General features: G+C 56.3%; 36 protein-coding genes and 5 tRNA genes (1 of these 41 running past the window's edge). 31 read left to right on the plus strand and 10 right to left on the minus strand.

Annotated features, from left to right (window positions below; all coding sequences use genetic code 11):
• Positions 1-482: 482 nt before the first annotated feature.
• Positions 483-3,554 (plus strand): SusC/RagA family TonB-linked outer membrane protein, encoded by a 3,072-nt coding sequence (locus tag H6B30_RS08245; protein ID WP_205109478.1) that lies wholly within the window; start codon positions 483-485, stop codon positions 3,552-3,554.
• A gap of 15 nt (positions 3,555-3,569) precedes the next feature.
• Positions 3,570-5,690 carry a RagB/SusD family nutrient uptake outer membrane protein gene (locus H6B30_RS08250; RefSeq protein WP_205109480.1) on the plus strand — a complete coding sequence of 707 codons (2,121 nt, stop codon included), beginning with the start codon at positions 3,570-3,572 and terminating at the stop codon, positions 5,688-5,690.
• A gap of 362 nt (positions 5,691-6,052) precedes the next feature.
• Here H6B30_RS08250 and H6B30_RS08255 read toward each other — a convergent pair whose 3' ends face one another.
• Positions 6,053-7,084: a hypothetical protein gene (locus H6B30_RS08255; protein WP_205109482.1), complete on the minus strand. Its 1,032-nt coding sequence runs from the start codon at positions 7,082-7,084 to the stop codon at positions 6,053-6,055.
• 2,274 nt (positions 7,085-9,358) lie between these two features.
• On the opposite strand from H6B30_RS08255, the gene H6B30_RS08260 reads away from it, so the two are divergent.
• The 4 genes from H6B30_RS08260 to H6B30_RS08275 are packed head-to-tail and all read left to right on the plus strand — an operon-like array spanning position 9,359 to position 19,263.
• Entirely contained in the window at positions 9,359-12,514 is a 3,156-nt protein-coding gene (locus H6B30_RS08260) for a SusC/RagA family TonB-linked outer membrane protein (RefSeq protein WP_205109484.1), read from the plus strand.
• Positions 12,515-12,550: 36 nt separating this feature from the next.
• Complete coding sequence (locus H6B30_RS08265) at positions 12,551-14,569, plus strand: RagB/SusD family nutrient uptake outer membrane protein (protein WP_205109486.1); 2,019 nt, start codon at positions 12,551-12,553, stop codon at positions 14,567-14,569.
• 59 nt (positions 14,570-14,628) lie between these two features.
• Complete coding sequence (locus tag H6B30_RS08270) at positions 14,629-17,496, plus strand: SusC/RagA family TonB-linked outer membrane protein (protein WP_205109488.1); 2,868 nt, start codon at positions 14,629-14,631, stop codon at positions 17,494-17,496.
• Between the two features lie 21 nt (positions 17,497-17,517).
• A complete protein-coding gene (locus H6B30_RS08275; RefSeq protein ID WP_205109490.1) occupies positions 17,518-19,263 on the plus strand; it encodes a RagB/SusD family nutrient uptake outer membrane protein in 1,746 nt (581 codons plus the stop codon).
• Between the two features lie 259 nt (positions 19,264-19,522).
• Here H6B30_RS08275 and H6B30_RS08280 read toward each other — a convergent pair whose 3' ends face one another.
• Entirely contained in the window at positions 19,523-20,038 is a 516-nt protein-coding gene (locus H6B30_RS08280; RefSeq protein ID WP_205109492.1) for a GNAT family N-acetyltransferase, read from the minus strand.
• A 462-nt stretch (positions 20,039-20,500) separates the two neighbouring features.
• On the opposite strand from H6B30_RS08280, the gene H6B30_RS08285 reads away from it, so the two are divergent.
• The gene (locus H6B30_RS08285; protein WP_205109494.1) at positions 20,501-22,717 is read left to right on the plus strand and encodes a TonB-dependent receptor; all 2,217 of its coding nucleotides are present in this window, start codon (positions 20,501-20,503) and stop codon (positions 22,715-22,717) included.
• Positions 22,718-22,742: 25 nt separating this feature from the next.
• Positions 22,743-23,084, plus strand: a complete 342-nt coding sequence (locus H6B30_RS08290; RefSeq protein ID WP_239483766.1) for a heavy-metal-associated domain-containing protein — start codon at positions 22,743-22,745, stop codon at positions 23,082-23,084.
• A gap of 527 nt (positions 23,085-23,611) precedes the next feature.
• Here H6B30_RS08290 and H6B30_RS08295 read toward each other — a convergent pair.
• Positions 23,612-24,061, minus strand: a complete 450-nt coding sequence (locus tag H6B30_RS08295) for a cupin domain-containing protein (RefSeq protein WP_205109496.1) — start codon at positions 24,059-24,061, stop codon at positions 23,612-23,614.
• 764 nt (positions 24,062-24,825) lie between these two features.
• On the opposite strand from H6B30_RS08295, the gene rpsU reads away from it, so the two are divergent.
• From rpsU to H6B30_RS08390, 19 genes are all read left to right on the plus strand, one after another.
• Entirely contained in the window at positions 24,826-25,017 is a 192-nt protein-coding gene (rpsU, locus tag H6B30_RS08300) for a 30S ribosomal protein S21 (RefSeq protein ID WP_205109498.1), read from the plus strand.
• A 77-nt stretch (positions 25,018-25,094) separates the two neighbouring features.
• On the plus strand, positions 25,095-25,979 hold the full coding sequence (locus H6B30_RS08305) for a tyrosine-type recombinase/integrase (RefSeq protein ID WP_205109500.1): 885 nt from the start codon (positions 25,095-25,097) through the stop codon (positions 25,977-25,979).
• A 31-nt stretch (positions 25,980-26,010) separates the two neighbouring features.
• A complete protein-coding gene (hpf, locus tag H6B30_RS08310) occupies positions 26,011-26,310 on the plus strand; it encodes a ribosome hibernation-promoting factor, HPF/YfiA family (protein ID WP_205109502.1) in 300 nt (99 codons plus the stop codon).
• A 100-nt stretch (positions 26,311-26,410) separates the two neighbouring features.
• Positions 26,411-26,484: transfer RNA gene (locus tag H6B30_RS08315), tRNA-Thr, on the plus strand.
• A gap of 87 nt (positions 26,485-26,571) precedes the next feature.
• Positions 26,572-26,654, plus strand: a tRNA-Tyr gene (locus H6B30_RS08320).
• A gap of 18 nt (positions 26,655-26,672) precedes the next feature.
• Positions 26,673-26,745 (plus strand) — tRNA-Gly (locus H6B30_RS08325).
• Between the two features lie 6 nt (positions 26,746-26,751).
• Positions 26,752-26,823 (plus strand) — tRNA-Thr (locus H6B30_RS08330).
• A gap of 50 nt (positions 26,824-26,873) precedes the next feature.
• Positions 26,874-28,070: an elongation factor Tu gene (tuf, locus tag H6B30_RS08335; protein WP_205109504.1), complete on the plus strand. Its 1,197-nt coding sequence runs from the start codon at positions 26,874-26,876 to the stop codon at positions 28,068-28,070.
• A 56-nt stretch (positions 28,071-28,126) separates the two neighbouring features.
• Positions 28,127-28,199: transfer RNA gene (locus H6B30_RS08340), tRNA-Trp, on the plus strand.
• 18 nt (positions 28,200-28,217) lie between these two features.
• Positions 28,218-28,409 (plus strand): preprotein translocase subunit SecE, encoded by a 192-nt coding sequence (secE, locus tag H6B30_RS08345; RefSeq protein ID WP_205109506.1) that lies wholly within the window; start codon positions 28,218-28,220, stop codon positions 28,407-28,409.
• A 23-nt stretch (positions 28,410-28,432) separates the two neighbouring features.
• The gene (nusG, locus tag H6B30_RS08350; protein WP_205109508.1) at positions 28,433-28,978 is read left to right on the plus strand and encodes a transcription termination/antitermination protein NusG; all 546 of its coding nucleotides are present in this window, start codon (positions 28,433-28,435) and stop codon (positions 28,976-28,978) included.
• 94 nt (positions 28,979-29,072) lie between these two features.
• Complete coding sequence (gene rplK, locus H6B30_RS08355) at positions 29,073-29,513, plus strand: 50S ribosomal protein L11 (protein WP_205109510.1); 441 nt, start codon at positions 29,073-29,075, stop codon at positions 29,511-29,513.
• 21 nt (positions 29,514-29,534) lie between these two features.
• Positions 29,535-30,227 (plus strand): 50S ribosomal protein L1, encoded by a 693-nt coding sequence (gene rplA, locus H6B30_RS08360; protein ID WP_205109512.1) that lies wholly within the window; start codon positions 29,535-29,537, stop codon positions 30,225-30,227.
• A 20-nt stretch (positions 30,228-30,247) separates the two neighbouring features.
• A complete protein-coding gene (gene rplJ, locus H6B30_RS08365) occupies positions 30,248-30,766 on the plus strand; it encodes a 50S ribosomal protein L10 (RefSeq protein WP_205109514.1) in 519 nt (172 codons plus the stop codon).
• 50 nt (positions 30,767-30,816) lie between these two features.
• Entirely contained in the window at positions 30,817-31,197 is a 381-nt protein-coding gene (gene rplL, locus H6B30_RS08370; RefSeq protein WP_205109516.1) for a 50S ribosomal protein L7/L12, read from the plus strand.
• Positions 31,198-31,321: 124 nt separating this feature from the next.
• The gene (rpoB, locus tag H6B30_RS08375) at positions 31,322-35,134 is read left to right on the plus strand and encodes a DNA-directed RNA polymerase subunit beta (protein ID WP_205109518.1); all 3,813 of its coding nucleotides are present in this window, start codon (positions 31,322-31,324) and stop codon (positions 35,132-35,134) included.
• Between the two features lie 40 nt (positions 35,135-35,174).
• Entirely contained in the window at positions 35,175-39,548 is a 4,374-nt protein-coding gene (gene rpoC, locus H6B30_RS08380) for a DNA-directed RNA polymerase subunit beta' (RefSeq protein ID WP_205109520.1), read from the plus strand.
• A gap of 826 nt (positions 39,549-40,374) precedes the next feature.
• Positions 40,375-41,901 carry a leucine-rich repeat domain-containing protein gene (locus tag H6B30_RS08385; RefSeq protein WP_205109522.1) on the plus strand — a complete coding sequence of 509 codons (1,527 nt, stop codon included), beginning with the start codon at positions 40,375-40,377 and terminating at the stop codon, positions 41,899-41,901.
• A 719-nt stretch (positions 41,902-42,620) separates the two neighbouring features.
• Positions 42,621-44,663: a leucine-rich repeat domain-containing protein gene (locus H6B30_RS08390; RefSeq protein ID WP_205109524.1), complete on the plus strand. Its 2,043-nt coding sequence runs from the start codon at positions 42,621-42,623 to the stop codon at positions 44,661-44,663.
• A gap of 188 nt (positions 44,664-44,851) precedes the next feature.
• Here H6B30_RS08390 and H6B30_RS08395 read toward each other — a convergent pair whose 3' ends face one another.
• Together H6B30_RS08395 and H6B30_RS08400 are read right to left on the minus strand one after the other, a co-directional pair.
• Entirely contained in the window at positions 44,852-45,295 is a 444-nt protein-coding gene (locus tag H6B30_RS08395; protein ID WP_205109526.1) for a tellurite resistance TerB family protein, read from the minus strand.
• A 545-nt stretch (positions 45,296-45,840) separates the two neighbouring features.
• The gene (locus H6B30_RS08400; RefSeq protein ID WP_205109528.1) at positions 45,841-46,383 is read right to left on the minus strand and encodes a hypothetical protein; all 543 of its coding nucleotides are present in this window, start codon (positions 46,381-46,383) and stop codon (positions 45,841-45,843) included.
• A gap of 899 nt (positions 46,384-47,282) precedes the next feature.
• Between H6B30_RS08400 and H6B30_RS16800 the strand changes: the two genes are divergently transcribed.
• From H6B30_RS16800 to H6B30_RS08410, 3 genes are all read left to right on the plus strand, one after another.
• Positions 47,283-47,822 (plus strand): hypothetical protein, encoded by a 540-nt coding sequence (locus H6B30_RS16800; protein ID WP_439116963.1) that lies wholly within the window; start codon positions 47,283-47,285, stop codon positions 47,820-47,822.
• On the plus strand, positions 47,717-50,119 hold the full coding sequence (locus H6B30_RS08405) for a hypothetical protein (RefSeq protein ID WP_439116965.1): 2,403 nt from the start codon (positions 47,717-47,719) through the stop codon (positions 50,117-50,119). The genes H6B30_RS16800 and H6B30_RS08405 overlap by 106 nt, the downstream gene beginning before the upstream one ends.
• 273 nt (positions 50,120-50,392) lie before the next feature.
• Positions 50,393-50,722, plus strand: coding sequence for a DUF3467 domain-containing protein (locus H6B30_RS08410; protein WP_205109532.1), 330 nt, complete (start codon positions 50,393-50,395; stop codon positions 50,720-50,722).
• Between the two features lie 237 nt (positions 50,723-50,959).
• On the opposite strand, the gene H6B30_RS08415 is transcribed toward H6B30_RS08410, so the two are convergent.
• The 4 genes from H6B30_RS08415 to H6B30_RS08430 all read right to left on the minus strand — a co-directional run bounded on the left by H6B30_RS08415 (position 50,960) and on the right by H6B30_RS08430 (position 56,598).
• A complete protein-coding gene (locus H6B30_RS08415) occupies positions 50,960-52,105 on the minus strand; it encodes a DUF362 domain-containing protein (RefSeq protein ID WP_205109534.1) in 1,146 nt (381 codons plus the stop codon).
• Between the two features lie 216 nt (positions 52,106-52,321).
• Positions 52,322-53,974, minus strand: a complete 1,653-nt coding sequence (locus tag H6B30_RS08420) for an efflux MFS transporter permease (protein WP_239483768.1) — start codon at positions 53,972-53,974, stop codon at positions 52,322-52,324.
• A 1-nt stretch (position 53,975) separates the two neighbouring features.
• A complete protein-coding gene (locus tag H6B30_RS08425; RefSeq protein WP_205109536.1) occupies positions 53,976-55,007 on the minus strand; it encodes an HlyD family secretion protein in 1,032 nt (343 codons plus the stop codon).
• A 277-nt stretch (positions 55,008-55,284) separates the two neighbouring features.
• Positions 55,285-56,598 carry a TolC family protein gene (locus tag H6B30_RS08430; RefSeq protein WP_205109538.1) on the minus strand — a complete coding sequence of 438 codons (1,314 nt, stop codon included), beginning with the start codon at positions 56,596-56,598 and terminating at the stop codon, positions 55,285-55,287.
• A gap of 186 nt (positions 56,599-56,784) precedes the next feature.
• On the opposite strand from H6B30_RS08430, the gene H6B30_RS08435 reads away from it, so the two are divergent.
• Positions 56,785-56,970, plus strand: a complete 186-nt coding sequence (locus H6B30_RS08435; protein WP_205109540.1) for a hypothetical protein — start codon at positions 56,785-56,787, stop codon at positions 56,968-56,970.
• Between the two features lie 414 nt (positions 56,971-57,384).
• Here the strand turns inward: H6B30_RS08435 and H6B30_RS08440 are convergent, their stop codons facing one another.
• Positions 57,385-57,671, minus strand: partial view of a tetratricopeptide repeat protein gene (locus H6B30_RS08440; RefSeq protein ID WP_205109542.1) — the 3' end only. Its footprint extends 1,393 nt past the window's final position; 287 of the gene's 1,680 nt are visible here — the last part of the coding sequence; the start codon falls outside the window, past its right edge; it ends in the stop codon at positions 57,385-57,387.

Consider the following 57,671-nt stretch of genomic DNA (forward strand, 5'->3'; position numbering starts at 1 on the left):
AGATGTGTATAAGAGACAGCCGTTTGCCCCCTGGCGTCAGCCCGCCCCCACAACAGCCGATTCCCTTAGCCGACATCTGCCTTTGCGGCATGGCCAGTGGTGGCCCGTGGGCTCTGCGCAAGCAGGCAGGCCCATGTGCACGGCAGTCGGCAAGGCGTTGGCTTAAGTTCATATATACGGTTTGGGTTAAATAATGTGGCAGTTTTTAAATACTGTTTCAGTAGTTCTTATTCCGAAATAATATCTACCAAAACTCTTGTTTTGTGTATTATCGGACAAATAATGCAGACAAACGTCAAATAATTTAGTGCATACCACATTTAAAAGGCATAACTTTGCAAGAGCTATTCAAGCAAAAACCAATTAACGCCAATAGTAAATTAACTTAAAACGAACTAAAAATGGGTAAAGATTTGTTTTCAAAACACACTGCCCTGCCTGCCGTTTTGTTATGTTCAGCCTTAGCTTTCCCACCCTTGGGGATGGGTCAGGTTGGCGCTGCCACAGCAATAGCGGAGCAAGTAAGGACTGTGAAAGGTTTTGTGGTCGACAATTCCGGCGAGCCGGTGATAGGCGCCACGGTAAAGGTTGTGGGCACGGCAAACGGCGCGGTCACCGACCTCAACGGCGGATTCACCCTGCCGCGTGTGGCCAAGGACGCCGTCATCGAAGTGTCCTACGTCGGTTACATCCCTCAGAGGGTGAGCACAGCGGGCAAGACAGACATCAGGGTGACGCTTCAGGAAGACAACAAGGCCCTCGACGAGGTTGTCGTTGTGGGCTACGGAGTGCAGCGCAAGAGCGACGTCACGGGCGCCCTGGTGCATCTGGACTCCAAGTCGCTGACGGCCATGCCGGTGAAAGACGCCCTTGAGGGCATGCAGGGCAAGACGGCCGGCGTGGACATCACCAACTCGCAACGCCCCGGCACGGTGGGCCGCATCACCATCCGCGGCCAGCGTTCCATCGGAGCAAGCAGCGCCCCGCTGTATGTGGTCGACGGCATGATCATACAAAACGGCGGCATTGAAAACATCAACCCCCAGGACATCGAGAGCATCGAGGTGCTCAAAGACGCCTCGGCCACGGCCATATATGGTGCCCGCGGAGCCAATGGCGTGGTGCTTGTCACCACCAAGAAGGGCAAGGCCGGTGAGGTGACACTCAACTATTCGGGTGCCGTGACCATATCTACGCTGCACGACGTGACCAGGATGATGGACGCCCGCCAGTGGTTGGACTATGCCCGCCGTGCGGCCTACAACTATGGCGGCTACGGCGACCCCAACTCGGAGTTTGCCCCCGACTATGCCAGCGACCAGAAATTGTTTGGCGGAGAGCCGGCAAGCTGGGCCAACATCGATAAGGCATGGGTAGACGGCAAGTACCATCCCGAGCTGGTGGGCTCGTACGATTGGACTTCGCACGGCAAGCAGACGGGCGTCACCAACGAGCACACGCTGAGCGCATCGGGCGGCACCGACAAGTTCAAGGGGTATGGCTCTTTCGGCTACCTGGGCCAGAAGGGGGTGCAGCCGGGGCAGAAATACCAGCGCTACACGCTCAACACGTCGTTCGAGGCCAACCCTGTCGACCCGTTGCGCCTGGGCTTCACCATGAACGCTTCGTACGGCGTGCAGGACTACGGCTACAACTACAGCAAGTCGGTGACAGGCGCCGGCGATTACTATTCGGCGTTGAACGGCATGATTCCATGGACGGTGCCATACGATTCCGACGGGAAATACATACGCAACCCGTGGTCGTACAACGTAAACATCATCAACCCCATCGACGAGTTGAGGTACAACACCAACAAGCGCAACGACTTCCGCATCAATGGCAGCGCCTATGCGCAGGTAGACTTCGGCAAGGTGTGGGCGCCACTCGACGGACTGTCATACCGCCTGCAGTTCGGCCCCGAGTTCCAATACTACCGTCTGGGCATTGCCAACGCGGCCGAGGGCATCAACGGCGACGGCAACAACGTGGCCCAGTATAATCCGTCGAACAAGGTGGCCTGGACGCTCGACAACCTCATTTATTACAACAAGACCGTTGCCGACAACCACCGCATAGGCATAACCCTGTTGCAGAGCGCTTCCAAGTACCACTATGAGAACGGCAACATCAAGGCCAACGTGGCCAGCGCCGACGAGCTTTGGTGGAACACGAGCTCGCTGAGCAAGCCCCTGCAGTATACCACCGGACTTACCGAGACGCAGCTGGCTTCATACATGGCGCGCATCAACTACACCTATGCCGACAAGTATATGCTGACCGCCAGTGTGCGCTCCGACGGCGCATCGCAGCTGGCCCCCGGCCACAAGTGGGCGTCGTTCCCGTCGGTGGCACTCGGATGGCGCGTCACCGAAGAGCGTTTCATGCAGAAGGCCGAGTGGGTGAGCAACCTGAAGCTGCGCCTGGGCTATGGCGTTTCGGGCAACTATGCCGTGTCGGCATACGCCACGCAGGGCGCCGTGCAGTCAAACGTGTACACCTGGGGCGAGTCGACGTCGGTGGGATACCTGCCTTCCGACGCATCGGCAAAGAACCCAAACAAGATGGCCAACCTCGACCTCGGCTGGGAAAAGACACGGCAGTGGAACGTAGGACTCGACTTCGGGTTCATAGGAAACCGCATCAGCGGTACCGTAGACTACTACCACAACAAGACCACCGACCTGATACTGGCCACGACCATACCGTCGCTGTCGGGTTATGTCAGCACTTTCGCCAACGTGGGCGAGACATCCGGCTGGGGCGTCGACCTGCAGCTGAACGCCATACCGGTGAAGACGAAAGACTTTACGTGGAATACCAGCCTCACATGGACCATCGACCGCAACCGGGTAGACAAGCTTAACAACGGCGTCGAGGAGAATGTGAACGACCGTCTCTTTGTCGGCGAGGAGATAGGCGTGTACTATGACTACGTCTACGACGGCATCTGGAAGTCGTCGGAGGCCGAAGAGGCGGCCAAGTACGGACGCAAGCCCGGCCAGATAAAGGTGAAAGACACCGACAACAACGGCAAGATTGACGCCAACGACAGGGAGATTGTTGGCAAGGTAAGGCCACGGTGGTCGGGCGGATGGCACAACACGTTGAGCTACAAGAGCTTTGAACTGTCGTTCTTCATATACGCCCGGTGGAAGTTTACAGTGCCCAAGGGAGCCGAAACCCTGGGCGGCATGTATGCCATGCGCGACCTTGACTACTGGGTAAAGGGCGCCAATGAGGATGCAGAGTACTATTCGCCCGGCTCAAACGGGCAGTCGGCCGATGCCTACTCGAGCTCGATGAACTACCAAGACGGCTCGTACATCAAGATGCGCAACATCTCGCTGGGCTACACCTTCCCCAAGGCCATCGCGGGAAAGCTCGGCATGAGCAACCTCAAGGTGTACGTTCAGGCCATGAACCCCTTCACCATCTACAAGAAATGCAAGTGGCTCGACACCGACCTCATGAGCTATGACAACAACACAACGACCTATGGGTCGGGCACAACGATAAGGAGTTGGGTCATCGGATTAAACATCGGATTCTAAAAAAGAAGATTCATAATGAAAACAAACAAGATATTCTTCGCGTCCATCCTTGTGGGGGCGACATTGGGAACAGCCGTGACGTCGTGCAGCGAATCGTTCCTCGACGAGGAGTTGATAACGGAAAAGGGCACCGCATACTTCAATACCGAGGCGGGGCTCAACGACTTGGCCACGGGCACATACCAGAAGCTGAAGTTCAAGTTCAACTATGTCTGGGGCTACAACATGTACAACATGGGCATCGACGAGTTCACGGGCGGCAACAACGACATGGCCGCATGGAACCACTATGGCTCAGACCTGAACTCGGGAGAGACGTCGTCGAACCAGCCTTTGTGGGACAACATGTACGGAACCATAGAGCCTGCAAACATATTGATACAGAACGTGGAGCGCTACTACAGCAAGGGCAGCGACAAGTATGGCTGGCGCCTGGGCGAGGGCTACTTCTTCCGGGCCTACGCCTACTTTGAGTTGGTAAAGCAGTTTGGCGGCGTTCCACTCAAGCTCGAGCCGAGCAACGGCAAGATAAACTACACCTACACGCGCAACACCGAGGAGGAATGCTTCGCACAGATAATATCCGACTTTGAGCGGGCGTACAGCTTGCTGCCCGAAAAGCCCGAGGACAACCAGCTGGGCCGGCTCACCAAGTCGGCTGCGGCCCACTTCCTGGCCAAGGCCCACCTGTTCCGCGCTTCCGAGCTGCACGACTCTTGGAACGCCCCCTATAAAGATGCCGACCTGGCAGCGGTCATAAGGTATGGCGACGAGGTGATAAAGGCCCACCCGTTGTGCGCCAACTTCCAGGAGCTTTGGGATTACACCGAGCCCGACGGGGCCAACGAGAAGGTGGCCGAAGTGGTCTTGGCGGCCCAGTTCTCGGACAACAGCGACTCCTGGGGGCGCTTCGGCAACCAGATGCACCTGTGCTTCCCGTCGGTTTACCAGAACCTGGCCGGCATGAAGCGCGACATCTCCGGCGACCGCGAGTTCAGCTATGTCAGTGCCACCGAGTATGCCATGCAGGTGTTCGACCGCGTCAACGACTCTCGTTTCTGGAAGTCGTTTGTCACCAAGTACGGCTGCAACTACACCAACGGCGCCCCGAAGTGGGATGCCGATGCCATGGCCAGGAACCCCGGCGAGTATCCTGCCGAAGCCAAGGCCGGCGAGCATCGGTTTGTCGGAGGGCAGATAGGGCTCAAGTATATAGTAAACAATCCGGGCGACCCGCGCTTCACTCCGGGTCACGACAAGGACGGACGTGAGACCAAGTCGGAGGATTACGTGCTCAAAGACGGCAAGGTTTGCCCCGAGCACACGTTTGTGCGCTACTATGCGGGCCAGCCTTTCCAGTGGAACACGGCCCGTGACAACACCACCCACTCGGGCAACTACTACACCATCTATCCCCACAACCGCGGCGTGGCACTGTCTAAGTTCCGCGACGGCGCGCGCAACTCCGTTGCCTCGCAGTTTGGAACCCGCGACGCCATCATTGCCCGTTCGGCCGACGACGTGCTGATGGTGGCCGAGGCATACATACGCAAGGGCGATTACGACAAGGCCATAGTATATCTCAACATGGTGCGCGACCGCGCCGGATATGCCGAGGGTGAAGACCGCTCGGTGAGTCGCGACGGAGGCCAGGCATACAAGAAAAACCCCGTTTGTGCCAACAAAGGCGGCGGATTCTCGGCCGAGGGTGCCATCTATACCGACGAGAACACCTACTTCGAGTCAAACAACATACCCGTGACCACAGCCTCGACAAAGGGCCGGATGCACCTGGGCAGCGTGGCCGACATATTGAACTCCGAGGCCGACAAGCCCATATACGAGGCCCTGAAGTGCAACACCGACGCAGAGAAGATGATGTGCTTCCTGCTCAACGAGCGCACCCGCGAGCTCATCGGCGAGAGCCAGCGTTGGGAAGACCTGGCCCGCACCAAGACGCTCGAGGCCCGCTGGAATGCGTTCAACGACGGCTCGCAGCGGGGCATAGGCAAGTTCGACCCTGCCAAGCACTATTACCGTCCCATACCGCAGTCGTTCCTCGACGGCATAACCAATGCGGGCGGGGCTTCGCTGAGCAAGGAAGAGAAGGAGAAAATGCAGAACCCGGGATATTGAGCCATTGGCTTTCGGAGGCTGTTGCTATACATTCCGCTGCCTGCCGGGGCCGGAATTCGAGGCCGGATTGGCTGCCTGGCCGGGTGCACGGCCGGTTTGCCGCAAGGCGGGCGTGCGGCCATGGCTGCAGGGCCACCCGGGGCGGCGCCGACAACAACTACTTAAAAATGTAAACAGACAGCTTCTCAGCCCGGCCTGACAGGCAAGACGGCCCGCCACACACGCTGTGGCGGGCCGTCTCTGTTGCATCCGGGCCGTTGCATCCCAAGCCCGTCGGATGGCGTTGACGTGAATGTAGGCTGTAGCCCGGGCCTGGGCCGCAAACCCCATTGCGGCCTTTGGTGCGGCGGCTGATGGCAAACTCAATTGGCCAATGGCTCAGATTTGCATGTCACAATCCAGTCGTCGTTCATGGCCCTGGCCGCTATTTTCACCCACTTGCTGCCCCGTGGGTCGGCCATCCGTGTGCCGTTGCCCTTTGAGTACATGCGCATGGCGGCCGAGAAGTCGTGGCCGCATAGCAGCATCGACATATAGTCGCGCTGCTGGTTGAACTTCAGCACGAGGGTGTTGCGCCCGTAGCTGCCGGCAAACAAGGGCTCCCACCACAGGGCGTACATCTCGCCAAACCAGTCGTTTTCCACTTTCGCTGCCTGTTCGTCGTCTATCTCTACTGTCACTGTGTTGCCGTCGAGCCAGTACTTGAACGTCATCCACGGTTCGGCCTGGAGAGCGCCGTGCCCCATCAGCCCCACCGTGAGCGTGCCGTCTTGGTTGAAGCACAGTTCCAGGGCCTCGTAGTCGCGTGCCAGTTGGCGCGCTATGTAAGTCATGGCACTGTCTACGGCCATGCTTGCGCTGTACTTCTGACCCTCATATTCCACCTCGTCCATCCCGCTGACGTAGGTATTGGCCCATCCGTCGGTGAACGGGAACGTGAGCTTGCGGCCCAGTGCCGGGAAGCTGCCGCGCCTCTCTATCCTGCAGGCTGCCCTCACCGTGGCATACGTCTCGCCGTTGGCCGGAGGCGTCCATGTGCCTTCCACGCTGAGGCGGTAGTTGTCTGTGCTGTCGGTTCCCGCGAACCTCACGCAGCCCTCGGCCGGAACGGTAGTCACGGTGGCGTTCCACTCCGTCTTGTCGGGGCTTATGCCAACTATCTTCATGTCCATCTTCGTGGTGTCGTCTGCATTCTTCGCAAACTCCACCATGCAACTGTAGGTGTCGGTGCCGTTCACGGTCACTTGCTGTGAATAGCCTACAAGTTTGGGGTTGCACATCTCCTGCGGGTCGGTGAGCGCGGGGGCATTGCCGTCATTGCTGCATGCCGTGGCCGCCAGGGCAATCGTCATTGCCGCTGCCAGCCTTGCCGCTGTGTTTCGTTTTCCTTTCATGTTGCTGTTGTTTTTAGTCGTTATTATGTTATGGTTGGCGTGCCTCACGCAATTGTTGGCGTGTGGATGGCCGGTAGCCCGCCTGTGCCGTAGAGGCCGTCCTTGTGTTGCCGGTGGCTCCGTCCTGCTGTGGCGTGGCCGTCTGTGGCTGTTGCGGTGACAGCGCGAGGCTTGTAAAAGTCGATGGCTCTCATGATTCTTTGTGGTTAATAGGGTGATTTTGTTTCGTCAGTTCGTTTGCCGTGCTTTTGCCACAAGCCGGCCGGTGGTGGCGCACTTGCGTGGCTATGGTGGAATATTGATATTGTTATTCCACAAAAATAGCATTTTTATCGGTAAATTTTAATGGTTATGGGTTGAAAAAACTAACGTTCGAGGTGTAAACATTATTTCTCGGCATGTCCGTTTCGGTGTGGCGCCGCAACGTCGTGGCCCACAGGCTTTTGCGGCGTTGCCCGTTGCCCGTTGCGATACGGGTCGTTTTTCACGGCCGAACGGCCCGTATTGTGGTGCGTTTCGGGCCGTTTTGCGCTGCGGTATCGGTAGGGCTGGGGTTAGGGTAAACATTTTTCTGCCAATGCCTCTGCCTGTTGTCCTGGCATGCTGGGGCGCCATGTTGCTATGCCGGCATGCCTGTGCGGCCTAAACGGCCCTCGGGGCGTCAGGGCTTTCAGGCCGTGCTGCGACAAGCGCCACCTATTATAATACCATATGAATGTCAGTAAGTTGGCAAGTAGTTATAGGCAGTTGGCGGGAGTTTGGCGTCATTGCGGCGGCGGGGAGTTTGCCGGCAACTGCTTTGATGGATGATGTATGCAAACAATATGGGCGAGCGCGGCGAGAGACAACAGCTTCCGGCAGCCAAATAACTGCTTCAACCAACAGCCAACCCCCGCATTTTGCAGGATGCGCATGTTCATTAATAAAAGTAGCTGTTGCAAGTCAACCGATGCCAAACCATATTAAGCAGCTGTTCAAGATTAACCGATACAATTGCCCTTGCATGTGTCCTCTATATCTTTGCCACCATCTTGTGTGCTCTTTCGGGCCGCATGCCAAAGTCTCATCGGGAGCGTAGCCCGCTACGCTCCCTCTTCATACTTTGGCATGCATCTCCGAAATAGCGCACAAAATGATGGCAATTAATTTTGAACACCTACTTATTGTGGTATATTATCTTTTCCATCATCTTTCACGCCCTTCCGTGTTGACTCCCTGTGACCCTGCGCTCGTGTAGCCAGATCCCCTCTCTCTTCGGGCTCCAAGAAACATTCTCCGAACTGCCCACAACCTGATGACAATCAATTATTCAACAGCTACAGATAATGTCATGGATGGGCTGTGCCACAGTATGGCTTCGACCGGACTGCCGGTTTTATGGCTGTTGCTTTTATTTTATTCTGTTTTCGGGGTGTCACCGGGCCGTTTCCCCAGCCTGTGGTTCAGTTGGGCCGGGGTAGGGGCGTTGCCGCCTGTAGCTTAAATTGTCCGCGTCACTGTTGCCAAGAGTCATTGGGTGGGCTGTTGTTGTAAACAATTGATGTTAAATGGCGTGAATTGCTGTCTCCGTTTCATTATTTTTTGTTGTTTTGCTTTCTCTTTGTCGGTGTGCTGCAGCGCCCGTATCCTGCAGCAGCAATGCAATCACTGTTGCGCAGATGTTTCGTTGGTATGTTAAAACCATGACTTGTTAGGCTTTTTTAACGGTAGCGGAAAAAATAACTTTTATTATTTTTCTACCTTTGTTTGCGAAAAGAGCAGGTGTGTGTACCGGCCACTTTGCAGTGAAACATTGCGCGTCGGGGCAGCCTGCAGGCCATGTTCCGTATTGTGTCGGAAATGCCGTTGTTGCAGTTCTCAATGTCGGCAACCCGCGGGTTGGGAGTTTGATGCTGCTTCGGTTTGACTGTAATGACTAAAAACTGTAATGAAGGTAGCTTTTTCGATGATTTATCTACTAAGATATGTGAACGGAATGTTTAACTTTGCAGACAGCTGTTTGACTACGCACTGTCAGAAAACCGGCACCCGGAGTGCCAACGCCTGAAATGTAACAAACGCCTAAGATGATAAATGCAATGCTTATCGGTTATACGAAAATGAACATGCGGACTGCGGCCAGAGCCGCCGAGCCGCCGTAAGAGTTATGCTTGAATGCGTTATGCCCGTTTCGCGGGCTGTGAGTGCCGGCCGTCGATGCCTGGGGGGCTATATGGCGCATCTCACAAAAAGAATGAAATAAAATCTTTGTTTTACTAAATTTATACTACTAAGATGGCTGACAATAAGTTACTGAAAAGATGGTGGCTGCTGCCTGTCGCCCTATTGTGCGGATTCCATCCGTCGGGCCTTGCTCCCGCCTCGGCCGAAGTGCAGGCCGTGCAACGGCAGGGTATGATTAGCGGCACGGTAGTCGACCAGAATGGCGAGACCGTTATCGGCGCCAGTGTCATCATTGAGGGCGGCAAGACCACCCAGGGAACAGTTACAGACTTCGACGGAAAGTTTTCACTGAAAGTGGCTCCCGGCACGAAGTTGAGAATCACTTTCGTGGGATACAAGCCCGCGGTGGTGAGCGCGAAGAACGGCATGAAGGTGGTGCTCGAGGAGAACTCAAACGTCTTGCAGGGCGTTGAGGTCGTTGCCTACGGTACCCAGAAGAAAGTGACCGTGACGGGAGCGCTCTCCAGCATCAAGGGCGAAGAAATCGTGCGCACGCCGGTCAGCTCGGTAAACAACGTGCTTGCCGGACAGCTCTCGGGTGTGACCACGGTGCAGTACTCAGGTGAGCCGGGCTCGGACGCCGCCACGGTGTTCGTGCGCGGACAGGCTACATGGGAAGACTCCGCCCCGCTCATACAGGTTGACGGTGTGGAGCGCTCGATGAGCGACATCGACCCCAACGAAATCGAGAGCATCACCGTGCTCAAGGACGCATCGGCAACGGCTGTGTTCGGTGTGCGAGGCGCCAACGGCGTGGTTCTCATCACTACCAAGCGAGGCAAGGAGGGAAAGGCGCGCATCAGCGGTTCGACCTCGTTCAGCCTCCTGATGCCTACAAAGATGGTTGAGCAGGCATCGAGCTACGAATACGCCCTCTTCCACAACATGATGAGAGAGAACGACGGAGGTACGCCGCAGTTCTCCGACGAGCTGCTCGAGAAGTTCCGCACCGGCTCCGACCCCATCAGGTTCCCGAGCACGGAGTGGGCCGACTACATCATGAAAGACGCCACGCTGCAGACACAGCACAACGTGAACATCAGCGGAGGAAGCGAGAAGGTGCGCTACTTCATCTCGGCAGGTGTGTTCACCCAGGGCGGTCTGTTCCAGCAGTTCAACCAGGAATACGACAACAGCTACGCCTATAACCGTTTTAACTACCGTGCCAACCTTGACATGGACGTGACAAACACAACCACACTGTCGTTCAACATTGCCGGAAACATGAGCAACGCCCACAAGCCTTACACGGGCCAGGGAGCATCGGGAATGATCATGCTGGCCTACCAGGCCACGCCGTTCTCGAGCCCCGGTGTCGTGGATGACCGCCTTGTGGCCACCACGACCGACTATTCCGACGTGCAGCTGCCGTTCACCGGCAGTTCGGGCATGGGCTACTATGGCACCGGATTCATGAACACGCAGGTCAACAAGCTCCAGATGGACCTCCAGCTCGAACAGAAGCTCGACATGATAACCAAAGGTCTGTCGTTCAAGATAAAGGGCTCGTACAACAGCCAGTACAACGTGCTCAAGAACGGTTCGGCTGCCGTGGCCACCTACAACCCCGTGCTGCAGGACGACGGCACCATTGCCTACAGGAAGATTGGCAGCGACGAGCCGGTGAGCTACTCGACCGACACCGGCAAGGCGCGCGACTGGTATGCCGAGGCTTCGCTCAACTACAACCGTTCGTTCGGCATGCACACCATCGGCGCCCTGTTGCTGTACAACCAGAGCAAGCAATACTATTATTCTTCGACCGAGTATCCCGACCTCGCCCGCGGATATGTGGGCCTTGTGGGCCGTGTCACCTACGACTGGAACAACCGCTACCTGGCCGAGTTCAACATCGGTTACAACGGTTCGGAGAACTTTGCGCCCGAGAACCGCTTCGGTACGTTCCCCGCAGGATCTATCGGATGGGTTATGAGCGAGGAGAAGTTCTTCAAGCCACTGTCTAAGGTTGTCAGTTTCTTCAAGCTGCGTGCATCGTGGGGTCTTGTGGGTAACGACAAGATTGGCGGCTCGCGCTTCATGTACCTCGACGACCCATACACAGTAAACAACGGCGCCATCTGGGCCCGTGGCGGACGCGGCTACTCGTTCGGTATAGAGAACAGCACCATCTATCCCGGCGCATTCGAGTCGTCGCGCAACAACCCTGAGGTGACTTGGGAGAAGGCCTTCAAGCAGGACTATGGCTTCGACCTCAACCTGTTCGACAACCGCCTGCGCACCGTGTTCGACTACTATAAGGAGCATCGTACCAACATTCTGCTCCGCGACGGCACGGCACCGAGCATCATCGGCTTCGACGTGCCTTACACCAACCAAGGCGAGGTGGACAGCTGGGGCTGGGAACTCTCGCTCAAGTGGCAGGACGAGATAGGCAAGGACTTCCGTTACTGGGTTGGCGTAAACCTCTCGTACAACCAGAACGAAATCAAGGAGATGAAGGAAGCCCCGCTAAACAACGAGTATCAGTATCAGAAGGGCCACCGCATTGGCTCGCGCAGCCAGTATCTCTTCTGGAAATACTATTACGACGGAGCCGAGGCCGACTATGAGCGCGAGTTCGGGCAGCCGTTCCCGCAGCAGATCATTGCCAACGAGAACCTGAAGCCCGGTGATGCCATTTACGTAGACCTTGACGGCAACGGCGTGATAAACGAGAACGACATGAGCCGCGACTACGGCTATACCGACGACCCGGAGTACATCGCCGGATTGAACCTCGGCTTCAAGTGGAAAGACCTCAGCGTAAACATGCAGTTCACCGGCGCGTGGAACGTGTCGCGTTACCTCTCCGACGTGTTCATGCGCCCGTTCCAGGGCCGTACGACGACAGACCAGGGCGGTCTGCTCAAATATCACCTCGACCACACATGGACAGTGGACAATCCTTCGCAGGACGCCGAGTATCCCCGTGTGACACAGACCAACGGTTCGCAGAACTACGCAGCGTCGACACTTTACGAGAAGGATGCCAAGTACCTGCGCCTCAAGACCCTCGAGGTGGCTTACGACTTCCACTTCCCGTTCATGAGGAGCATAGGCCTCAACCAGCTCCAGCTGGCTCTGAGCGGCTACAACCTCTTCACCATTTCTCCCTACATCTGGGGCGACCCGGAGACCAGGGCAAGCGCTTCTCCGTCATACCCGTTGCAGCGCACATACACAGTGTCGCTTAAGTTAGGATTCTAATTCACAGCAGAACATCATTAAAATCGGAATTTAATTATGAAAATACATAAGTTGTTATTTGGCGGATTGGTAGCCGTGGCTGCTGCAGCGGGCGTCAGCTCGTGTACCGACGAGATTGCCGTGGGCAGCGAGTTCCTCGACAAGGCTCCGAGCGGCGGCACCACCAAAGACTCTGTGTTCCACAACGCTGAGTACACCCGCCAGTTTGTGGCCGGCATATACTCACTGCAGTATTACGGCATACCTTACCGCAGCTCCAACGACTCTCCGCTGTCGGCCAGCTACTGGAAAGGCAAGCTCGATGCCCTTACCGACATCTACCAGCTCCACTATACCGGCGCCATGCTTTTCGACAGCTATTATGGCGGAACGCTGACTGCCAGCACCGACGGCCCCATCTACGGCTTCACCACCGAGAACTTCTGGGAGCTGATACGCTCGGCATACATGCTGCTCGAGAATATCGACGGTGTGCCCGGCATGGAGCAGAGCGAGAAAGACCGCCTTTCGGCCGAGTGCAAGTGCCTCATAGCCTCTACATACTTTAATATGTTCAAGTGCTACGGCGGACTGCCTATCGTAACAGGCACGTTCTCGGGCCTTGACGGGTCGTACAACCTTCCGCGCGCGTCGGTTGACCGTACCGTGCGCTTCATGACCGGCTTGCTCGACGAGGCGTCGAGCGTGTTGCCCTGGGCATACACCGGCACGGCTGCTCAGACAGAGACCGGCCGATGGACAAGGGCTGCCGCCATGGCCTTGAAGTGCAAGATATTCCAGTTTGCGGCCTCTCCGCTCTTCAACAGCGACCAGCCTTACTATGGCGGCTCTACCGAAGCTGAGCGCGACAGCCTCGTTTGGTATGGCAGCTATCGCCAGGACCTGTGGGATTCGTGCCGCACGGCCTGCCGCCAGTTCTTCAACGAGGTGGCTGCCAACGGCTATTACCGCATGGTTATGCCTACGGCCAACACCCAGGAGGCTTACCGCTATGCCTTCCGCTACGGCTATGTCAACCAGGCCAGCCCAGAGGTTGTATACTCGGTGCGTGTCACCAACAGCACCCACGACTCCAAGTATCAGGGCTATACGCTCATGTACGGGCGCAACGACCGCTATGCCTACACCCCGACGGCCGAGTATGTCGAGATGTTCCCGTGGCGCGACGGTACACCGTTTGACTGGAATACGGACAGTGTGGCCGGACGCCTCGACACGATGTTCGTCAAGGGCGACCGCGTAGAGGGTCTGCAAGACCTGCAGAACCGCGTGCTCACACGCGACCCGCGCCTCTATGAGACTGTTTATGTCAACGGCGTGCCGCAGCAGACCAACTGGACCGACGGCAACGCCACGGGCGACATTTGCGAAAACTGGGTGGGCGGAACCGACGCCAACCAGCAGCCCGCAACCGAGAACGGATTCTTTGCAACGGGCTTCGGCAACAAGAAGTATGTGGTGGGTTCGTGCTACGACCGCCAGTTCCCGCAGTGGGATGTCATCCGCATGTCTGACATGTACCTCACATACGCCGAGGCATTGCTGCAGGCCGACAACGACTTCGACGGCGCCCTGCGCTACATAGACCTCGTGCGTTCGCGCGTTGGAATGAGGGGACTGGTGGAGTGCAACCCCGACAAGAACCTGACCGGCGACAAGAACGCCCTGCTCGAGGAGCTGCTCCGTGAGCGTGCCTGCGAGCTCGGATTCGAGAACGAGCGCTACTTTGACCTCATCCGCTACAAGAGGGCAGACATCTTCGAGAAGCATCTGCACGGACTGCGAATATGGCGTATGCAGACCGACCCGACAACAGGCGTGCGCGATACGGTGACCACGATGTGGACAAACGGCGACAAGCGCACTTCGGCCAACGACCCGTCGGCCCCCGGCTTCTATGAGCCCACCGACTTTGAATACGAGCGCTTCCCGTTCAACGAAAACTGGACAAGGACGGCCTGGACGTCCGGCTTCGATGCCAAGTGGTATCTGTTCCCGTTCCCGCAGACTGAAATCAACAAGGGCTATGGGCTTATCCAGAACCCCGGATGGTAATCGGGGAACTCAAGGACTTATGTGACAACTAACGAAGTTCAATAGATAAATTGAGTAATATGAAACGAAACAAGATATTGGTGCTGTCGTTGCTGGCCTGTGCAAGCATGCCGGCGGCAGCTCAGAACGACTCTATAAAAGAGCTGTCGGCGGCTGAAAAGTTTGCCGGGCAGAAGATTGACGTGGGAGCCGACAGGACTTTCACGCGCGAGGAGGCTACAGCCGCAGTGTCGGTGATAACCTCTGAGACCACCGACCGCCGTAGCGCACGCAACATTGGCAACTCCATCATCGGCCAGGGCCTTGGACTTGTGTCGCTGCAGAACTCCGGCACTTACTCGGCTGCCGACCCGACGTTCTACGTCCGCGGCCTGCAGAGCCTGTCAACAAGCACCCCGCTGATTCTCGTCGACGGCATTGAGCGCGACATCGACAACGTGTCGCCGGGCGAGGTGGAGTCGGTGCAGATTCTGAAAGATGCCGCAGCCGTGGCTCTCTATGGCTACAAAGGAGCCAACGGTGTGATTCTCGTCACCACAAAGCGCGGCAAGTACAACTCCAAGGAGGTGAAGTTCAGCTACGACCATATATATAATTATATGGTGAAGAGGCCTCAGTTCGTCGACGCTGCCACGTATGCCAGTGCCGTGAACGAGGCCCGTGCCAACGACGGGCTGGGCGCACGCTACACCGCCGACGAGATTGGCGCATTCCGCGACGGCACATACCCTTACCTCTATCCTAACGTGAACTGGGTCGACGAGACCTATCGCCACCACGGGGTGACCAACAAATACAACGTGGAGTTTACCGGAGGAGGCAAGAACTTCCGCTACTACACCATGGTAAACCTCATCACCGACAAGGGATTCATAGCCAACCCGAACGAGAACGACGGCTATTCCACACAGGACAAGTATACAAAGGGAAGCATGAGGGTTAACCTCGACGCCGACCTCACGCCCAAGACCAAGATGCGCGTCAACTTGCTCGGTGTGCTGAGCGAGTCGAGCTCGCCAGGCGCAAACGCCGAGGCCGCCAGCGATGCGGGCAATGCCGCTGCCGGGCCGGCCAACATCTGGGACATGGTTTACTCGCTCCCGTCGGCTGCTTTCCCCGTAAGGGCAGAGAGCGGGCTGTGGGGCGGCAACCCGACATGGAGCGGAACGGTCAACCCCGTGGCCCAGTCGGTGGGCGCCGCCTACTCCAAGAACCACACAAGGAGCATATTCTCCGACATAACCCTTACGCAAGACCTGTCAGCGATACTCGAAGGACTGGGCGGAACGGTACGTGTGGGCTACGACAACACGTCGAACATATTCGAGAACCACAGCAAGGGATACGACTACGGAAGCCAGATACCGGGCGCATGGGAGAACGGAGCGCCCACCATTGCCGACGATTACCGCGTTATTGCCGAGTCGACCATGGGCACAGCCGCCGAGACCAACACCTATGCTGCACGCTTCCACTTCGACGTGGGCCTGAACTATGGCAACACCTTCGGCGACCACTCCATCTACACTCAGCTCAAATATGACTATGAGTATCAGGAGACCACCGGGCTCAACAACACCATCTACCGCCAGGATGTGTCGTGGTGGAGCCACTATGGCTACAAGAACCGCTACTGGCTCGACCTCGCCCTCGTGGGCTCCGGCTCAAGCCGCCTTGCACCGGGCACCAAGTGGTCGTTCTCGCCCACCGTTTCTGCAGCATGGGTAATGTCGCGCGAGAACTTCCTCAAGGATGTCGAGTGGGTCAACCTGCTCAAGCTGCGCGCTTCGTTCGGCATAATCAATGCCGACTACCTGCCGGGTGACAACGTGTGGACATACTACACGCAGCAGTATGTCACCAGCGGAGGCACCTATCCGTTCCAGGGTTCGTGGACGTCGCAGTTCGGACGCACTTACCTCGACCGCCTCGCCACCGAGAACCCGAGCCACGAGAAGGCTTACAAGTATAACGTTGGTCTTGACGCCTCGCTCTTCGGCAGCCTTAACCTGACGTTCGACGCATACTACCAGAGGCGCACCGACATCTGGGTGGAGGCATCGGGAGCATATACCGAGGTAATCGGACTTGACGCACCTTATGAGAACGGCGGTATCGTTGAGACATGGGGATTTGAGGCCGGCGCCGACTATGCAAAGCGTTTCGGCGACTGGACGGTGAACGTTGGCGCAAACTTCGCGCTCAACCACAACCGCATAGTGGAGCAGATGGAAGAGCCGCGCCTCTACGGCAACCTCGTACAGACGGGCCGTCCGCTCAACCAAATCTACGGACTCAAGGCCATCGGCTTCTTCAGGGATGAGCAAGACATCGCCAACAGCCCCACCCAGACTTTCAGCACTGTGCGCCCCGGCGACATCAAGTATGAGGATGTGAACGGTGACGACGTCATCGACGCCAACGACCAGGTGGCCATTGGCTTCAGCGATGCAGCGCCCGAGATTTACTACTCGTTCCATCTGGGAGCAGCATGGCGCGGCCTCGGCTTCGACGCAATGTTCCAGGGGACGGCCCGCTACTCTGCAGTGCTCAACACAAAGAGCATGTACTGGCCGCTCATCAACAACACCACAATCTCTCAGTATGCTTACGACAACCGCTGGACGGCCGACAACCCCAATGCCAAGTATCCGCGCCTGAGCTCGCAGAGCAACGCCAACAACTACCAGACCAACACCGTATGGGTGGAGGACCGCTCGTTCTTGAAGTTGCGCTACATCGAGCTTTACTACAACTTCCCGCAGAAGTTGATGGACGCTACAGGCATACTGGGTGGCGCAAAGCTCTATGTCCGCGGCACCGACCTGTTCAGCATCGACAACCTCGAGGTGTCAGATCCTGAGTCTTATGGCGTCAGCGCCCCGCTCACAAGGAGCATAGTGGCCGGCCTGGCATTAACATTCTAACCAACATTAAACTACAGAATCATGAAAAAGAGTAAGATATTTGTTGGCTGCATAGCCGGGGTGATGGCTCTTACGGCTTGCTCCGACCGCATGGACTACAATGAGTACGTTCTCCGGGACAGAGAGGAAATCATCCAGACATTCGAAAGGGTGGGCGGCTTCATGACCGACATATACAACCATTTCGACTATGACTATGGTCAGTATTACTCTGGCGCGTTGCTCGGCTCGGCCAGTGATGAGTCGCAGTATGCCACCATGGGTAACGAAATAGAAGACTTCTACAACGGCTCGTGGAGCCCTACCAACGCGAAGAGCACAATCTGGAACGACATGTATGAGGGCATAGCCGTCTGCAACGTGGTGCTCGACGACTTCCAGAACCTCACTTTCGACGACCTTGAGCTCAACAGCGACTACCTGCAGCAGCTCTACCGTTACAACAACTACAAGTGGGAGGCCCGCTACGCTCGCGCCTACTTCTATTTCGTGCTGGCCCGCCAGTATGGCGGTGTGCCACTCGTGACCCACAACCAGAGCTATGACATCACCAACTCGCTGCCCAGGGAGTCGAGCGACAGCATTTTCCGGTTCATCATCGACGAGTGCAACTTCATCGAAGACTCTATCATCGTTGACTATTCAGACATGGGAGCAATGGACATGGGTGCCAACGAGACCGGGCGTGCCGACCGCCTGGCTGTCATAGCCCTCAAGGCGCGCGCCGCCCTCTACTGGGCAAGCCCGCTGTTCAACCCCGATGGCGACCAGGAGCGCTACCACATGGCAGCCCTCTACTCAAAGCAGCTCATCGACGAGGCTACGGCCCGCGGCAAGCACCTCGCTGCCGACTATGAGTCGCTGTGGGCAACCGACAACTTCAACAATCCCGACATCATGTGCGAGATTATCTTCGGTCGCCGCATTTACGGCTCCGAGACTGGCGGAACGTCGAACACATTCGAGTCTTACAACTATCCCGTGGGAATTGAAGGTGGCGTTGGCGGCAACTGCCCGACGCAGAACCTTGTCGACGCTTACGAGTTTGCATCTGGCGCCAACGCCGGCATGCGCCCCGACCAGCTCGACAACTTCGACCCCGACAGCCTGTATTACGACAACCGCGACCCGCGCTTCTATGTGACGATTGCCAAGAACGGCGACGTGCAGTGGCCGAGCTACAACACCAACCCGCTGCAGACATACTACGGCGGACTGCACGCTGAGCCTCTGACGGGCGGCACGCCTACGGGCTACTATGTGAAGAAGCTGTGCCACACGGCCATCGACCTGTCTTCGAACAGCAGGTATACGGCCGACCGCCACACCTGGCTCACATTCCGCCTGGGTGAGTTCTACCTCAACTACGCCGAGGCTATGTTCCGCTACACCGGAAGTGCCTACGCCACAACGAGCGACCTGCCGATGAGCGCCGCCGAGGCTTTGAACTACACCCGCAACCGTGTGGGCATGCCCAACGTGCCCGGCGACCTCAGTGCAGACGCTTTCTGGGCCAAGTACAAGAACGAGCGCATGGTTGAGCTGGCCTTTGAGGGCCACCGCTTCTGGGACGTGCGCCGCTGGAGGGAGGCTTCAGAATACTTCACCTCTATAGACGAGATGAAGCTGACGCTCAACGCCGACGGCACCGTGACCGGCAACCGCACAAGCGTGTCGCGCCAGTGGAACGACCGCATGTACCTCTTCCCCATACCGCAGACAGAGAGGATGAAGAACCCCAACCTCTCGCAGAATCCCGGTTGGTAACCAAGGGGTGACCCCATGATATGGCGAGGAGGCAACGGATGTCCGTTGCCTCCTCGTTGGTTTTAGCCAAAATCGTCATTAGAGTAGGCCATGGTGTTGGTGGCTGCGCTGAGGCAAGGCGGCCGCCACGATGCCGGCATCATGGCGAACCCTCAGTGAAGGCCGTGGGCGGCAAGCAAACCGCGCCCCCGGCGGTATGGTGCCTGATATGGGTTTGATAGTGGTGGTGGGGCGGCATAGGCCCGGCGTGTGGCTGCTGTCAGTGGGCCACGGCCTTCTCGAAGGCTATGCGCTCGCCCCGCGGGCCGTAGCTGACGGTGCCGCACAGCTCATAGCCCATGGCCGGGAGCAGGGCCAGCATGGCGGCGTTGTCGTGGTTGGTGTCTACGCGCACGCCTGTAGCCCCAACCGACCGCGCCTCGAGTTCGGCCCGAGCCATCAGCGCCCTGGCCAGTCCACGGCCCCGCCATCCGTCGGCCACGGCCAGCCTGTGAACAGTGACATAGGGCCCGGGCGTGAGCCACCGTCCGCAGATGTCGGCATAGGCAGCCTCGGGCTCGGTTGTTATCACGGCGTAGGCCACCGCCACTTGCCTCCGGTCGCACGCCACAAAGGCGTGGCCCGAGCAGATGTCGGCTTCAATGGCGTCTGTCGAGGGGTAGCTCTCTGTCCACTGCGTGCTGCCCCGTTCGGCCATCAGCCGCTTGGCGTCGGTTATTATCTGCCATATCCTCTCGCTGTCGGCGTGGCCGGCTTTCCTTATTATATGCTCCATTGTCTTGTCTTCTTGGTTGTTGGCACCGCTGTGTTGTGCCAATGTCGCTTTTGCCGCTGCAAAGTTACTGAAAAAAATCCGTCTGAAACCATTTCTTCCATACCTATGACATGGCAGCAGACCATGCCCGCGCATTGCCGCTTCAGGCAGGCCAATCATGGCCGGGAGGCGGAATCGGGGTGGTCGTGAGCTTGTTTTAGGTGTATAGGTGAGAATGATGGCGACATACCGACCACCATTTTTCGTGGCGAAACGGATACCGTTTGCTGATTTTTCCGTATCTTTGCGCCCCACACCCCATTGTTTGGTGCCGCACAAAAGCCGGCCGTCTCGATGGGATCAGGCCCGCCGGGCATGGCGCCGCAGGCCTGACGGATGATATGGCGTGGCGCTGCAGGCATTGGGCGATTTGGGTTTTGTAATGCAGAAAATTCAGGATAACAACATTTAGGAGGTTTTTTTATGACAAAGATTTTAGCATTGATAATCTTTCTCAATATGGTCGGGGCCGGTGTATGGGCAGCCGACAGGACTGTCAAGGGCTATGTGCTCGACAAGGAGGGCACTCCGTTGCCCGGGGCTGTGGTCTACGACGATGGCAACCACAAGGCCGTTGCCGATGGCGACGGCTATTTTGAGCTTACAGTGCCTGACGATGTCCGCCAGCTCAAGGCCGGCTATGTGGGCTTTGCCACGCTTACCCACCCCATGGAGCGCCCCGACGACGTACAGGTGCTGGTGCTCTCGCCAGCCACCGAGCTCAAGGAGGTGGTAGTCTCGACAGGCGGGCTGGGCAACATCAGGAGCCGCAGCAGCGTGATGCAGATGGAGAGCATCACCTCGCAGGCCCTCACGCGGGCAGCATGCTGCAACCTTTCAGAGAGTTTCGTCAGCAACCCGTCGGTCGACGTGGCTTACAGCGACGCCGTGACCGGGGCCAAGCAGATACAGTTGCTGGGGCTTGCGGGCACCTATGTGCAGATGCTCACCGAGAACTTCCCCAACCTGCGCGGCGCGGCTTCGGTCTACGGGCTCGACTATGTGCCCGGGCCGTGGATGCAGAGCATACAGGTGTCTAAGGGCGCCGCCTCGGTGAAGAACGGCTATGAGTCGGTGACGGGGCAGATAAACATAGAATACAAGAAGCCCAAGGTGGCCGACCCGCTGTTTGTCAACCTGTTTGCGAGCAGCGCAGGGCGCTATGAGGGCAATGTGGTGGGGGCTGTAGAGCTGAACAAGAGATTGTCGACAGCCCTGTTCCTGAATTATTACAACGAGGAGCAGGCCCACGACCGCGACGGCGACACATTCCTTGACATGCCCAAGATGCAGGCGCTGAGCCTGATGAACCGCTGGCACTACCAGACGCCGCGCCTGGTGTCGCAGTGGGGCTTCAAGCTGCTGGCCGACAGGCGAGAGAGCGGGCAGACGGCACATACGCTGCACGGCGACATGGCCATGGCCCCCTATGCCATATCCAACGACGCCAACAGGGTGGAGGCTTTCGCGAAAAACGGGCTCATCATAAACCAAGAGCGCAACGAGAGCGTGGCCATCATAGTGTCGGGGTCGTACCACGGCCAGCAGTCGGGCTACGCCGGCAAGTCGTACAACGTCTACGAGTCGAACGTCTACGCATCGTTGCTTTACGAGCGCGACTTCGGCCGGCACCACAAACTGGCGGCCGGGCTAAACTACAATTGGGACAAATACTCGCAGCGCGGCAACGTAGTAAGCACCTACAGGCCGCAGTGGGCCGACGTGAGCGAGAGCGTGGGCGGGGCTTATGCCGAGTATACATGGCGTCCTTCGGACAAGTTGACGTGGATGGCCGGCTTGCGCGGCGACCGCAGCTCGCGTTACGGATGGTTCGTGACGCCGCGCACGCACATTAAATATACGCCTGCAAAGTGGGTCGACTTTCGTGCGTCGGCGGGCAAGGGCTACCGCAGCGCGTTTGTCTTTCCCGAAAACAGCTACCTGCTGGCAAGCAGCCGCACATGGCACATAGACAGCGACCTGAGCCAGGAGGCGGCATGGAACTACGGCGTGGGCGCCTCGGTGCGCATACCCGTGGGCGGCAGGAACCTCAATGTCAACGCCGAATGGTTCTACACCGACTTCGAGCGGCAGGTAGTGGTCGACCTCGACAAGGATGCCCACGGCATATATTTCCACGACTTGGACGGGCGGTCGACATCGAGCGTTGTGCAGGTAGACGCTAGCTACGAGCTGTTGCGCGGACTGACGCTGCTCGGCGCTTACCGCTGGATGGACGTGAAGTCGACATACAACGGCACGCTGATGCGCAAGCCGCTGACGAGCCGGTACAAGGCCCTGGCCACGGCCTCATACGAGACACCGCTGAAGAAGTGGCAGTTTGACCTGACGGTGCAGTTCAACGGGGGCGGGCGCATGCCGTCGCCCGACGCCGCCAAGCCGCTGTGGGCCACCACCTTCCCGTCGTATGTCATACTCAACGCGCAGCTGACGCGCCGCTTCCGCCGGTGGAGCATATATGCCGGCGGCGAGAACCTGACCGACTACAGGCAAAAGAACCCCGTGGTGGCGGCCGCCAACCCTTACGGCCCCGACTTCGACGCTACCATGGTCTGGGGGCCTACCATGGGCTACAAGCTATATTGTGGCATACGGTATAACATACCGAATCCACTATGATGTTCAACTTAATAAACTCAATAGAATGACAACAAAGACATTAATCATTTCGGCCATCATGTTGCTGGCCACTTCGTCGGCCGCTTCTGCCAAGGAGCCCAACGGCGGCCAGAAAGACAAGGCAAAGGTTACCTTCCTCGTGTCGATGACATGCGAGAGTTGCCAGAAGCGCATCGAAGACAACGTTTCGTTTGAGAAAGGCGTGACGGGGCTCGATGTCGACCTGCCCAAGAAGACGGTGACAATTGAATACCGCAAGGACAAGACATCGCCCGAACAGCTGAAAAGCGCCATCCAGAAGATGGGGTATACGGTTACTCCGCTCAAGGCCGGCAAGAAGCATAAGGCCGGTGACAAGGCGAAGTGACCCGCCCGGGCGCATGCCGACAGGCATCTGTGACTGTAAATCCCGCAAAGGGCAAGGCGCTGCCGCGCCAATGGCCCCTTGCGGGATTCTTGTTTCCCTGGCCGTGGGGGCTTGTTGCGCCGCCCCTCTTGCCGGGCCGCCGTCGCCCCCTTGCCGATACGGGCTTTTCCCGCCGTCGATTCAAGAGGGTTGAGGCAAGGCGGCGACAGCGCGGCGCATTTGCGATTTCGGTGTAAAAAGAAGGAAAATAGAATGCCGCCTGCATGTGTTTTCGCGCCATAAGGCCGTTCGCCGAAAACCGGCTGCGGCGTATTGCCCGGGCAGGCCTGCGGGCCTTGGGCTCAGGCCTGTGGCGGCCTTGCTTTCAGAACGGCCCGTTTGGCATTGCGAAACAGGCCGTATTGCCATGCGAAAAGTGCCGTTTTGCAATCCAAAACGGCACTTCTCGCATGGCATGTAGTCACCGGCCGGTGGGGCAGGGCGGCTTTGATGGTGTTTGTTGCCGCAAAAGCCCCTTGCCGGCGCGCTTACCATTCAACCTTGTCGGGCAATATGCTGGCATCGTTGGCGTCGTCGGCAGTGAACGTGCCCTGGCGGTATTGCACACAGAGCATCACCAGCGGCTCGCTGCCGTTGTTGCGTACCGAGCGGCGTCCGGCCGGAGCCACGCGCACCACGCTGCCCTCGCCAACGGGGAACACACGCCCGTCTACTTGGAACTCGCCCTTGCCCCCGAGGAAAAAGTATAGCTCCTCGTGCTCCCTGTGGGTGTGCAGGAAACCCGTCTCGGTGCCCGGGGCGAACGACTGCATGGAGAATTGTGCCCCGGTGGCCCCCAGGGTCGCACCGCCAAACACCTTGCCCGGTATCTTCACCTCCGGGCCGAGTTCCAACACGTAGTCGCCAAGTTCGCTCATCCTGCCCAGGTTGATGGCACAGAAATTGTCTGCTTTTGCAATAGTTTCAATCTTTTTCATGTTTGTTTATTTTTTAGTGGGTTTGTTGCTTTGTTTGCGTTCTCTTTCAGGTTGCCCTTTGCTGTTGCCGTGGGCGTTGCCTTAGTGTTGCGCCAGCCGTCTCTTTCCTGATGGCCCATTGGTTTCGGCACCGCCCGGCCAGTCATGTGCACTGCCCCTTTCCGCCTGCAAAGTTATGCTGTTTCATGCTTGCGTGCAAGAGGTTACCCCGGCGTAACCTTGTTACCGCCACGCCATCATTGTTGGTACACAGCGGGTTGCGCCGCTGTTGTTGCCAAAACTTTATCTATTTTTCGCTTTAGCCCGACTTCTGTCCGTGGCTGTGGCTTGCCCGAGGGCGGCGTCGGTCGCCGTGGCCGGCGGCGCGCAGCGCCGCCTGGCTGCAGGGCGGGGGCGGCGGCGCCGTTGCCACGGTTGTGCCCTGCCATGGGTGGCGCCGCCCCTGCTGGCTGTGCTGTGTTTCATTTGTCGCTGCGGGGTGGCTGGCAGAGGGAGTTACGGTTGGGGGTTGAAGCTGCGGTCTTGTTGGTTGCCTAATCCCCATGGCCGCGCCTCCGTTGGTCGAACGGGCGACGGTCCGGGCCAGAAAAGGCTCCCGGCGAGATGCAACGGGCAGTTCGGCGAAAATAAATTGAAAAAAAATGGCTAAAAAGTTGGTTTATTGGTAAATAAGCAGTAATTTTGCACCCGCTAATCGTGGGCAAGGTGCTTGCGGTGAGCAATTTATTAATTATGTGTAAATTAAAAATTTAAAACCAAAGCAAATGATCATTGTACCAGTAAAAGAAGGCGAGAACATCGAGAAAGCCCTCAAGAAGTTTAAGAGAAAGTTTGAGAAGACAGGCGTCGTAAAAGAACTCCGTGCGCGTCAGCAGTACGACAAACCGTCTGTCATCAAGAGGCTTAAGATGGAGCACGCCATTTACGTACAGAAGCTCAGAGCCGCAGAGGATTAAAAAAATCCTTGGAAAATTTGGTAGTTTGAATTTAATTCCGTAAATTCGTTGCCGAAACCGTAAGGTGCAGCGTTTTTATGATGATAGAACAATTTTTGGACTACTTGCGCTATGAGCGCGGATTTTCCGCACTGACGGTGCAAAACTACGGCAAAGACCTGAGGGCCTTTAAGTCGTACGTCGAAAATTTGGATAATCATCTCTCTTTGGAGTCGGCAGACTCTGACGTGATCCGTGACTGGATGGAGAGCATGATGGATAGAGGGAACACTGCTACTTCAATCTGCAGACGGTTGAGTGCATTGCGTTCCTTTTATCGTTTTGCCGTTTCCAGAGGTCTTGTCAAGTCTGACCCCGCCCGGGTGGTGAAAAACCCGAAGGTGGGGCGCCCGCTGCCGCAGTTTCTCAGGGAAGAGGAACTGGATGTGCTGTTGGACGGCGAAGGCATGTGGGGCGACAGCTTCAAGGACGTAAGGGCGCGCACGGTGCTGGCGGTGTTCTATGAGACGGGCATCCGCCTTGCAGAGCTGATAGGCCTAGACGACGTGGATGTCGACCTGGCGGGGCTGCAGCTCCGGGTGACGGGCAAGCGCAACAAGCAGCGCCTGGTTCCGTTTGGCCCCGGGCTGGAGAAAACCATCCGCCATTATATTAATGTGCGCGACAAGAGTGTTGCCCGGGCGACGGCCGCACTGTTTGTCACCACGAAGGGGGCGAGGATGAATGCCGACCAGGTGCGCTATGAGGTGAAGAAGAACATCTCGCGCGTCTCGACACTGCATAAGCGCACGCCTCACGTGCTGCGGCACACGTTTGCCACGGCCATGATCAACCACGGCGCAGGGATAGAAAGCGTACAGAAATTGCTCGGGCACCAGAGCCTTGAAACTACCAAGGTGTATACGCATACCACGTTCGAGCAGTTGAAACGAGTTTATAACAAAGCCCTCGACAGGGCATAATCTTTAACCTTTTAAAAAATAGGAGGTAATTATGGAAGTTAAAATTCAGTCAATTCACTTTGACGCTACCGAGAAGCTTCAGGCGTTTGTTGAGAAGAAAGTCGCCAAGTTGGAAAAAACATACGAAGACATACAGAAAGTAGAGGTGCAACTGAAAGTGGTGAAGCCCGCGACAGCAAATAACAAGGAAGCAAGCCTTACGGTGACCGTTCCCGGAAGCACTTTGTTCGTCGAAAAAGTGAGCGACACTTTTGAGGAGTCTATCGACCTCGGAGTGGACTCAATGAGGGTTCAACTGCAGAAATTCAAAGAAAAATTGAGGAAATATTAAAAAAAGTCGCGAAAAGTTTTGGCGGTTGAAAAATAATGCGTATCTTTGCAGCCGTTTTCAAGCAGGTTCGAAATCTTCACGATGACGGCTGCAGAGAAACGCCTCTTTAGCTCAGTTGGCCAGAGCACGTGATTTGTAATCTCGGGGTCGTTGGTTCGAATCCGACAAGAGGCTCGACCAAGGCCGGGCAAGAGCCAGGAAGAAGCAAAGGGAAACCAATGGCAAAGGAGTTTGCCTGATGGGAATGAAAAAACAAAATATGGGTGGTTACCAGAGTGGCCAAATGGGGCAGACTGTAAATCTGCTGTCTTTCGACTTCGGTGGTTCGAATCCATCACCACCCACTCTCAGACAACGTTTTTGCGGAAATAGCTCAGTTGATAGAGCACTAGCCTTCCAAGCTGGGGGTCGCGGGTTTGAGCCCCGTTTTCCGCTCACCTCGCTGTAATAGCTCAGTGGTAGAGCACTTCCTTGGTAAGGAAGAGGTCCTGAGTTCAACTCTCAGTTACAGCTCAAGCATTAAATCAGAATTATTCATTAAAGTAAAATAAACAAGAAAAGCTATGGCTAAAGAGACATTCGTCCGTACCAAACCGCATGTTAACATTGGTACAATTGGTCACGTTGACCACGGCAAGACTACTCTGACTGCCGCCATCACCAAGGTGCTCGCAGAGAAGATAGCCGGCAACGCAGACAAGGTTAAGTCTTTCGATCAGATTGACAACGCACCTGAGGAGAAGGAGCGTGGTATCACTATCAATACTTCTCACGTAGAGTATGAGACTGAGACACGTCACTATGCTCACGTAGACTGCCCGGGCCACGCTGACTATGTGAAGAACATGGTTACTGGTGCTGCCCAGATGGATGGTGCAATCATCGTAGTTGCTGCTACCGACGGTCCTATGCCTCAGACACGTGAGCACGTGCTGCTCGCCCGTCAGGTGAACGTTCCCCGCTTGGTTGTATTCCTGAACAAGTGCGACATGGTTGAGGACGAAGAGATGCTTGAGCTCGTTGAGATGGAAATGCGCGAACTGCTCGACCAGTACGAGTATGATGGCGACAACACTCCTATCATCCGTGGCTCTGCTCTTGGTGCCCTGAACGGCGTTGCAAAGTGGGAGGACAAGATTCTTGAGCTTATGAAGGCTGTTGACGAGTGGATTCCACTTCCTCCGCGCGACACCGACAAGCCTTTCTTGATGCCTGTTGAGGACGTGTTCTCAATCACTGGCCGTGGTACTGTTGCTACAGGTCGTATCGAGACAGGTAAGATTAAGGTTGGCGACGAGGTTGAGCTGCTTGGTCTTGGCGAGGACAAGAAGTCGGTTGTTACCGGCGTTGAGATGTTCCGCAAGCTCCTTGACGAGGGTGAGGCCGGCGACAACGTAGGTCTGCTGCTCCGCGGTATCGACAAGAAGGAGATCAAGCGCGGTATGGTTCTCTGCCATCCGGGACAGATCAAGCCTTACAAGAAGTTCAAGGCTCAGATTTATGTTCTGAAGAAAGAGGAAGGTGGCCGTCACACTCCGTTCGGCAACAAGTATCGTCCTCAGTTCTATCTCCGCACCATGGACTGCACCGGTGAGATCACACTCCCCGAGGGCGTAGAGATGGTAATGCCTGGTGATAACGTAACCATCACCGTTGAGCTCATCTACGCTGTGGCCCTGAACGTTGGTCTGCGCTTCGCTATCCGCGAGGGTGGCCGTACAGTAGGTGCCGGTCAGATTACCGAGATTATCGAGGATTAATCGTAATCTAAAAATATACAGGGGTTCCCGCTGGGCAACTGACGGGAACCTATTTTACGGGATTAGCTCAGTTGGTAGAGCACTGGTCTCCAAAACCAGGTGTCGGGAGTTCGAGCCTCTCATCCCGTGCTAAAAAGAAAAAACGTCATGTTGAAGAGATTTGTAAACTATTGTAAAGCATGCTACGACGAACTTGCGCATAAGACTACTTGGCCAAGCCGTTCAGAGCTTACACATAGCGCAGTGGTTGTTTTATCTGCTTCCCTTGTCATTGCGCTTATGGTGTGGGTCATGGATTTGGTCTTTAAGTTTGTCATGAGTTCTATTTATCCAAATTAATCATTTATTTTGATTTATCCGAGATGTCTGAAACTGGAATGAAATGGTATGTCCTGCGTGCCGTCAGTGGGAAGGAGGCAAAGGTAAAGGAGTATCTTGAGGCTGCAATAAAGCATGATGAGACATTGTCGTCTCATGTTGGGCAGGTTTTGCTGCCCACTGAGAAGTATGCAATGCTTCGTAATGGCAAGCGAGTCATCAAGGAGAAACTGTTCCTTCCGGGCTATGTGCTCGTTGAGGCAAACCTTCAGGGCGAGGTGGCTCACACCTTGCGATTCATGCCAAACGTTTTGGGCTTCCTCGGTGGTCTGGATAATCCGACTCCACTCCGACAGGCTGATGTGAACCGTATCCTTGGAAATGCCGAGGAGACCGCTATCGAGAATGTTGAGCTCAACATACCCTATAGCGTCGACGAGACAGTGAAAGTGACGGAAGGGCCTTTCAGCGGCTTCAGCGGCGTCATCGAAGAGGTGAACGCCGAAAAGCGCAAGCTGAAGGTCATGGTCAAGATCTTCGGGCGTAAAACCCCGTTGGAACTTGGTTTTATGCAAGTCGAGAAAGAATAAGGCGTATATTGTTACGGTACGCTGAGTTCTTTATACATGGCAGAGCGGGCTTGCCCCGCAATGCTTATACCCAATCAATAAATCATTATTAGAAATGGCTAAAGAAGTTGCTGGATTAATCAAATTGCAGATTAAAGGTGGCGCTGCGAATCCCTCACCTCCAGTAGGACCGGCTCTCGGTTCAAAGGGAATCAACATTATGGGATTCTGCAAGGAGTTCAACGCCAGGACCCAGGATAAGGCAGGCAAGATTCTTCCTGTCGTTATCACCTACTACACTGACAAGTCATTCAGTTTCATCATCAAGACTCCTCCTGCAGCCGTTCAGCTGAAAGAGGCTGCCAAGGTAAAGTCTGGTTCTGCCCAGCCTAACCGCAAGAAAGTAGCCACCGTGACATGGGAGCAGGTAAAGGCCATCGCCGAGGACAAGATGAACGACTTGAACTGCTTTACGGTCGAGGCCGCTATGAAGCTTGTTGCCGGTACGGCACGAAGCATGGGTATCACCGTTGAAGGGGACTTCCCTGGTAAATAACTTATAACTTCAATTAGGACAATGAGTAAACTGACAAAAAATCAAAAGTTGGTGGCTGATAAGGTTGAAGCAGGGAAGGCTTATTCTTTGAAGGAAGCTACAGAGCTCGTTAAGGATATAACCACAACTAAGTTCGATGCATCTTGTGACATCGACATTCGCTTGGGCGTGGATCCCCGCAAGGCCAACCAGATGGTTCGCGGCGTCGTTACGCTGCCGAACGGTACTGGTAAGACCGTGCGCGTGCTTTGTCTCTGCACCCCTGACGCCGAGGCTGCTGCTAAGGAAGCCGGTGCCGACTATGTTGGTCTCGATGAGTATATCGAGAAGATAAAGGGCGGATGGACTGACGTTGATGTCATCATCACAATGCCTTCTTGCATGGGCAAGATCGGACCTCTGGGCCGTGTGCTCGGTCCCCGTGGCTTGATGCCTAACCCCAAGAGCGGCACTGTGACCATGGATGTAGCCAAGGCTGTCAAGGAGGTGAAGGCTGGTAAGATAGATTTCAAGGTCGACAAGGCCGGCATCGTACACGCTTCGATTGGCAAGGTGTCTTTCCCGTCAGACAAGCTGTATGAGAACGCTAAGGAATTCGTTCAGACTATCATCAAGCTCAAGCCTTCTGCTGCAAAGGGTACGTACATCAAGAGTATCTTTATCTCAAGCACTATGAGCAAGGGTATCAAGGTTGATCCTAAATCAGTTGAGTAACTCGTTAAAAGTTTAATGAAATGAAAAAGGAAGCAAAAGATACTATCATCGTAGAACTTGGAGAGAAGCTCAAGTCGTATCCTCATTTCTATCTGGTTGACACAACCGGAATGAATGCCGAGAAGACAAGCGCACTCCGCCGCAAGTGTTTCAAGAATGAAATCAAGATGGTTGTTGTGAAGAACACCCTTCTGCACAAGGCCTTCGAGAATTCAGACATTAACTACGAGCCGCTTTATGGCTGCCTTAAGGGCACCACTGCCGTTATGTTTACCAACACGGCAAATATGCCTGCAAAGTTGCTCAAGGAGTACACAAAGGAAGGCGTTCCTTCGCTCAAGGGCGCTTATGCTGAGGAGAGCTTCTTCGTAGGTGCCGACAAGCTTGAAGAGCTGGCATCTCTCAAGAGCAAGAACGAGCTCATCGCAGAGGTTGTTGCTTTGCTGCAGTCTCCTGCAAAGAACGTTGTTTCAGCTCTGCAATCAGGCGCAAACACCATACACGGTGTGCTGAAGACTTTAGGCGAGCGTCCTGAATAACCCACAAAGTCATAAATAAACATTAAAAAAACAATAAATTTTAGAATAAAATGGCAGATATCAAAGCTATTGCTGAAGAGTTGGTAAACCTTACAGTAAAAGAAGTTAATGAGTTGGCAACAGTCCTGAAGGACGAGTATGGAATTGAGCCCGCCGCTGCAGCTGTTGCTGTTGCTGCTGGTCCTGCTGCAGGTGGTGCTGCTGAGGCAGCTGAGGAGAAGACTTCTTTCGACGTAGTGTTGAAAGAGGTAGGCGCTGCCAAGCTGCAGGTTGTTAAGGCTGTCAAGGAGGCTTGCGGCCTTGGTCTGAAGGAAGCTAAGGATCTCGTAGACGGTGCTCCTTCTACTCTGAAGGAAGGTCTGGCTAAGGACGAGGCCGAGAACCTGAAGAAGACCATCGAGGCAGCCGGCGCTGTTGTTGAGCTCAAGTAATTTTGCTTACTACGATAATTTATGGTTAAGAATCTCTAAGTAGGAGATTCTTAACCTTTTGTGTCTTATAAAGACAAACCCGACTAATAGGACGCGTTAGTCCAATCAAGATTAATCATTATTTATGGCTTCAAAATTAGTAGATAACAGAATCAACTTTGGCAGCGTGAAGAATCCGATGCCGTTCCCGGATTTTCTCGATGTGCAATTAAAGTCCTTCAAGGACTTCCTACAGTTGGACACTCCGCCTGAGGAACGCAAGAATGACGGCCTGTATAAGGTGTTCTCCGAGAATTTCCCTATTACAGACACGCGCAACAACTTCGTTCTTGAGTTCCTGGATTACTATATCGACCCGCCCCGTTACACCATTGATGAGTGCCTGGAGCGCGGCCTGACTTATAGCGTACCTTTGAAGGCTAAGCTGAAACTGTATTGCACTGACCCCGACCACGAGGACTTCGGCACGGTGATTCAAGACGTGTTCCTCGGTCCCATCCCTTACATGACAGACAACGGAACGTTTGTCATCAACGGAGCCGAGCGCGTTGTCGTGTCACAGCTGCACCGTTCGCCGGGCGTGTTCTTCGGCCAGAGCGTGCATGCCAACGGCACATTGCTTTATTCTGCCCGTATCATTCCTTTCAAGGGTTCGTGGATAGAGTTTGCCACCGACATCAACAATGTGATGTACGCTTACATTGACCGTAAGAAGAAGTTGCCTGTTACTACTTTGCTGCGTGCCATAGGCTTCGAGACCGACAAGGACATTCTCCAGATATTCGACCTGGCAGAAGAGATAAAGGTCAACAAGGCCAACCTCAAGAAGGCCATCGGCTCCAAGCTCGCAGCCCGCGTGCTGAAGAGCTGGAACGAGGACTTCGTTGACGAGGACACCGGCGAGGTCGTTTCCATTGAGCGTAATGAGGTCATCATGGAGCGTGAGACAGAAATCACCGAAGACAATATGCTCGAGATTCTTGAGAGCGGAGCCCAGACGATACTCGTGCACAAGGACGAGACCGTTGCCCAGGATTACTCCATTATCTTCAATACCCTCCAGAAAGACCCCAGCAACTCTGAGAAGGAAGCAGTGCTTTACATCTACCGCCAGTTGCGCAATGCCGACCCGGCCGATGATGCCAGTGCGCGTGAAGTCATCCAGAACCTGTTCTTCTCCGACAAGCGTTACGACCTCGGCGACGTGGGCCGCTACCGCATCAACCGCAAGCTCGGCCTCGACACCGACATGAGCGTGCGTGTGCTGACGAAGGAAGACATAATTGAAATTATCAAATACCTTATACAGCTTATCAACTCGAAGGCCACGGTTGACGATATCGACCACCTGTCAAACCGCCGTGTGCGCACCGTTGGTGAGCAGCTGAGCAACCAGTTCTCCATTGGCTTGGCCCGTATGAGCCGCACCATCAGGGAGCGCATGAACGTTCGCGACAACGAGGTGTTCACCCCGACCGACCTTATCAATGCCAAGACAATATCTAGCGTCATCAACTCGTTCTTCGGCACCAACCCCCTGTCGCAGTTCATGGACCAGACCAACCCGCTTGCAGAGGTAACCCACAAGCGCCGCCTGTCTGCCCTTGGCCCCGGCGGTTTGTCGCGTGAGCGTGCAGGCTTTGAGGTACGTGACGTACACTACACCCACTACGGCCGCCTGTGTCCTATCGAAAGCCCTGAAGGCCCGAACATCGGACTTATCTCTTCACTTTGCGTCTACGCCAAGATCAACGAGCTCGGCTTCATAGAGACACCTTACCGCAAGGTAGAGAATGGCGTGGCCGACCTCAAGAACGAAGACGTTGTTTATCTCACGGCCGAGGAAGAAGAGAACCACATCATAGGCCAGGGCAATGCCCCGCTGAATGATGATGGCACGTTTATCCGCGACGTGGTGAAGTGCCGTCAGGACGCCGACTTCCCCGTAGTGCCGCCCGAGCAGGTAGACCTCATGGATGTGTCGCCGCAGCAGATAGCCTCTATCGCCGCATCGCTCATCCCCTTCCTCGAGCACGACGACGCCCACCGTGCACTCATGGGTTCTAACATGATGCGCCAGGCAGTGCCCTTGCTCCACAACGAGGCCCCTATCGTGGGTACCGGCATCGAGAAGCAGGTGTGCGAGAACTCCCGTACGATGATTACCGCCGAGGGCGATGGCGTAGTCGAGTATGTCGACGCCACCACCATACGCATACTCTACGACCGTACGGAAGACGAGGAGTTTGTGAGCTTCGAGCCGGCATTGAAGGAATACCGCATACCGAAGTTCCGCCGCACCAACCAGAACATGACCATCGACCTGCGTCCTATCTGCGACAAGGGACAGCGCGTGAAGAAAGGCGACATCCTTACCGAGGGCTATGCCACAGAGAACGGTGAGCTCGCGTTGGGCCGCAACCTGCTTGTGGCATACATGCCGTGGAAGGGTTACAACTACGAGGACGCCATCGTGCTCAACGAGCGCATCGTGCGCGAGGACGTGCTCACCTCTGTCCACGTAGACGAGTATTCGCTCGACGTCCGTGAGACGAAGCGTGGCGTTGAGGAATTTACAAGCGACATCCCCAATGTCAGCGAGGAGGCCACAAAAGACCTCGACGACAACGGAATCATACGCGTCGGAGCGCGTGTCGAGCCGGGCGACATCCTCATCGGCAAGATTTCGCCTAAGGGCGAGAGCGACCCGTCGCCCGAGGAGAAGTTGCTCCGCGCCATTTTCGGCGACAAGGCCGGCGATGTGAAAGACTCGTCGCTCAAGGCCAACCCGTCGCTCACGGGTGTCGTCATCGACAAGAAACTCTTTGCCCGTGCCATCAAGACACGCCAGACCAAGCAGCAAGACAAGGTTCTGCTGGCAAAGATTGACGAGGAGTATGAGGCAAAGGTCGACGACCTGAAGGACATTCTCGTCGACAAGTTGCTCACCCTCACCGAAGGCAAGACATCGCAGGGCATCAAAGACTACACCGGTGCCGAGATAATTACCAAGGGCAGCAAGTTTACAGTCACCAACCTCAAGAACCTTGAGTACGGCGACATCCAGATAAGCAACTGGACCAACGACGAGCACAAGAACGAGCTCATAGGCAAGCTCATCATCAACTTCATGAAGAAGTACAAGCTGCTTGATGCCGAGATGAAGCGCAAGAAGTTTGCCATAACCATTGGCGACGAGCTGCCTTCGGGCATACTCCAGATGGCCAAGGTCTATGTGGCCAAGAAGCGCAAGATTGGCGTAGGCGACAAGCTGGCCGGACGCCACGGTAACAAGGGCATCGTGTCGAAGGTGGTTCGCCAGGAAGACATGCCGTTCCTTGAGGACGGCCGTCCTGTCGACCTCGTGCTCAATCCGCTGGGTGTGCCTTCGCGTATGAACCTCGGCCAGATTTTCGAGGCCATCCTCGGTGCTGCCGGCAAGCGTCTCGGCGTCAAGTTCGCAACCCCGATCTTCGATGGTGCCAAGCTCGACGACCTGGCAGAGTGGACCGACAAGGCCGGCCTGCCCCACTTGTGCTCCACCCACCTCTACGACGGTGAGACAGGCGAGCAGTTCGACCAGCCGGCTACAGTGGGAATAACATACTTCCTGAAGCTCGGCCACATGGTGGAAGACAAGATGCACGCGCGCTCCATCGGCCCGTACTCGCTCATCACCCAGCAGCCGCTCGGAGGTAAGGCACAGTTCGGTGGCCAGCGTTTCGGAGAGATGGAGGTCTGGGCTCTCGAGGCATTCGGCGCCAGCCATGTCCTGCAAGAGATTCTTACCATCAAGTCTGACGACGTCGTAGGGCGAAGCAAGGCTTACGAAGCCATCGTCAAAGGCGAGCCCATGCCTACGCCGGGCATACCAGAGTCGCTCAACGTGCTCTTGCACGAGTTGAAGGGTCTTGGCCTTAGCGTCACTCTCGATTAAACAAGTAACTCTTTACATAACAACATACAAAAAAGTAAATATGGCTTTCAAGAAAGATTCCAAGATAAAGAGTAATTTCACCAAGATAACCATCGGACTGGCTTCTCCCGAGGAGATACTGGAGAGCTCTTTCGGCGAGGTTACCAAGCCTGAGACCATCAACTACCGCACCTACAAGCCCGAGCGCGACGGACTGTTCTGCGAGCGCATCTTCGGCCCAACCAAGGACTACGAGTGTGCCTGCGGCAAATACAAGCGCATACGTTACAAGGGCATTGTCTGCGACCGTTGTGGCGTCGAGGTTACGGAGAAGAAAGTGCGCCGCGAGCGCACCGGCCACATCGAGCTGGTGGTTCCCGTGGCCCACATCTGGTATTTCCGCTCGCTGCCCAACAAGATTGGCTACCTGCTCGGCTTGCCTACCAAGAAGCTCGATGCCATCATATATTATGAGCGTTATGTGGTCATACAGCCGGGCTTGCTGGCCGGCAAGAAAGACTCTGAGGGCAACGACTTGCTTGGCTCAAACAAGTTCGACCTGCTCTCCGAGGAAGAGTACAACGACTTGCTCGACAACCACATCTCGCCCGAGAACGACTACCTCGACGACAGCGACCCCAACAAGTTCATTGCCAAGATGGGTGCCGAGGCCATCTACGACCTGCTCGTGCGCATAGACCTCGACTCTCTATCCTATGAGCTCCGCGACCGCGCCAACAGCGACTCTTCGGTGCAGCGCAAGAACGAGGCCCTCAAGCGCCTGCAGGTGGTCGAGGCTTTCCGTGGCAGCAAGAACATCAACCGCCCCGAGTGGATGATAATGAAGATCATACCCGTCATCCCGCCCGAGCTGCGTCCGCTGGTGCCGCTCGACGGTGGCCGTTTCGCCACGTCCGACCTCAACGACCTCTACCGTCGTGTCATCATACGTAACAACCGACTGAAGCGACTCATCGAGATCAAGGCTCCCGAGGTCATCCTCCGCAACGAGAAGCGTATGCTTCAGGAGGCCGTCGACAGCCTTTTTGACAACTCGCGCAAGAGCAGTGCCGTAAAGAGCGACAGCAACCGCCCGCTGAAGTCGCTTTCCGATTCACTCAAGGGCAAGCAGGGACGTTTCCGCCAGAACCTTCTCGGTAAGCGTGTCGACTACTCTGCCCGTTCGGTAATCGTCGTAGGCCCCGAGCTCAAGATGGGCGAGTGCGGCTTGCCTAAGCTGATGGCTGCCGAGCTCTACAAGCCGTTCATCATACGCAAGCTCATAGAGCGCGGCATAGTGAAGACCGTAAAGAGCGCAAAGAAGATTGTCGACCGCCGCGAACCGGTTATCTGGGACATTCTCGAAAATGTGATGAAGGGTCACCCCGTGCTCCTCAACCGAGCCCCTACGCTTCACCGTCTTGGCATACAGGCCTTCCAGCCAAAGCTCATTGAGGGCAAGGCCATACAGCTCCACCCGCTCGCCTGTACGGCGTTCAACGCCGACTTCGACGGCGACCAGATGGCTGTCCACCTCCCGCTGAGCAACGAGGCCATACTCGAGGCACAGATACTGATGCTCCAGAGCCACAACATACTCAACCCTGCCAACGGCGCACCTATCACCGTGCCGTCGCAGGACATGGTGCTCGGACTTTATTACATCACAAAGATACGTCCCGGAGCCAAGGGCGAGGGCCTTACGTTCTACGGCCCCGAGGAGGCCATCATTGCCCACAACGAGGGCAAGTGTGACTTGCACGCCCAGGTGAAGGTCGTTGTCAAAGACCTTGACGAGGGCGGGAAGCTCGTCGACAGGATGGTTGAGACGTCTGTCGGCCGTGTCATTGTCAACGGCATCATTCCCGAGGAGGTTGGTTATGTCAACAAGGTCATCTCGAAGAAGAGCCTCCGCGACATCATCGCCGACGTCATCAAGACCGTGGGATTCGCCGAGGCGTGCGAGTTCCTCGACGGTATCAAGAACCTCGGTTACCGCATGGCCTACCTCGCCGGACTGTCGTTCAACCTCGACGATATCATCATACCGCCAGAAAAGGCAGCACTTGTGGAGAAGGGCAACGAAGAGGTGCGCCAGATCACCGAGAACTACAACATGGGATTCATCACCGACACCGAGCGTTACAACCAGGTCATCGACACCTGGACCCACATCAACAACGACCTGGGCAACGTGCTCATGAAGGAGATGACCGAGGCCGACCAGGGCTTCAACGCCGTGTTCATGATGCTCGACTCGGGTGCCCGTGGTTCTAAGGACCAGATACGCCAGCTTTCGGGTATGCGCGGACTTATGGCCAAGCCCCAGAAGGCCGGTGCCGAGGGCGCACAGATTATTGAGAACCCTATCCTCTCCAACTTCAAGGAGGGAATGTCGGTGCTCGAGTACTTCATCTCTACCCACGGTGCGCGCAAGGGTCTTGCCGACACCGCCATGAAGACGGCCGACGCCGGATACCTCACACGCCGTCTGGTCGACGTGTCTCACGATGTCATCATCACCGAGGAAGACTGCGGCACACTACGCGGACTCGTATGCACCGCATTGAAAAACGGCGACGAGGTGATATCAACCCTCTACGAGCGCATACTCGGCCGTGTGTCTGTGCACGACATCATACATCCCACCACTGGCGAGCTCATCGTGGCTGCCGGCGAGGAGATTACTGAGGCCGTTGCCCAGAAGATTGAAGACTCGCCCATCGAGAGCGTCGAGATTCGTTCGGTGCTCACTTGCGAGAGCAAGCACGGCGTCTGCATGAAGTGCTACGGCCGCAACCTGGCCACACGCCGCATGGTGCAGAAGGGCGAGGCTGTAGGCGTCATAGCCGCACAGGCCATCGGTGAGCCCGGTACTCAGCTTACGCTGCGTACGTTCCACGCCGGTGGTGTGGCTGCCAACGCCGCTGCCAACGCCGCCATCTTCGCCAAGAACGACAGCCGTCTGGAGTTCGAGGAGTTGCGCACGGTGCCGTTCGATGAAGACGGGCGCAAGTGTGAGATGGTGGTCAGCCGTCTGGGTGAGGTTCGCTTCGTAGACCCCAACACCAAGATAGTGCTCTCTACGATGAACGTGCCCTACGGTTCGTCACTCTACCACAAGACGGGCGACATCGTGGCCAAGGGCGAGAAGATTGCCCAGTGGGACCCGTTCAACGCCGTGATTGTCACCGAGTACGCCGGTACGCTTAAGTTCAACGACGTCATCGAGGGTGTTACTTACCGTGCCGAGACCGACGAGACCACCGGACTCACCGAGAAGATTATCACCGAGTCGAAAGACAAGTCGAAGGTTCCAACCTGCGACATCATCGATGCCAACGGCGACAAGGTCGGCACCTACAACTTCCCTGTGGGAGGCCACGTGGTGGTTGAGGACGGACAGACCGTAAAGACCGGTGAGACCCTCGTCAAGATACCTCGTGCCGTGGGCAAGGCCGGTGACATCACCGGAGGTCTTCCCCGTGTCACCGAGCTCTTCGAGGCCCGCAACCCGTCCAACCCGGCCGTTGTCAGCGAAATCGACGGCGAGGTCACCATGGGCAAGGTAAAGCGTGGCAACCGCGAGATTATCGTTACATCCAAGACCGGCGAGCAGCGCAAGTACCTCGTGTCGCTCTCCAAGCAGATTCTGGTTCAGGAGCACGATGCCGTGCGTGCCGGCACACCGCTGTCCGACGGCGTTGTCACCCCGGCCGACATCCTGGCCATCAAGGGCCCGACGGCCGTGCAGGAGTACATCGTCAACGAGGTGCAGGACGTTTACCGCCTGCAAGGTGTGAAGATAAACGACAAGCACTTCGAGATCATTGTGCGCCAGATGATGCGCAAGGTGCAAATCAACGACCCGGGCGACACGTCGTTCCTCGAGCAGGAGATTGTCGACAAGCTCGACTTCGCAGAGGAGAACGACCGCATCTGGGGCAAGAAGGTGGTTACCGACGCCGGCGACAGCGACAACCTGCAGAAGGGCCAGATTGTCACCGTGCGCAAGCTGCGCGACGAGAACTCAATGCTCAAGCGCCGCGACCTCAAGCTCGTTCAGGTGCGTGATGCCGTCCCGGCAACGTCTACCCAGATACTCCAGGGCATCACCCGTGCCGCCCTGCAAACCAAGAGCTTCATGTCGGCCGCTTCGTTCCAGGAGACGACCAAGGTGCTCAATGAGGCAGCCATCCGCGGCAAGGTCGACTATCTGGAAGGAATGAAGGAGAACGTCATCTGCGGTCACCTCATACCTGCCGGCACAGGCCTTCGCGAGTTTGAGAAGCTCATCGTCGGTTCCAAGGAGGAATACGACCGCATGCAGGCCAACCGCAAAAACGTGCTCGACTTCGGCGACGAAGAGAGCGAGCCCGCAGCTGCCGAGGAGAAGCCTGCCGAGGCCGTGGCCACAGGGTCGCAGGAGGCCTGACATATAGAATTCTTTCAAGCGGGAGGCCACCGCTTCCCGTCCTGAGGCATACCATTGGCAAGCCGCAACCACCGATATGGTTGCGGCTTGCCTTTTTTTGTTTATGCCTGGCCCTCGGCCGTCCCTGTCGGTTTTGGGCTGTTGCCGGGGGCTTGGGGTTGCCACGGGCCATGGCTCTGCCTTCGGCTTGTTCATCCCTCCGCCTTCGGTTGGAGGGCGGCCACAATGCCATATTGTTGCGGCCTCGGCCCTCTGGCCTGAGGCATAGGACGGTGCCCGGTCTGCACTACAATGTTGTTGGGTGTTTGTGGCGCCATGGCCGGTGTGTATGACGGCATTGTTGCTGTGCCCCGCCGTAGTCGTGCGCTATATGTCGCGCTTGGGCATCAACATCTGCAAGCTGCCCAAGCACCCCCATGCTTTCCACCTTTGGTAATGCCCTGCCATGCAGCGCGTTGCAAAAACGTGCCGTATGGGCTTCCCGTATGGGCCGTCTTGCAGGCCGAAACGGGCCGTTTCGCGGGGCGCCGGGGCCTGTTTCGTGGAGTACGGTGCGTCGGCGTCAAAGCAAGGCGGCTGCGGCCGTGGCAGTGTGGGGGCAGCCCGGCATGGCCCGGTTGCCGGCATTGGCGAAACAAACATGAAAAATGGGTCTTTGTCGACAGAATTTGCCGGTTGGAAAGACAACTTGGCCATCTTTTATGTATATTTGCGCTGAATACTAAAATTATGCGATATGAAAAAGGTTATGTTAAAAATTACATCGCTTTGCGTTATGGCCCTTAGTTGTCTTTCGCTTCATGCGGAAAGCACGGCGGTGCCCGACATGTTGATAACTTTCGCCGACTCTCTCGTGGGCAAGACAGTGGAGATAGGCATTGGCGGCACATCGTCGTTCAAGATGGACTGGGGCGACGGCGTGATGAAAGATTACGACGGTGCCGACTATTTCTCAGGCACGCTTCAGTCGACCACACTCAAGGTCTACGGCGACGGCATCATGATTTTGCTTGCCGACAATTGCGATGTCACCGGGATTGTCATCAACAATGAGCCGTCAATGAGCAAGATTCTTGCCAACAACAACCATCTGTCGACCATCGACGTTTCCATGTGCCCCTTGCTCCGCGGCCTTTACCTTAGCGGCAATGAACTGACGCAAGTGACATTGGGCGATGAAAACAAAGCGGGGGCAGTGGTTGTCGACCTGAGCCGCAACCGGCTCTCGGGCGCGCTCGATGTGAGCAAGTGGACAAACATATCCCAGATTGACGTCTCATGCAATGAGCTTACCCGGCTGGACCTTCCCACCGACAACGACGTGCTTTATAAGGTGATATGCGACTCCAACCGTATTTCGGAGTTAGACCTGCACGGATGCACAAAACTCGACTACGTGAGTGCCAACGCCAACGAGTTGACAGCGATAAACCTTGAAGGCGACAACAGTGTTACCGAGATATTTGTGGGAGACAACAGGCTGGCCACGCTCGACGTGTCGGCATGCCAGTCGCTGAAGACGTTGACGGCCAACGGAAACTATCTGACAGCCATCGACCTTGCCGCCAACCTGTATCTTGAGGGTGTGTATCTCTACGACAACCAACTGGCCGGGCTCGATTTGGACAACAACAAGAAGGTTAGGTGGTTGAACGTTGAGAACAACCGGCTCAGGGCCTTGGACACCGGCAGTCTGCGCGACCTCTCCCTACTGCTTGCAAGCAACAATGAACTCGAGTCTGTCGACCTGTCGGCCAACACCCGTCTGCAGCAGGTGAAGTTGGGCAGCAACCGCATTACCGAATTCCCGCCCTTTGGGGCCGAATACCTCAGTTGGCTTAAGCTCGACAACAACAGGCTCACATCAATCTCTCTCGAGGGATATCCATATCTGTATTGGCTGGAGCTGGGCAACAACAGCCTTTCTGCCATTGACGTCACAAAGAACACCAACCTGCAGTGGCTGGCTGTAGAAGACAACAGGCTTGGCAGTCTTGACATAACCCGAAATGCGGGCCTGCAAGGACTGTCGGTGCAGGGCAACCTTTTGGACAAGCAGCAGATAGACGGGGTCATATCTGCCCTTCCCGATGTCAGCGGTGTGGAAATAAACTACAAAAACAAGGCGTTTGCCCGTAAGCTGAACATCAGTAACATGCCCGGCACGTCGTCGGCCGACGTAGCCTCTGCCCTGGCCAAGGGCTGGGAGGTCACCGCCGATGTGGCCGACGGCATACGCCCGGCCGGAGTCCGGCCGGAGGTTTCTGCCGACGCCTACGACCTGCGCGGCATGAAGGTTGGCGACGACTACAAGGGAGTTGTGGTCAGCAACGGCAAGAAAGTGGTAAGGTAATCGGGCTGCATGCCTTTGGCGTCGGTGCGTCGGTGCATGGTGCCAGCGCCATTATCCTCCGGCAGGGCATTACGTGCCGGGCTGTTCCACGCTTTGGATTATGGGCGCCCCCCGTATCATCGAACAGATGAGACGGGGGGCGCTGCCGTTCAGTGCCATTCCTGCAGCCGTGGCCCGATGCAATTCCGCAGGCACCTCGAGGGTCTGTTGCGCAGGTGGGCGCTTTCGGGGTGTTGCCCGGCCTGTGGCTTGCTGGCTGTGGCCGTGGCGTGGCGGGTAGCGCCGGGGCCGGTTTGCTGCCCCGGTGGCGGCGGTTGTGCCTAATCGTCGTTGCTGCATGATGAAAGCGAAAAGCCTCGCCTCATGCGGCATGTAGGCCGTTGCAGGTTTATAGGTAGCTGTTCAAAATTGACCGATACAATTGACCTTGCAGGTGTCATCTATGTCTTTGCCACCATCTTGTGTGCTCTTTCGGGCCTCATGCCAAAGTCTCATCGGTGGCGAAGCCCGCCGCGCTCTCTCTTCAGACTTTGGCATGCATCTACGAAATAGCGCACAATTTGATGGCAATTAATTTTGACCACCTACTTATGGCATTTGTCTTATTATTGTTAAAAACATAAAAAAGGCTCTGTTCGACGATAAAAACACCTATATAATATATGTGTCAATCATTATTTTGTATATATTTGCAATGTTCATTTAAAATTATACTAATTATGAAAAGAATGTTTAAATCAGTGTTGCTTGGTGCCTTGGCATCCGCATGCCTTTCGGTTCATGCACAAGAAAGGGATAAGCCCGATATGTTGCTCGTGTTTCCAGAAACCCTTGTAGGCGATAATGTTGAAATAGGCATAGCCTCCACCTCGACATTCCAGTTGGATTGGGGAGATGGCGTCAGGAGAGATTATGACTACGGTGGCTATTTGTCGAACACGCTAATGGACGACACACTGAGGGTGTATGGCAGCAACATCAGGATGCTGCATGCCGACAAACGCAGCCTCACCAGTGTTGTCATCAACAACGAGCCCGACATGGACGTGATAAAAGTTCCCAACAACAACCTGGCAGACCTTGACGTTTCCATGTGTCCGTCGCTTAGCATACTCGACGTGGCCAACAACGGGCTGAGGTCGCTTGTGTTGGGCAGCAAGATGTTGCTCGAAGTGCTTTCCGTGGGCAGCAACAAACTGTCTGCAATCGATGTGTCCGGCTGTGGTTCGCTTGACATGCTGATTGCTTTTGACAACGAACTGACTTCGGTTGGCCTCGGCAATAACTCGAAGCTTACGGGCATTTATGTCGAGAAAAACAAAATCGGCGGGCTCGACTTGTCTGGATGTGAGGCGCTTAAGGTGCTGAGCGCCGAAGACAACGAGTTGTCGTCGATAGACTTGAGCGGTAACCCTGCGCTCGAGACGCTTCTCGTCGAGCACAACCGTCTGAGTTCGCTCGACGTGTCGGCCAGCGCGGGCCTGAAGGAGCTGAACGCCGCCAACAACGAGCTGTCGTCTATAAGCCTTGGCACCAAATTGGCACTTGAGTCACTTCGACTGAACGGCAACAAGTTGCAAGCGCTCGACGTGTCGGATTGCGGAGCGCTTAAATCACTGTTTGCCTACGACAACGAACTGTCGTCGATGGTGCTTGGCATCAAGTCGGCGATGTCCACGCTCCATGTTGCCGGCAACAGGCTGCGTAGCGTAGACTTGTCCGGGTGTGGGGCGCTAACGACGTTGATAGCCGACAACAACGAGTTGACGCAGGTCGACTTGGGCGGCATTTCGGGGCTCGAGGTGCTGTATGTGCACAACAACAATCTCGGCGCGCTCGACGTGTCGGGCTGCAGGGCACTGAGAAAGCTTAATGCCGACAACAATGAGCTGCAGGCTTTGGACCTTAAAGGCAAGCCCTCGCTGGTGCTGCTTTCTGTCCGTGGCAACAAGCTGAGGTCGATAGACATGTCGGGTTGTGGCTCGCTGGAAGAGGTGCATGCCGACGGCAACGAGTTGGCCACGGTTGAAATGGGCATACAGCCGTTGCTCACGTGGCTCACTCTCGATGGCAACAAACTGGCTTCGCTCGACGTTTCATACTGTGGCTCGCTCGAAGAACTGCATGCCGCAGGCAATGAGTTGGAGTCGATAGACCTGTCTAACAACAATGCTCTCGTCATTCTGTCGCTCAACAACAACAAGCTGGCACAGTTTCCGCCCATCGGCGCAAGCGACCTGATGCAGTTGGGGCTTTCCGGCAACCGCCTTTCATCAATCGACCTTGCCGGCTATCCTTATCTTTACCAGCTGGAGTTGGCAAGCAATGAGCTATCGGTGCTCGACATATCCCAAAACTCCGAAATAGAGTGGCTGGCGGTTGAAAACAACAGGCTTGCCGACCTCGACATCACCGGCAACGCCGGGCTGACAGGACTGTCAATGCAAGGCAACCTTATGGGCAAAGAGCAGATAGACGCTGTGATACATTCGCTGCCCGACGTGACAGGCGTAACAATACACGAGTTCAACAAGGCCTATGCCCGAAAGCTCAACATCAGCGACATGCCCGGCACGTCGTCGGCAGATGTGGCCTCTGCCGTGGCCAAGGGCTGGGAGGTCACCGCCGATGTGGCCGACGGCATAAAAGCCACCGATGTGAAACGGGATGAGCCCGACGGCGTTTACAACCTCGGCGGCGTGAGGGTTGGCAACGGCTACAAGGGCATTGTAATCAGCCGTGGCAAGAAGGTGGTCTGGTAACCGTGGCGCAGGGCTCGCCCCTCCGTTGGTATATGGTCTTTAAAAAGCGGCATCCATCCCGGCTAAAGCAGGCGGGATGGATGTCTTTGTCTTGCGTATGATTTCTGCCACCTTGGCTTGGCGCCGGCTTGGCGCAGCGGCAGCCAGTACTGTTGGTGGCTGCCGAGTGCAGCTGCCGGACAGCCTTGCTATACCTTGTTTTTTATCAGCATCACCTCGATGATGGACACTGCCGTATTCTCGGGGATGGCCAGTGCTGACGCCAGCTGGTTGATGATGTCTTTCTCGCTGTCTTCGAGCACGCCGTCGGCCAGTGCTATGTCTACCGCACAGGCAAATGCCGTAAGCCTGAGTTCTTCTGAAAGCTCCTCGGCCGAAGCTTTCACCAGCGCTCCCGCCCCTTGCGACTTCAATATCCTGAACAGTTTGTCAAACAGCTTGTTGAAAGCTTGGTCTGAGAAGTTGTCGTATATGCGCAACCTCTGGATGTAGTTCACTATTCCGTCCCATTCGCTCGATGCTATGCTTCCGTCGGCCCCGGCTATGGCTACGGCTATACCGGCGAAGGCTTCTTGTTGCGTCAGCTTTGTCTGTTCAGGCGCAGCCTGGAAAAGTTTATCAAATAGTCCCATGATGATAAATGTTTAGGTGTTTGTAATAATGTTTATTCAAATATTCGGCTGCAAGTTAGTTATATTCTGTATAATCCCCCCCCCCATTGATAAAAAACGTTAACTTACGGATATTGCGGTGATACAGAATAAGGGCTTGGATGGTATTGAACAATGCGTTCATCGGTTTTTTCCGTCAATGGCTTGCGTGTCACTTTCGGTGGCATTGCGTAGGTTTGCTGTAGATATACGTGTAGTTGTGCTGCCTTTGCCTTTGTTGCAATGGCAGCAGCCTTAGGCATTTATATGCCAAAAGCGGTTTGGTTTTGTTGTCGGGTTGGTTGACCTGCCGCCTTGTCTCTGTGTAACGGGTAGCTCAGAGACAAGGCGGCAGGCATGAAGAGCGTAAAAAAGGGTGGGCCGTTTGCCAGTCATCACACGGGCGCTTAAGCCATGCACGGCGGTCTTGCTTTTTTTGTGGCCCGGCCGCCATGTGGTGTTGGCGCAGCCATGGCCGCCATCCTGTTGGCTTGGCGGCAAGCAGCCATCGTTCAATGAGCTGTTTCTTATTCAATCCTGAATGTATACACCTTGGCCGACTTGGTGTTTGTCATCATGTTTGTTATGGCCAGGCAATATTCGCCGGGCTCAAGGCCGGCCGTGCTGATGATGACAGACTCGCTGCCGTATCTCTTGTATTTCAGCACCACGGCGTCGTCTTCGTTTGCAGATGCTCCGGTAAACGTGCCGGCCTCTCCTGTCTTCCATCTTCTCTTTGTGCCCATGTTGCTAAGCTTGATGATGCTCAGCGTCTGTTGCGGCGACGTGCCCCCGGTGTTGATTATTATGTTGCTTTTCTTTTTGTCTATCGTTAGTGGCGAGCTTTCGCCTTTGATGTAGTAGTACGACTTTACCTTGCCGATGCCGGTAAGATACAATGACGCAGCGGCCTTGGCCTTGCTGTAGGCGCTTTCGCAGGGTAGGGGCGACGCCAGTGTCGAATCTGCCAGGTTGAACACATACGGTTCCAACTCAAATTCCGGTTCAGTCTGTGCATGTGCAAAGGCAAATGCCATGCTCAGCAGCAGTGTGCAAATGTAGGTTTTCATACGAAGAAGTTTTTAGTTATTGTTGTTATGCATTGCCCCCCGGCCGGTAGTCAGGCCGACAAGGGTTGTTGTTTGCGTTTATATCTTCTATTCCGGATTTCCCCATACCCGTCAGTGCCTTTTGGGGGTGCATCTGATGCAGCCGAACCTGTTGCCCCTTAGGCCGCGACACAGGCCAATCTGCACGGCAATTCAATGGGTTTGTATAGGGTGCCGCCTGCCTGTTGGGCTTGAATGTTGGCATTGGTCATTATCGTTGTGGCTTCAGCACCATGGTATTAAGCGCCATGGGCTTGCCCCTTGCAGTGTGTGCTGATGTCTGTCTGTATGTCATTCACAAAAGTAATTCATTAAAACAGCACGGTTTGTTCATGAGGTACAAAAATTGTTAAACGCAAGAATCTGCCGTGAAACCGAATAATTAGTTTCCCTGTTTGATGTCCGTTGAATGGCTTTAGTTGCCGTTGCAAGTGTTGTGTGGGCTTATTCTGTGCCTTGACAGGGTGCTGCCATCGAGCGGCCTTGAGTTGAAAAGACGGCATGCCGACCCCTTCATTCCGTGTCAAAAGGTTGGTATGGCTGGGGCGGCAAATGGCCGCGGCGGCAATAGGTGGGCGGTGTCTGCCACGTGTGGTGTCGGTGCCAGGGCAAGCATACGGCGAAACGATGAGCCGATATTGATAAAATAACCGACAGACGGCTACACTGAGGCCCCCACGGAGTTGCAGCTTTCGTCAAAAATACGTATCTTTGCCATTGCTGCCGGGCGTGCAGTTTGCCTTGTGTCGGGTGTGCGTCGATGGCAGAAATGGCCATTGCCACAGCCCTCGGGCAGGACTGCATGCTTTCAGCGATGCAGGTATGGCTGTATGTGGCGCCTGCCAATAGGTGTTTGCCTTATGACGTTACGAGTTCTGTTTGCATTTCTCTTCGCCCTGACATCAGCCGGGGTAGCGTGGGCCGGCGGTGCCGACTCGCTCAAGTTGGCCGTGTGCCAGGCCAATTTCGACCGCTTTGCCGCTGCCTATCCGCAGGAGCGCGTATATCTCCACTTCGACAACACGTCATATTACAAGGGCGAGCGCATCTGGTACAAGGCATACGTGGTTGGCGGGAGCGACTTCCGTGCCGCGCCTCTCAGCCGCATCCTTTACGTCGAGTTGCTCAACCCGATGGGCTATCCCGTGGAGACCCAGAAACTGCCACTGCGAGGCGGTCAGGCCGACGGGTCGTTTGAGCTGTCGGATACCATCAATGCTGGGTTCTATGAGGTAAGGGCATATACGGCATGGATGCTCAACTTCACCCCGGCGACAGCCATGGGTGGAGCCGTCTGCGCAGCCGCGATTCGCGCATACACTACGGTGAGCGTTTCCAACGCTATCTCAACGGCAATGCCGGTGTGTTCAGTCGGGTGTTCCCCATATACGAGCCGGTAGACAGTTGCCGCTATTCGGTGAGGCGGATGTTGCGCCAGCCGAAGGCCACGTCGGCGCTTGCACGTACGGCGGGCGACGGGTTGCACGTTGATTTCTATCCCGAGGGTGGCAATTTCGTAAGCGGTGTGCCCACGCGGATAGCCTTTCAGGCCCGTACCGAAGCTGGGCGCACGCTCAATGTGGCCGGGGCGCTGATGCGTGGGGGCGACTCCATCGGGTGCTTCAAGACCGACTATGCCGGGCGGGGCATGTTTTCGGCAACGGCAGATGCCGACAGTGCCGACCTGCTTGTCAGCGGCTTTGAGCTGAAACTGGCCTATGGCGGGCGCGATTATCGTTTCCCGCTGCCCAAGGCCCGCCGCCGCGGCTATTCGCTCGCTGTGTTCCCGTCGGCAAAGGGGTTGCGCATCAGCGTTGTCCGCAACGCCCGCACAGAGGGCATGGTGCTTGGGCTCAGCGTGACATGCCGCGGACAGACGGGCTATGCCGGTGTGGTAGACCTGCGTTCGTCGCTTGGTAAGGTGCTGTCTGTAGACACCGCCCTGCTCCGTACGGGCGTCAACGTGGTCACACTCTATACTTCCGCGGGACGTGTGGTGGCCCAGCGCATGGCCTTTGTCAACAAGCATGACATGGCCGGATGCCGACTACGCGTGGCCTTGCGGGGCGATTCGGCCGGCGTTTTGCCCTACGCTCCCGTGACGCTCGATTGCACTGTCGCGCCGGTGGGTGGCCGTGGGCTGCCCGACTCGCTCACTTTCTCGCTCGCTGTGACCGATGCCGACAGCCGTGAGGCCACCTACGCCACTGGCAACGTGCTTACATACCTGTTGCTGTCGTCAGAGATAAAGGGCTTTGTGCCCCATCCGGCATATTATTTCGAGGCCGACGATGCCGAACACCGCTCGGCCCTCGACCTGCTGATGATGGTGCAGGGGTGGACGCGCTACGACTTCGAGCTCATGATGTCGGGCGACAGCCTTTGCCCAATGCCCATGGCCGAGCGCTCGCTCGTGTTCCGCGGGCGGGTGCTCGACGACGGCGGGTGGCGCGACCGCACGCTGTGGAAGCCGGTGGGCGGCAAGAAACTGTGGGTGTTTTCGGAGATGGTGCTCTCGCCCGACAGCATTTTCGGCGGTGAGTGCCGTGTGGGCAGCGACGGCTTGTTTACCCTGTCGTTCCCTCCTTTCTTCGGCAGTGGCCGACTGTCGTTGGCTCTCAACCGAGACAGCGCAGGTGGAGACAAGGGCGACATAGCCGGTCATAATTACCCAAAGCGGCGCAACAGGCGTCCGGGCCACCTGTTGGGCAGGCATGTAGAGCCGCTTAATCAATGGTCGCCGCTGCCCAAGGACTACGGCTATTACGAGACGGCGGCGCTGGCCGACCCGTGGGACGAGAACATATTCGGCCGGGCGTTCATGGCCACAACCGGCCGTCCTGGCAAGTATGTGGCTTACGACAGCCTGAGCGGGAGCTATGTCATGGCTGGCATCGACAAGGTGAGAAGGCGCCGGTGGACAAACTTCCTTGATGCGCGCCCGGTGTGCGTGGCCGACATCGACGACCTTATGGCGTGGCTGTCGGGCATCTTCGGCGACATACAGCCATTTCGCTGGAATCAGTACCGGGGCCTCGGCGGGCTCGAGTGCAGGTCGGTCAACAGCAACAGCTTCAGCGCGCCTTTCTATAGCGGCCTCTACGAGCTGCTCTACATCTTCGGCCTTGACGGCACTCACAGGGCTTTTGTCAACGGACTCTCTCCCGACAGGGGCTACAGGGCGGTCGTTGGCTCTGCCGGCAACCTGCCCGAGGGATACCGGTTCTTTCCTCATGACGAGAATTTCAGGCTGCTGCGCATCTATGCCGACAACGACAACAGGCGCCTGGCCTACAGCCCCGGCCGGTTCGGAGAGCGCGTGTCGGCCTACAGGCGCATACGTTTGCCGGAGCATGGCTCATCAATGCCCAAAGAGAACGACCACCCGGTAACCTCCATTTTCGACTTCATCACCGATGGGCGTTATGCCGACGGCAGTTCGCTGCCCGAGTTCATGGGTTACCGCATCAACTTCGCGGGGTTCAACCGCCCCGTAGAGTTCTACTGCCCGGACTACAGCCATGCGCCGCTGCCGGAGCATACCGACTGTCGCCGCACTGTATACTGGAACCCGAATGTGGTTGTGGGCCGCGACAGACGGGCCACGCTTCACTTCCACAACAATGGCTTCAGCAGGCGCCTTGCGGTGTCTGCCGAGGGCATCACGCCAGCGGGGACCATGGTTGTCGGTGAATGACGGGGCTGTGCATTGCCGGCTGCCGTGCCCCCGAGCAAGGGCCTGTGTGATGTCGGGGGGCAAGGGCCAGCCAGGCATGGCTGGTCGTGCCCGGCGTAGGATGGTGTAAAAAAACACCCGCGGGCCTTTGGCTTTATGGATAAAAATCGCTACCTTTGCAATGCATACGCAAGGTGGGCTTGCTTTATGGAGGCTTTTTCCATATGCCAGCCGCATGGCCTTGCTTTATGCGACAGACTGACACACTTAACTTTAAACAATAACAGAACAACAATGAACGAAAACGAAAACAAGCAGCAAGGGCAGTTGCAGATTGAACTGCCGCAAGACAAGGCACAGGGCGAATATGCCAACTTTGCCATAATTACCCACTCAAGCAGCGACTTCGTGCTCGACTTTGCGCGCATCCTTCCCGGTGTGCCCAAGGCACAGGTGAAGAGCCGCGTCATCCTGGCCCCCGAGCACGCCAAGCGTCTGCTCATGGCCCTGCAGGAGAACATCGTTCGCTACGAGCGCGAGTTCGGACAGATAAAGATACCTTCACAGCAGGAGGCCGGCCCCCGCACCATTGCACCCTTCAACGTGGGCAAGGGAGAAGCGTGAAGAATTAAGGGTTAAGAATTGAAAAATTGAGAATTAACAGCGAAAGAGAGACGAATTAAGAATTAAAAAATAAGAGTTAAGAGTTTAAAGAGATATCTTAACGAATGCTGCAATGCAGACCACAAAACTATTTCTATTAACTCTTGACTCTTATTTTTTAATTCTTACCCCTTAATTTTTAAGGGCCACCCGATAAACCCTGGATTTATCTGGTGAGCCGTTTTTGACTCTTAATTATTACCTCTTGATTATTTCGTACTTCCTGTTTCCCAGTCCAATCTTCTCGGCATGCGCCAGGCACGTCTTGTATTCAGTGTTGGGGTTGGCGTTGTCGAAGTGGTCGTGATGGTCGTGGAAGTGTGGTGACGCCATGGCTTCGGTCAGTTGAGTGTTTGGCAGTGGCGTCTGCCTGAGGCAAGCGTCGGCGCAGGCCTGGTCGAGGGCCAGGGGGTCGAATGATGCAAACATGCCAACGTCGGGCAGTATGGGCGCGTCGTTGCCGGCATGGCAGTCGCACGTTGGCGATACGTCGCACACAATGGATATGTGGAAGTTTGGCCTTCCGTCCACCACCGCCTTGGTGTATTCAGCCATACGGCAGTTGAGCTCCTTCACGGCAGCGTCGTTAGAAAACGATATAGCGTCGAAGTTGCATGCCCCCACGCACCTTCCGCAGCCCACGCAGTTGTCTGTCACCACGCTCATCTTGCGCGTCTGCCCGTCAAAGTGCAGTCCGTCGTTGGCGCATTCCGCCATGCATCGCTTGCATCCCCTGCATTTTCCGGGGTCAATCTGCGGCTTTCCGTTGCAGTGTTGCTCCTTCTTTCCTGCCCGCGAGCCGCATCCCATGCCAATGTTCTTGATGGTTCCGCCGAAACCCGTCATCTCGTGGCCCTTGAAGTGGGTCAGCGATATGAACACGTCGGCATCCATCACCGCGCGCCCAATCTTGGCCGCCTTGACATATTCGCCGCCATTGACAGTCACGTCCACGTCGTCGGTGCCTTTCAGCCCGTCGCCAATTATCACCGGACAGCCCACGGTGAGCGGTGTAAATCCGTTCTCCCACGCACAGTACAGGTGCTCGATGGCATTCTTGCGGCTGCCGGGATAAAGCGTGTTGCAGTCGGTGAGAAACGGTTTCCCGCCCAGGCCCTTCACCACGTCGACCACCGCCCGGGCGTAGTTCGGCCTGAGGAAGCTCATGTTGCCCAGCTCGCCGAAGTGCATCTTTATTGCCACAAACTTGCCGTCCATGTCGATGTTGCCAATGCCGGCGGCCTTGATTAGCCTTTTCAGCTTGTCGGCCGGCCCCTCGTCGGGGCGGCAGCGGAAGTCGGTGAAGAACACCTTTGATGTGTCTTTCGTCACAGTTTCGTTCATAGTGTTTGCTCCTTGTCGTTTTCGTTCATAAAGTATTTTGTTCTGAGATAATGCAAGCGGGCCCACTGCGGGCTTGCCCGCCAGTTGCCCGGGTGCCGCCAATCTTATTCAAAGACAATGCAAAGTTAACCTTTTTCTGTGGTTATCTGTGTAGACGCATTACTTTTTCTTGCCCCGTCCCGTCGGTATTTTGCCTGCGGCCCTGCGCCCGCCCGTTCATTCCCCGGCCATGGGCTTAGCTTGCGACCTGCTTTCCGCGTGGCCGTCGGGGGCGTTGCCACCGTGCCCTCCGGCCACCTCGGCGGCTTCCTCACGGCGCAGCCGCCTCCAGCTCGGCATCTTTTTCAGCTCACGGCGCATGGGCGCGTCGTATAGCATGAAGAGCAACAGCAGCGCCAGGCAAGCGTAGGTGCACCAGCCGTAAATCTGTTTTAGGCCCACCTCTATCGTGCGTGGCACAAACTCCGCCATCATCCGGGCCACGGCCCCAGTGCCTCCGGGCATCGCCACACGGTCTATCGCCGCCCCGTAGCGGGCCGTGTTGTCGGCCGTTAGATACTGCAGGGCCTCGGTGTAAATGGCCGACCCCGTCACGCCGCCAACAACCATGTGCAGCATGTTGAACACGCTCAGAGCCTGGAAGAAGTGGCGGAACGTCATGATCTCCTCCAGGCAAACCATGAACGTGGCACTGAGCACGGCGTAGGCAAATCCGCGGCAGGCCACGGGCAGGTAGAGCTGTGATATGTGGATGTCGGCAGACAGGGTGAAATAGAACCCCGCCAGGTAGCAGGCCAGCACGGCTATGCCCACCGCCAGCAGCCTGAGGTAGCCCAGCCGCCATACGTGCATCCACCGGAAGGCGAAGAGGCAGCCCGCCACTATGCCGCCCAGCGCAGGCCAGTCGAGCCTCATGCTCACCGTGGCGCCGTAGTGCATGACGCCCTCATAGAACACTTCCTCGAGCGAGCTCTCTGCCGCCAGGAGCATCTCTACCACTGTGATGAGCAGCAGTATGGCCGCCAAGTGCCTGTAAGTCCACATCTGCGGTTCTATGTACGGGTGGCGAATGTGGAGCATACGGCCCACGCATGCCGCCAGGGTCACAGCCGCCGCGGCCGCCACCGCCATCATCACATGGCTGGCCCACCAGTCGTGGTAGTCGCCGTAGGCCAGCATGTAAGCCACTTCGAGCAGCAACAGGGCCCAGAGCAGAGCCCCCAGCCAGTCGATGCCTACCAGCGGAAACTTCTTCACTATGCGGACGTGGCGGGTGCACAGCGTTATTATGAGCAGGTCGGCCATCATCAGTCCTGCCACCAGCCAGTGCATCGCCGTCCAGTGGTAGTGGTGCATCAGCGTGGTTGCGGCTATGTCGGCCACCTGCATGCTTCCCAGTATCACGATATGCAGCATGGGGAAAAACACAGTGAAGTCGCGGTTGGGCGTCATCCACAGCTGTATGGTCGACATGCACTCAAACGTTCCCTGTATCTTGCACACGCCCTCGACGAAGCACACTGCCCACAGCAGCGGCAGAAACGATATGTGCGGTGCGGCCAGGTTGCAGGCCATTACGCCCGTGGCGGCCGCTGCGAGCAGCGTCTTGTTGGTAAACCTGAACTTCATCCTGAACAGAATAGGGAAGTAGACGGCCATTCCCGCCAGGTTGGCGTAGAGGCACATGAGCAAGTCTTCGCGCATCATGGTCGTCTCGCCCATCATCTCGGCCATGGTGCCGAGGTACAGTCCGCCCGACAGCTGGAACGTCACGGCCACGAATACGTAAAGCCACGGTTGCAGCCTGCGCGGCACAGCGCGGCGCATCATGGGCATGGCGAACGGCCCGTTGGTTACCGGTGCTCCCATGTCAGTGCTTCACTTTACATTCCACGTTGAGGCCGGCGCGCAACCTCTTCAGCTTGTCGGCGTCGTTGCCCGCAAGGGTTATCCTTACCGGCACGCGCTGCTCCACCTTTACAAAGTTGCCCGTGGCGTTGTCTTGCGGTATGAGCGAGTAGGCGGCGCCGGTGGCTCCGGATATGGCCTCCACCTTTCCTGTGTATGTCACGCCCGGCACGGCGTCGGCCGTCAGCACCGCCTCGTCGCCCACGCTGATGTTGTTGAGTTGCGTCTCGCGGTAGTTGGCCGTCACCCACAGGTCGGCATCGTCCACAATCTCAACCATCGTCTGTCCCGGTTGCACCAGCTGGCCCTCGTGTATGCCCTTGCGTCCGGTCGTTCCGTCGCAGCTGGCCACTATCACCGTGTACGAAAGGTTGAGCCGTGCCAGGTCGACGGCAGCCTCGGCCACCCTCACCGCCGCCTCGTTCTGTTCCAGCCTGTGGCCCTGTTCGTCTTTGGCCAGGGCCGTAGAGTGCCTGGCCCTCGTCAGCCCCTCGTAGCGGGCCTTGGCCGACTCGTATGCCGTCTTCACATTGTCATGTTGCTGCTGCGTCACAGCGTCGTGTGCCAGCAGCAGCCTGTACCGCTTCCATTCGCGCTCGGCGTTGTCCATCTGCACCTTGGCCTCGTCTATTCCGGCGTCGCTCACCCACAGGTTGTTCCGTGTTGTGGCAATGCCCGTTGTCGTGGCCCTTCTGCCCGAGGTGGCGTTGGCCAGGTCGGCCTCGGCCTGCGCCAGCCGTAGGCGGAACTCAGCGTCTTCTATTATCACCAGCGTGTCGCCCTTGTGCACAGTTTGGTACTCCTCGAAGCAAACCTTCTTGACAAAGCCCTGCACCCTCGAGTTCACCGGTGTGATGTGTCGTCCCACCTGTGCGTTGTCGGTGTATTCCACTCCCGGGTGCACAAACCGGGAGCAGACATACGCCAGTCCTGCCACAATGAGTGCTATCACCACAGTGTTGTATATTCTCTTTTTAGTATTTCTTGAAATCATAGTCATGCAATTTGTATTGTTGTTTAATGTTTGTTATTGCTCAGTATATGCTTCCCGCCTCTACAGTCTTCCCAAGGCATCCGGCCAAGGCAGTTGTCTGCCAGCTCCTCCAGCTCCTTTACCTCCCTGTCATTCAGCCGTGGCAAATGTCCTCTAACTCCCCATTGCCTTCTCATAACTCACTCTACCTCCCGGGCATCCAGCCGTGGCAATTGTCCTCTAACTCCTTCTGCCTTCTCATAACTCCCTCTACCTCCCAATCCATCCCTCCCTCGGCTCACAGCGTATGCGTAAGATACCTCATGCGGTAATAGTTGAAAATCACGTTGATGCGGGCGTCAGCCAGTGCCAGGTCGGCGCCCAGCTTAGCGTTGGCCGCATCGAGCAAGTCGGTGAGCAAGGCCAGGCCGTTGCGGTATCTGTTGTTAGTCACATGGTAGTTTTCGTCGGCCAGTTGCACATTCTTCTCATGGGTGTCCACCTCCTTGAATGCCGTCATGAAGTTGGTGTATCCCGCCTGCACGGCGTTTTCCACCCGTTCGCGGGCCAGGCTGTGCATTTCGGCCGCCTGCCTCACCTTGAGCCGGGCCTGCTTCAGCCTGCCCGTGTTTTTGAACAGCGACGAAATGTCATAGCTGACGCTCAGCCCCACAAACCAGTAGTTGAAGTTGTTGTCGAGCGCGGGCACCTCGATTGTTATGGGCCCGTCCAGATGGTCGGCAGCCACCATGGCCACCTTTGGCAGCCGCCCGGCCCTCTCGAGCCGGGCTTTCTGACTGTTGGCCTCTATGTCGTTGGCGGCCTGTTTGATGTCAATGTTGCCCATGTCGGCCATGGCCTGCCAGTAGGCTTCGCCCTCTGCCGCCACTTCAGCCCCTGCCATGGCCGTGTCCGGCACAATCAGCGTGCTCACGGGCAGGTGCAGCGTGGTGGTCAGCTTGTGGTTTGCTATGGTTGCGGCGTCGGTCACCTTGGTCAGTTGCAGCCTTAGGCACTCCACCTGCAGTTCGTAGCGCGTGATGTCGTTTTTCAGGGCCGTGCCCTGCTCGCGCCTCGCCCTCATGTCGGCAATCACCCGTTGGGCCAGTTCAATGTTGTTTTCCAGCACCCGGGCCTGGTTGTTCAGCTTGTACAGGTCGAGGTAGCATCCCAGCAGTTCGAAGCGCGTGTCCTGCCGGTTCTTCTCCCGGTCCAGTTCGGCCTGTCTCCGGCCCAGCTCTGCCAGGCGTATGCTGCCGTCGATGGCCCCTCCGGCATATATGGTCTGGCGGGCCTCTATGGCGAAGTTGTTGCCGAAGTGAGGCATGCCAATGGTCAGCGCGTTGCCGAAGTCTCTGTCCCACAGCCTGCCGTTGCCCAGGTAGCTGGCCGATGCCGATGCGCTGATGTAGGGCAGGCGGTTTGCCTTGGCCGCTTTGAGGGCCTCGCCGGCCGCTTCCGTTCCGGTGGTATAGGCCCTGATGCTTTGGCTGTTGGCATCGGCCAGGCTCAACAGTTCGTCGATGCCCATTGTGCGCGGCTGGGCATGAAGGTCATGGCTGCACAGTGCTGCAGAGCATAGCAGCACTATGAGCCCTTTTGTTTTGCTCATAAATAAAGATGTTTTGTTAAGTAGCTGTTAAAAATTAACCGAGATAATTGACCTAGCAGGTGTCTTCCATGTCTTTGCCACCATCTTGTGTGCTCTTTCGGGCCGCATACCCAAGCCTCATCGGTCGCGTAGCCCGCTACGCTCTCTCTTCAGACTTTGGCATGCATCTCCGAAATAGCGCACAATTTGATGGCAATTAATTTTGAACACCTACTTAATGTTTACGGTGTGGATATGGTTTGGAAAGACCGTGCGGCGTCGCTAAATCAGAGCGGCGACGCCCCAGAAGTGGAAACTGTGAATCTTGTTTCTGTAAATGATTTTATAAGCACTCATTTGCCGGTCATTCCATTTTTCAGGCTGCAAAAATAATAAAAATAAGGATAGTACGTAACTTCCGGATTTCTTGTTTTCACGTAATTTAACCCTTGTTGCGCGCCATCACAATGATGTGTCGCCCGTTTGCCTTGCCGTCTTGGCCCCGGGTGGCATCAGGTTGCCAAGTCGCTGTCTGCCAGGGCTTTTCTGCCTGCCTCGCAATATGGCCCGTTTCACGTCGTAAAACGGCCCGTATTGCATGGCGTTCAGGGCCGTTTGGCAAGCCGGTTCGGCCTTTGTCGTTGCCTGCCTTGTCGGGGCGCCGGGCATTGGTGTGCCACTGTCGGTGGCTGTGGCAGTTTGCGGCCTTGCCTCTTTTGGCGTGCGGCGTGCCATGCCGGTGTGGCCACCCGTCACCGCATTGCCGGCTTTCGGTTGGCAGCAAGCCATGGCCGGGGTGGGTGGGGCTTACGCTGCCGCAGCCGTTTTCGCTTTCTTCTTCAGCCTGTTCTGGGCCTGCCTGAATGCGCTTTCGCTCAGCCCCATTATTTTGCAGATGTCTTCCTTCTCTTTGTTTAGGTAAATGAATATAAGCATTAGCTTGTTTTGCTTTGTCAGGTTGGTATAGTCGTTCTCCATCTTGTCGTTAAGCCCCGGTATTGCGCAGCAGCAGTAGCCTATGAAGCGAGCCGTCTTGTCGTTGCTCCATTTGGCTATGCAGTTGTTGTTTATTATGACGTAGTCTGTCATTTCGT

It is taken from the genome of Marseilla massiliensis (genome assembly GCF_016899955.1).
In the GTDB taxonomy this organism is placed as follows: domain Bacteria; phylum Bacteroidota; class Bacteroidia; order Bacteroidales; family Bacteroidaceae; genus Prevotella; species Prevotella intestinigallinarum.

Bases quoted from the DNA above. Each gene is read 5' to 3' on its own strand.
- H6B30_RS08245 (WP_205109478.1), top strand. From the start codon at position 483: ATGGGTCAGGTTGGCGCTGCCACAGCAATAGCGGAGCAAGTAAGGACT.
- H6B30_RS08250 (WP_205109480.1), top strand. From the start codon at position 3,570: ATGAAAACAAACAAGATATTCTTCGCGTCCATCCTTGTGGGGGCGACA.
- H6B30_RS08255 (WP_205109482.1), bottom strand. From the start codon at position 7,084: ATGAAAGGAAAACGAAACACAGCGGCAAGGCTGGCAGCGGCAATGACG.
- H6B30_RS08260 (WP_205109484.1), top strand. From the start codon at position 9,359: ATGGCTGACAATAAGTTACTGAAAAGATGGTGGCTGCTGCCTGTCGCC.
- H6B30_RS08265 (WP_205109486.1), top strand. From the start codon at position 12,551: ATGAAAATACATAAGTTGTTATTTGGCGGATTGGTAGCCGTGGCTGCT.
- H6B30_RS08270 (WP_205109488.1), top strand. From the start codon at position 14,629: ATGAAACGAAACAAGATATTGGTGCTGTCGTTGCTGGCCTGTGCAAGC.
- H6B30_RS08275 (WP_205109490.1), top strand. From the start codon at position 17,518: ATGAAAAAGAGTAAGATATTTGTTGGCTGCATAGCCGGGGTGATGGCT.
- H6B30_RS08280 (WP_205109492.1), bottom strand. From the start codon at position 20,038: ATGGAGCATATAATAAGGAAAGCCGGCCACGCCGACAGCGAGAGGATA.
- H6B30_RS08285 (WP_205109494.1), top strand. From the start codon at position 20,501: ATGACAAAGATTTTAGCATTGATAATCTTTCTCAATATGGTCGGGGCC.
- H6B30_RS08290 (WP_239483766.1), top strand. From the start codon at position 22,743: ATGACAACAAAGACATTAATCATTTCGGCCATCATGTTGCTGGCCACT.
- H6B30_RS08295 (WP_205109496.1), bottom strand. From the start codon at position 24,061: ATGAAAAAGATTGAAACTATTGCAAAAGCAGACAATTTCTGTGCCATC.
- rpsU (WP_205109498.1), top strand. From the start codon at position 24,826: ATGATCATTGTACCAGTAAAAGAAGGCGAGAACATCGAGAAAGCCCTC.
- H6B30_RS08305 (WP_205109500.1), top strand. From the start codon at position 25,095: ATGATGATAGAACAATTTTTGGACTACTTGCGCTATGAGCGCGGATTT.
- hpf (WP_205109502.1), top strand. From the start codon at position 26,011: ATGGAAGTTAAAATTCAGTCAATTCACTTTGACGCTACCGAGAAGCTT.
- tuf (WP_205109504.1), top strand. From the start codon at position 26,874: ATGGCTAAAGAGACATTCGTCCGTACCAAACCGCATGTTAACATTGGT.
- secE (WP_205109506.1), top strand. From the start codon at position 28,218: ATGTTGAAGAGATTTGTAAACTATTGTAAAGCATGCTACGACGAACTT.
- nusG (WP_205109508.1), top strand. From the start codon at position 28,433: ATGTCTGAAACTGGAATGAAATGGTATGTCCTGCGTGCCGTCAGTGGG.
- rplK (WP_205109510.1), top strand. From the start codon at position 29,073: ATGGCTAAAGAAGTTGCTGGATTAATCAAATTGCAGATTAAAGGTGGC.
- rplA (WP_205109512.1), top strand. From the start codon at position 29,535: ATGAGTAAACTGACAAAAAATCAAAAGTTGGTGGCTGATAAGGTTGAA.
- rplJ (WP_205109514.1), top strand. From the start codon at position 30,248: ATGAAAAAGGAAGCAAAAGATACTATCATCGTAGAACTTGGAGAGAAG.
- rplL (WP_205109516.1), top strand. From the start codon at position 30,817: ATGGCAGATATCAAAGCTATTGCTGAAGAGTTGGTAAACCTTACAGTA.
- rpoB (WP_205109518.1), top strand. From the start codon at position 31,322: ATGGCTTCAAAATTAGTAGATAACAGAATCAACTTTGGCAGCGTGAAG.
- rpoC (WP_205109520.1), top strand. From the start codon at position 35,175: ATGGCTTTCAAGAAAGATTCCAAGATAAAGAGTAATTTCACCAAGATA.
- H6B30_RS08385 (WP_205109522.1), top strand. From the start codon at position 40,375: ATGTTGATAACTTTCGCCGACTCTCTCGTGGGCAAGACAGTGGAGATA.
- H6B30_RS08390 (WP_205109524.1), top strand. From the start codon at position 42,621: ATGAAAAGAATGTTTAAATCAGTGTTGCTTGGTGCCTTGGCATCCGCA.
- H6B30_RS08395 (WP_205109526.1), bottom strand. From the start codon at position 45,295: ATGGGACTATTTGATAAACTTTTCCAGGCTGCGCCTGAACAGACAAAG.
- H6B30_RS08400 (WP_205109528.1), bottom strand. From the start codon at position 46,383: ATGAAAACCTACATTTGCACACTGCTGCTGAGCATGGCATTTGCCTTT.
- H6B30_RS16800 (WP_439116963.1), top strand. From the start codon at position 47,283: ATGACGTTACGAGTTCTGTTTGCATTTCTCTTCGCCCTGACATCAGCC.
- H6B30_RS08410 (WP_205109532.1), top strand. From the start codon at position 50,393: ATGAACGAAAACGAAAACAAGCAGCAAGGGCAGTTGCAGATTGAACTG.
- H6B30_RS08415 (WP_205109534.1), bottom strand. From the start codon at position 52,105: ATGAACGAAACTGTGACGAAAGACACATCAAAGGTGTTCTTCACCGAC.
- H6B30_RS08420 (WP_239483768.1), bottom strand. From the start codon at position 53,974: ATGGGAGCACCGGTAACCAACGGGCCGTTCGCCATGCCCATGATGCGC.
- H6B30_RS08425 (WP_205109536.1), bottom strand. From the start codon at position 55,007: ATGATTTCAAGAAATACTAAAAAGAGAATATACAACACTGTGGTGATA.
- H6B30_RS08430 (WP_205109538.1), bottom strand. From the start codon at position 56,598: ATGAGCAAAACAAAAGGGCTCATAGTGCTGCTATGCTCTGCAGCACTG.